39 protein-coding genes and 2 pseudogenes (1 of these 41 running past the window's edge) are annotated in these 57,671 nt (G+C 69.9%); 19 read left to right on the forward strand and 22 right to left on the reverse strand.

The window, feature by feature from the left end; translation table 11 throughout:
• Positions 1–347 precede the first annotated feature (347 nt).
• The gene (locus AB0C26_RS44950; protein WP_360261101.1) at positions 348–965 is read right to left on the reverse strand and encodes a DUF1345 domain-containing protein; all 618 of its coding nucleotides are present in this window, start codon (positions 963–965) and stop codon (positions 348–350) included.
• A 315-nt stretch (positions 966–1,280) separates the two neighbouring features.
• On the opposite strand from AB0C26_RS44950, the gene AB0C26_RS44955 reads away from it, so the two are divergent.
• On the forward strand, positions 1,281–2,831 hold the full coding sequence (locus tag AB0C26_RS44955) for a peroxidase family protein (protein ID WP_360261103.1): 1,551 nt from the start codon (positions 1,281–1,283) through the stop codon (positions 2,829–2,831).
• Between the two features lie 30 nt (positions 2,832–2,861).
• Here AB0C26_RS44955 and AB0C26_RS44960 read toward each other — a convergent pair whose 3' ends face one another.
• The 9 genes from AB0C26_RS44960 to AB0C26_RS45000 form a co-directional block, all read right to left on the reverse strand.
• Complete coding sequence (locus AB0C26_RS44960; RefSeq protein ID WP_360261105.1) at positions 2,862–4,223, reverse strand: EsaB/YukD family protein; 1,362 nt, start codon at positions 4,221–4,223, stop codon at positions 2,862–2,864.
• A complete protein-coding gene (locus AB0C26_RS44965) occupies positions 4,220–4,537 on the reverse strand; it encodes a WXG100 family type VII secretion target (protein ID WP_360261108.1) in 318 nt (105 codons plus the stop codon). Before AB0C26_RS44965 ends, AB0C26_RS44960 begins: the two co-directional genes overlap by 4 nt.
• Before the next feature lie 11 nt (positions 4,538–4,548).
• Positions 4,549–4,887, reverse strand: a complete 339-nt coding sequence (locus AB0C26_RS44970; protein WP_360261111.1) for a WXG100 family type VII secretion target — start codon at positions 4,885–4,887, stop codon at positions 4,549–4,551.
• Positions 4,888–4,982: 95 nt separating this feature from the next.
• Positions 4,983–17,543 (reverse strand): hypothetical protein, encoded by a 12,561-nt coding sequence (locus AB0C26_RS44975; protein ID WP_360261114.1) that lies wholly within the window; start codon positions 17,541–17,543, stop codon positions 4,983–4,985.
• A complete protein-coding gene (gene eccCa, locus AB0C26_RS44980) occupies positions 17,540–21,562 on the reverse strand; it encodes a type VII secretion protein EccCa (protein ID WP_360261117.1) in 4,023 nt (1,340 codons plus the stop codon). The genes AB0C26_RS44975 and eccCa overlap by 4 nt, the downstream gene beginning before the upstream one ends.
• Positions 21,559–24,180, reverse strand: a complete 2,622-nt coding sequence (locus AB0C26_RS44985) for a right-handed parallel beta-helix repeat-containing protein (protein ID WP_360261120.1) — start codon at positions 24,178–24,180, stop codon at positions 21,559–21,561. The genes eccCa and AB0C26_RS44985 overlap by 4 nt, the downstream gene beginning before the upstream one ends.
• Positions 24,177–29,582, reverse strand: coding sequence for a hypothetical protein (locus AB0C26_RS44990; protein WP_360261123.1), 5,406 nt, complete (start codon positions 29,580–29,582; stop codon positions 24,177–24,179). The genes AB0C26_RS44985 and AB0C26_RS44990 overlap by 4 nt, the downstream gene beginning before the upstream one ends.
• 38 nt (positions 29,583–29,620) lie before the next feature.
• Positions 29,621–30,064 carry a hypothetical protein gene (locus tag AB0C26_RS44995; protein ID WP_360261126.1) on the reverse strand — a complete coding sequence of 148 codons (444 nt, stop codon included), beginning with the start codon at positions 30,062–30,064 and terminating at the stop codon, positions 29,621–29,623.
• Complete coding sequence (locus AB0C26_RS45000; RefSeq protein WP_360261129.1) at positions 30,061–30,384, reverse strand: hypothetical protein; 324 nt, start codon at positions 30,382–30,384, stop codon at positions 30,061–30,063. The genes AB0C26_RS44995 and AB0C26_RS45000 overlap by 4 nt, the downstream gene beginning before the upstream one ends.
• A gap of 115 nt (positions 30,385–30,499) precedes the next feature.
• Here AB0C26_RS45000 and AB0C26_RS45005 point away from each other — a divergent pair, with 115 nt between their 5' ends.
• A complete protein-coding gene (locus AB0C26_RS45005) occupies positions 30,500–31,192 on the forward strand; it encodes a hypothetical protein (protein ID WP_360261131.1) in 693 nt (230 codons plus the stop codon).
• Positions 31,193–31,251: 59 nt separating this feature from the next.
• On the opposite strand, the pseudogene AB0C26_RS45010 reads toward AB0C26_RS45005, so the two are convergent.
• The 4 genes and pseudogenes from AB0C26_RS45010 to AB0C26_RS45025 all read right to left on the reverse strand — a co-directional run.
• Positions 31,252–31,374, reverse strand: a pseudogene (locus AB0C26_RS45010) (IS5/IS1182 family transposase); the annotation flags it as partial.
• Between the two features lie 17 nt (positions 31,375–31,391).
• Positions 31,392–31,535, reverse strand: a pseudogene (locus tag AB0C26_RS45015) (IS5/IS1182 family transposase); the annotation flags it as partial.
• 259 nt (positions 31,536–31,794) lie between these two features.
• The gene (locus tag AB0C26_RS45020) at positions 31,795–32,706 is read right to left on the reverse strand and encodes a hypothetical protein (protein WP_360261134.1); all 912 of its coding nucleotides are present in this window, start codon (positions 32,704–32,706) and stop codon (positions 31,795–31,797) included.
• A 291-nt stretch (positions 32,707–32,997) separates the two neighbouring features.
• A complete protein-coding gene (locus AB0C26_RS45025) occupies positions 32,998–33,321 on the reverse strand; it encodes a YbaB/EbfC family nucleoid-associated protein (protein ID WP_360261136.1) in 324 nt (107 codons plus the stop codon).
• A 282-nt stretch (positions 33,322–33,603) separates the two neighbouring features.
• Between AB0C26_RS45025 and AB0C26_RS45030 the strand changes: the two genes are divergently transcribed.
• On the forward strand, positions 33,604–34,101 hold the full coding sequence (locus AB0C26_RS45030; protein WP_360261139.1) for a response regulator transcription factor: 498 nt from the start codon (positions 33,604–33,606) through the stop codon (positions 34,099–34,101).
• A gap of 17 nt (positions 34,102–34,118) precedes the next feature.
• On the opposite strand, the gene AB0C26_RS45035 is transcribed toward AB0C26_RS45030, so the two are convergent.
• Both AB0C26_RS45035 and AB0C26_RS45040 read right to left on the reverse strand, forming a co-directional pair.
• Complete coding sequence (locus AB0C26_RS45035) at positions 34,119–34,757, reverse strand: DUF4232 domain-containing protein (RefSeq protein ID WP_360261141.1); 639 nt, start codon at positions 34,755–34,757, stop codon at positions 34,119–34,121.
• 11 nt (positions 34,758–34,768) lie between these two features.
• A complete protein-coding gene (locus AB0C26_RS45040; RefSeq protein ID WP_360261204.1) occupies positions 34,769–35,701 on the reverse strand; it encodes an esterase-like activity of phytase family protein in 933 nt (310 codons plus the stop codon).
• 136 nt (positions 35,702–35,837) lie between these two features.
• Between AB0C26_RS45040 and AB0C26_RS45045 the strand changes: the two genes are divergently transcribed.
• A complete protein-coding gene (locus AB0C26_RS45045) occupies positions 35,838–36,638 on the forward strand; it encodes an SGNH/GDSL hydrolase family protein (protein WP_360261143.1) in 801 nt (266 codons plus the stop codon).
• 234 nt (positions 36,639–36,872) lie between these two features.
• Here AB0C26_RS45045 and AB0C26_RS45050 read toward each other — a convergent pair whose 3' ends face one another.
• Positions 36,873–37,565, reverse strand: a complete 693-nt coding sequence (locus tag AB0C26_RS45050) for an alpha/beta hydrolase (RefSeq protein WP_360261146.1) — start codon at positions 37,563–37,565, stop codon at positions 36,873–36,875.
• 316 nt (positions 37,566–37,881) lie between these two features.
• Here AB0C26_RS45050 and AB0C26_RS45055 point away from each other — a divergent pair, with 316 nt between their 5' ends.
• Positions 37,882–38,850, forward strand: a complete 969-nt coding sequence (locus tag AB0C26_RS45055; protein WP_360261148.1) for a hypothetical protein — start codon at positions 37,882–37,884, stop codon at positions 38,848–38,850.
• Between the two features lie 56 nt (positions 38,851–38,906).
• Here the strand turns inward: AB0C26_RS45055 and AB0C26_RS45060 are convergent, their stop codons facing one another.
• The gene (locus AB0C26_RS45060; RefSeq protein WP_360261151.1) at positions 38,907–39,998 is read right to left on the reverse strand and encodes an esterase-like activity of phytase family protein; all 1,092 of its coding nucleotides are present in this window, start codon (positions 39,996–39,998) and stop codon (positions 38,907–38,909) included.
• A 339-nt stretch (positions 39,999–40,337) separates the two neighbouring features.
• On the opposite strand from AB0C26_RS45060, the gene AB0C26_RS45065 reads away from it, so the two are divergent.
• Positions 40,338–40,676: a hypothetical protein gene (locus tag AB0C26_RS45065; RefSeq protein ID WP_360261154.1), complete on the forward strand. Its 339-nt coding sequence runs from the start codon at positions 40,338–40,340 to the stop codon at positions 40,674–40,676.
• 25 nt (positions 40,677–40,701) lie between these two features.
• Here the strand turns inward: AB0C26_RS45065 and AB0C26_RS45070 are convergent, their stop codons facing one another.
• Complete coding sequence (locus AB0C26_RS45070) at positions 40,702–41,568, reverse strand: alpha/beta fold hydrolase (protein WP_360261157.1); 867 nt, start codon at positions 41,566–41,568, stop codon at positions 40,702–40,704.
• A 174-nt stretch (positions 41,569–41,742) separates the two neighbouring features.
• On the opposite strand from AB0C26_RS45070, the gene AB0C26_RS45075 reads away from it, so the two are divergent.
• The 9 genes from AB0C26_RS45075 to AB0C26_RS45115 all read left to right on the forward strand — a co-directional run bounded on the left by AB0C26_RS45075 (position 41,743) and on the right by AB0C26_RS45115 (position 50,186).
• Positions 41,743–43,275 carry a protein kinase gene (locus AB0C26_RS45075; protein ID WP_360261159.1) on the forward strand — a complete coding sequence of 511 codons (1,533 nt, stop codon included), beginning with the start codon at positions 41,743–41,745 and terminating at the stop codon, positions 43,273–43,275.
• Positions 43,276–43,399: 124 nt separating this feature from the next.
• Positions 43,400–43,894 carry a cupin domain-containing protein gene (locus AB0C26_RS45080; protein WP_360261162.1) on the forward strand — a complete coding sequence of 165 codons (495 nt, stop codon included), beginning with the start codon at positions 43,400–43,402 and terminating at the stop codon, positions 43,892–43,894.
• A gap of 10 nt (positions 43,895–43,904) precedes the next feature.
• Positions 43,905–44,117, forward strand: a complete 213-nt coding sequence (locus AB0C26_RS45085) for a hypothetical protein (RefSeq protein WP_360261164.1) — start codon at positions 43,905–43,907, stop codon at positions 44,115–44,117.
• Between the two features lie 169 nt (positions 44,118–44,286).
• Positions 44,287–44,724, forward strand: a complete 438-nt coding sequence (locus AB0C26_RS45090) for a hypothetical protein (RefSeq protein ID WP_360261167.1) — start codon at positions 44,287–44,289, stop codon at positions 44,722–44,724.
• A gap of 176 nt (positions 44,725–44,900) precedes the next feature.
• Positions 44,901–46,013 carry an acyltransferase gene (locus AB0C26_RS45095; protein ID WP_360261169.1) on the forward strand — a complete coding sequence of 371 codons (1,113 nt, stop codon included), beginning with the start codon at positions 44,901–44,903 and terminating at the stop codon, positions 46,011–46,013.
• Complete coding sequence (locus tag AB0C26_RS45100; RefSeq protein ID WP_360261172.1) at positions 46,010–46,987, forward strand: hypothetical protein; 978 nt, start codon at positions 46,010–46,012, stop codon at positions 46,985–46,987. The genes AB0C26_RS45095 and AB0C26_RS45100 overlap by 4 nt, the downstream gene beginning before the upstream one ends.
• Positions 46,984–48,021, forward strand: coding sequence for a CapA family protein (locus AB0C26_RS45105; RefSeq protein ID WP_360261175.1), 1,038 nt, complete (start codon positions 46,984–46,986; stop codon positions 48,019–48,021). The genes AB0C26_RS45100 and AB0C26_RS45105 overlap by 4 nt, the downstream gene beginning before the upstream one ends.
• Positions 48,018–49,046, forward strand: coding sequence for a DUF695 domain-containing protein (locus AB0C26_RS45110; RefSeq protein WP_360261178.1), 1,029 nt, complete (start codon positions 48,018–48,020; stop codon positions 49,044–49,046). Before AB0C26_RS45105 ends, AB0C26_RS45110 begins: the two co-directional genes overlap by 4 nt.
• Before the next feature lie 87 nt (positions 49,047–49,133).
• Positions 49,134–50,186 carry an NAD(P)-binding domain-containing protein gene (locus tag AB0C26_RS45115; RefSeq protein WP_360261181.1) on the forward strand — a complete coding sequence of 351 codons (1,053 nt, stop codon included), beginning with the start codon at positions 49,134–49,136 and terminating at the stop codon, positions 50,184–50,186.
• Between the two features lie 25 nt (positions 50,187–50,211).
• On the opposite strand, the gene AB0C26_RS45120 is transcribed toward AB0C26_RS45115, so the two are convergent.
• The 3 genes from AB0C26_RS45120 to AB0C26_RS45130 all read right to left on the reverse strand — a co-directional run bounded on the left by AB0C26_RS45120 (position 50,212) and on the right by AB0C26_RS45130 (position 53,829).
• Positions 50,212–50,820 (reverse strand): universal stress protein, encoded by a 609-nt coding sequence (locus AB0C26_RS45120; protein ID WP_360261183.1) that lies wholly within the window; start codon positions 50,818–50,820, stop codon positions 50,212–50,214.
• Positions 50,821–50,847: 27 nt separating this feature from the next.
• Positions 50,848–52,083: a cytochrome P450 gene (locus tag AB0C26_RS45125; RefSeq protein WP_360261186.1), complete on the reverse strand. Its 1,236-nt coding sequence runs from the start codon at positions 52,081–52,083 to the stop codon at positions 50,848–50,850.
• An 87-nt stretch (positions 52,084–52,170) separates the two neighbouring features.
• The gene (locus tag AB0C26_RS45130) at positions 52,171–53,829 is read right to left on the reverse strand and encodes an amidohydrolase (RefSeq protein WP_360261189.1); all 1,659 of its coding nucleotides are present in this window, start codon (positions 53,827–53,829) and stop codon (positions 52,171–52,173) included.
• 266 nt (positions 53,830–54,095) lie between these two features.
• Between AB0C26_RS45130 and AB0C26_RS45135 the strand changes: the two genes are divergently transcribed.
• The 4 genes from AB0C26_RS45135 to AB0C26_RS45150 form a co-directional block, all read left to right on the forward strand.
• A complete protein-coding gene (locus tag AB0C26_RS45135; RefSeq protein ID WP_360261191.1) occupies positions 54,096–55,682 on the forward strand; it encodes a GDSL-type esterase/lipase family protein in 1,587 nt (528 codons plus the stop codon).
• Positions 55,683–55,778: 96 nt separating this feature from the next.
• Positions 55,779–56,651, forward strand: coding sequence for a branched-chain amino acid ABC transporter permease (locus AB0C26_RS45140; RefSeq protein WP_360261194.1), 873 nt, complete (start codon positions 55,779–55,781; stop codon positions 56,649–56,651).
• Positions 56,648–57,616, forward strand: coding sequence for a branched-chain amino acid ABC transporter permease (locus AB0C26_RS45145; RefSeq protein ID WP_360261196.1), 969 nt, complete (start codon positions 56,648–56,650; stop codon positions 57,614–57,616). Before AB0C26_RS45140 ends, AB0C26_RS45145 begins: the two co-directional genes overlap by 4 nt.
• Positions 57,613–57,671, forward strand: partial view of an ABC transporter ATP-binding protein gene (locus AB0C26_RS45150; protein ID WP_360261198.1) — the 5' end (the start) only. The gene runs 655 nt beyond the window's last position; 59 of the gene's 714 nt are visible here — the first part of the coding sequence; its start codon is at positions 57,613–57,615; its stop codon lies beyond the right edge, outside the window. Before AB0C26_RS45145 ends, AB0C26_RS45150 begins: the two co-directional genes overlap by 4 nt.

Consider the following 57,671-nt stretch of genomic DNA (forward strand, 5'->3'; position numbering starts at 1 on the left):
TCTCACTCAACCCCACCGGCTGACCCGCACCAGCCAGCAACAACGCCAAAATCAAACGCTGCTGCCGCGCACCCAGATCAACCTCAACCCCGCCCTGCCACACCCGCACCGGCCCAAGCACGCCGAAACGGAAGAAGTCGTCGTCGCCATCAGCCGACGGCATGGGAGAGTCCCCTCACGTCCACGCTATGTTCTCATTCGGCCGTCCGATATAGAACGACCGATCGTGCTTCCTGAGGGTACACGGCTCCTCCATAAAGGTCCCGTCAAGGCATTCTTTAGGCTCGATTAAGTTTGCGATTCGCCACCGAGAGAGAAGTCGTCATCACCCTCCGCACGGCAGTGGTTCATCCCGCAATGACGCTGACCGCGATACCGATCGACACGGTGTTGTAGACGAAGGAGAGAATCGAATGTGAAAGAATTTGCAAACGAATGGCCGAGGTTTGGGTCTCCACGTCGGACACGGAGAAGGTCGTCCCCAGCGTGAAGGAGAAGTAGGCGAATTCCACGAACGTCGGCTTGTCGATGTTCGGGAAGGCCAGCACCCGCTGCGGCAGGGCGGCGTAGTACGTCTTGGAGTAGCGCTCGGCGTAGCCGAAGTGCAGGATCGCCCAGGCGAACAGCACCGCCGGCACCCCCACAGTCGTGGCCGCCGTCTTGGCCACACCGTCCTCACTGGCAACGATCGACAGGCCGGCACCGATACCCACCAGGCTGGTGAAGACCGTGAACATCAGCCCGGCCCGCCCGCCGACGCCGTGCGCGAGCCATCCGGTCGCCGCATCCTTCCCGGAGCGTCGCAGACGGCCGATACGGATCACCAGATAGCAGCCGGCCAGCACGTCCCAGGCGAGCAGAATGAAGTTGGTGAGATCGCCAGAGGTGAACAACACCAGAAAACCGAGAAGGATGAGAGACGCTTCGATGGAGCGGGACACGATGAGCGCCGCTTTGCTGACCATGGACGTTCCTTAAGATCGACAGCCGTTGCCTTCCGCTACGACGCGAACGACGGGCAACAGTTCATCGACCCCGATCCCTACATCCAGTCACTCTGCGTGACCCTCTCGGACGTCCACGGCGGCGGCATCTCGCCCGCCGGGCCCGGGTCGTCACCGTCTCGGCGGCTATCGGCCTTCTCCGGCCGGCCCGGGGCGGCTACCCGAACGAACTGTGACGGCTGCCGCGCTCGCGCTTCCGGATGAACCCGGCGAACGGGCACACGTCACATCGGGCAGAACTCCGTACGACTCGACCGCGAGACGGGGGAACGTCCGATGAGACACACACCTACGAGCTACACCGTCGCCGGTGAGGACGAAGCCGACAACGTACGCCAGTTTCGCTTCTCTCGATGGGGTCCCCGAGGGCACGCTCTCGACCGCGACGTGCTGAAGAAGGTGGCACGGGCCATGACGGCACCCGTGCCGGTGGAGGTGCCCGGCTCCGCCGCCGTTCCGGCCGGCTACACCTATCTGGCTCTGTTCGCCGGGCACGACCTGACCATGGACCGGACCCGCGGGCGCCGCGACGAGCAGGTCTCCGTCCGCGACGTGCTCGAGGGCCGCTCGCCCGCGCTCGACCTCGACTCGGTCTACGGTCTCGGGCCGGACGACGCGGACGACGACCGGTTCTACGCACCCGACCGGGTCCGGTTCAAGGTGGGCCTCACGGCGGCTGTCGCCGGCGCGGGCACCGAGGTCAACCTCAACGGCTACGACCTGCCACGGGTCACCCACGGCGATACGAAGGCGGAGCGGCAGGCGCCGTTGATCGCCGACCCCCGCAACGACCACAGTCTGCCCCTGGCCCAGACCCACCTGGCCTTTTTGCATTTCCACAACCGGGTCGCCGACCGGCTGGGCGTGGACGGGCCGACCGGCCGGCAGCTGTTCCAGGCGGTCCGCGAGACGGTGGTACGTCACTACCAGTGGATGATCGTGACTGACGTGCTGCCCCGGGTCGTCGATCCGGCCATCCTGCACGACGTCTTCCTCAACGGCCGCCGGTACTTCGACGTGGGGGCGACGGGGACCCCGGCCCTGCCGCTCGAATTCGCCCTGGCGGCCTACCGCTTCGGGCACAGCATGGTGCGACCCGCATACGACTGGAACCGCATCTTCGACGGCGACCGCGGCACCCGGTCGCTGATGTCGGTCCTCACCGGACTCGGCGGAAACTTCGACCTCGCCGCAGCCGATGTCAGCGACCCGAAATCCGGGCTTCTCGAGCGGCTACCGACAGACTGGACGATCGACTGGCGGCGCCTGTACGACTTCGCCGGCGAGAACGCCCTCGACGACCTCGCCGCACCGGCCGGCCCCAACCTGGCCCGGCCGATCACGACCCGGCTGCTCGACGGGACTTCCGGCAACGAAGGCCCGGGAAGGACGGAACGCAATCAGGCGTTCCGTGACCTGGACCGGGCGGCGTCGACGGAGCTGGCCAGCGGCCAGCAGATGGCGGAGCTGCTCGGGATGCGCCCCCTGGAGGCCGAGCAGATCATCGCGGGCCGGCACGGCGCTGTCCTCGACGAACTGACCGACCGGCAACGTGCCGCCCTGGCCGCGAACACACCGCTGTGGTTCTACGTCCTGCGGGAGGCTGAGTTGTCCGGCGGGCGGCTCAGCGGCGTCGGCGGCCGCATCGTGGCCGAGGTGTTCCACCGGGCACTGGAGAGCAGTCGCGTCTCCATCGTCCGGGATCGCTTGTGGCGGCCTTCCCTGGGACCGTCCCGGGACACCTTCCGCATGACCGACCTGTTGCTCATCGCCTTCCAGGGCCGCCGGGACCGGCTCGCCCCACTCGGCGACACCGCACCGGCCTGACCCGGGCCGGCCGCCGGTGCGGTGCCGCGGTCACCGGCCGACGTTCCAGAGCGTCTCGTACAGACCGTAGACACCCAGCAGCAGGGCGGGCAGGACGATCTGGCTGACGGTGAGCACGGGCCCCAGTTTGGAGGAATGAGTGTCCGGCGCCGGGCTCCGGCCGGCTCCCCAGAGCAGGACCGGCACACCGACTCCCATGGCGACCAGGCCGAGCATGAGAAGGACCGGCAGCTCGTACGCGTCGGGCCCACCGGCCCGCCCCGGCAGGGTGAGCAGGCTGAGGAGGCCGATCGTACCGGCGATGACCGGCAGGACGCCTTCGGGGGCGAGTCTGAAGGTGCCCGCCCTCAGGAACAGCACGGCGGTCGCGGTGATCGCCACGGCCAGCGTGAACGGCGCGTAATCCACGGTGAGGGCGATCAGGCCCGCGCCGGTCGCGACCGAGGCCACACTGACCAGCAGGACAAGGACCCGGCGGGCCTGGACGACCCGCTCGGCCAGCTGCTCCGGGTCGGCCTGCGGTTCCACCGTGGATGACGACGGGGAGAGCCACGATCCGGCCACCAGAGCTCCGGCCAGACGGGGCGCGGCGGCCAGGAACAGCACCCCGGCGACCACGACGGTCGCCGAGACCGCCGCACCCGACGCGTGGGTCAGCGCGGGAACAGCCGTCAGAATCGTGGCGATTCCGGCCAGCACCGTCAGGGCGCTCAGCAGAACACCCGGCACGGCGACCAACGCGATGACGCAACCGACCAGGAGACCCACCTCGAGGTAGAAGAGGTGGGTGAGATCCAGCGCCGGTGATCCGGGGGCGAGGAAGGCGATCAGGGCCGTACACGGGATGGCGCCGCAAGCCAGCAAGGTACGCAACCGGCCGGGCAATACCCGAGGGTAACGCTTGAGTACGCGGGCCAGCACGGCGGCGCCGACGCCGGCCACGCCCGCGAGCACGTTGAGCAGGACACCGCGGTGGCCGGCCAGGCCGTGATACACGAGCGCGGCGACCAGCCAGAACTGCCCGACGATCACGGCCAGCCGGCCGACGGCCCGAACGTCCCAGCGGGTGGCCGCCGGATCCTGGGCCAGATCCGACACCACCTCCCAGACGGTGCGCACGGTCGGTTCCTTGTCCTCACCGGCGAGGGTGTCCCGCAGGTAGAGAACGGCGCCGTCCTCGACACCCTCCGCCGCCAGCGACGACGTCAACGGGTAGGGCGCGCCGACCGCCGGGGCCAGGCTCCAGGCCGGCGGCAACGTGTCATCCACCGGCTGGCCGCACATCCGGGCCAGCGCATCGTTGTACTCGGCGATCGGCGTCTCGGCGGGCAGAGCCAGATCGATCCGGTTCTCGGCGCCCACCACCGTCACCCGGCAACGTGCGTCGGTCAAGACGTACTCCAGCTACGCCGGTTGCCGTCCTCGACCAGGTCGTAGTTCTCGGCAACCACCCGCACGGCGTCGGCGATCTGCTTGAGCACGCCTTCGACCGGGCTGAACAGGGCGATGGCGTCGGCGTTCCACAGTTCGGAGACGTCGGTGTACGCCTGGCCGGACTGACCGATCCACTGCTCCTTCAGGGGCGCCAGCTTACCGGCCAGCGTGTCCAGCTCCTCCTGAAGATGCTGGGCGACGGTGGTCAGATAGGCCGGCGCCTCGGTGATGCTGTGCGGAACCTCGATACGGGTGTTTTCGACGTCAGGCACGGGTGTCCCCCTCAGGATGAGAACCGGGCCGGGCTGAGCTTCGGCCCGGCGTCCATGTGTGGAGTGAGCAGCCTGATGTTGGTGTGCTCGGTGTTGACCACGGCATCGTGGTTCGCGCCCAGGTTCGTGGCGATGCCCTCCAGCGTCTGCCGCAGCCCCTCCGCGTGCTGGTGGTACTCGGCCATGAGGACCGTGAAGGTCCCACTGGCCACGCCCATCCACTGGCCGACGAGCTGGTCGACGTACCGGCCCAGCGCGCCCAGCTCAGCATTGATCGACATGGCCGAGTTCATGCTGTCGGTACGGCCCAGCGCCAGAGCTTCCGGTGTCAAGCCCCACGGTGAAGTCATGTGCCGCCTCCTGAGATGTCAAGCCGGAATCACCAGTTGCCTACCTTGCCCGGGCGTGAACCGCCCGGGCGAGTTCCCTTTCAGGGGTCCCCGATTCAGAGCAGGAAGTCCGCGCACTTGTTGAACGCCATGGCCATCCGCGGCGGCTCCGCGAAGCCCGGCAGCGCCGGCGGTTCCGTCCACCGTTCGGCCGTGGCCACACCGTCGGGGCTCCTGCGGATCTCCCAGATCTCGTTGCCCGCCATCATGAAAACGCCCGCTTCGCGGCCCGCCTGCGGCAAGGTGAGCACCATCCCGTCCTCGCCGGCCCGGGCTATCAACTCCCGGAAGGCCGACCAGGTCCGGGGGCGGAAGACGCCCGCCTTGGCGGGGTCGGCGACACGCTCGCCGACCCAGTCCGCCGCCGAGGTCGTGTCGGCGTCGGCGCTCGGCACGACCCGCAGCCCGTCCGGGAAACGGGAATCGACGAGCCGCTGAGGCAGGTCTTGCGGCGAGGTGCCGCCGGACACCCGGTCCAGCAGCAGTCGCGTCGACGCCACCGCACTCGGTTCGACGAGCGGCGGCGCGACCTCCTCGGGCGTGAGCAGGCGGCCGCCCTCGGGCATCCGGATGCCGGGGGTGAGCGGCAGCACGGCGAGCGCCTGCGTGTCGATCGGCAAGGCCGCGGGGCCGCCCGCTTGCGGGTCGAGGTAGCCGACTCCGACCGCGTCGACCGCTGCCACGAAGACATGGTCGACGCCGCCGTCAGCACCTCTGACCGCGACCAGTGCTCGTGCCCCGGCGCCGGCCGAGCTGAGCGCCTCGGTGAGCGCCTCGATGCTCGGAGTCAGCCACACCTGGTGGTTGTCGTCGGCCAGGCCGAGCCGCTGCCGTTGGAAGTTGACCAGGTGGGCGCCGGGAAGCTCGGTCGAGCCGGACGCCACGACCGGAGCCCCTTCGTCCTCGGACAGAACGTAGGCGATGGCAGTGATGACACAGTTGGTGTTGGTCTCGGCGCCGCGAACGCGATCGGGGTTCACTCGGTCGAGGAACGGGAACCGCCGGGCGGTCGCCTCCGACGTCAAGGGAACCGCCGGAACTTCTGCCGTCTGAGAGCCGATCGGGCTGCCGCCGAAATGCCATTCGGCGACGCTGACCGACGGCGCCTCGGCAGGAGGCTGCGCCGACGGCGCGTGGAGCTCCGCGAGGCTTTGGTCGTTCATGAGCTCCTGCGGCAGATGGCTGGAGCGCCCGTTCGGCGGACTCACCTCCCAGCCCCTGCTGGAACTCAATCCGTTGCCGGTCCCGATTGCGAATTCCGGGATTCCACCGATCTGTTGCGGCCGAACCAACGGCACGCCGAGGTCAAGACTTAGCACCTCGAAAGATCGATCCAGGCGTGAGCTAAAGCCGACCCGATCCACCAACAGGAAGCCGTTGTAACGGCGCCCGTCGTAGAAACCGCTCGTTTCATGCAGGCGCTCCAGGAAACTAGTGAAACCGCGCAACCACCTTTCCGGGCTTTCCGATGCGAGGGGATGGTGAACCTGGATCACATCAATGGGAGGTTGACCCGGCAGAGTCACGGTTCGATACTCAGCCGGCTCGTACTCCTCCTGAGCGGCCTCGCCGCCGGCCGCCACCGGGACGCGAGCCGCCACCGCCGTTTGAGCCGTGGCCGTTGGTTCCTGCTCCGTTCCAGCGGTAGCCCCTTGCCGGCGACGCCTCCGAGCCTGTTCCCCGCTTTCGCGCACGTTGTCCAGCAACCGCTGCCCGGTTGCCACCCGTCTTCCGACCTCAGCGACCGAGTTGTCAGAAACGCTCAATCCGCCTGAGGTGATGGCGGGGTCGCTGAGCGCTTTCCGCACCTCATGCAGGAGGAGTTGTTCGGACACCGAGACCTGCTGTTCGGCGAGAGACGACCGCACGCGTTCAGACACATCGCGTTCTTGCATCTCGCGGGCGTGCTCCATGACGTCGAAGCCCAAAGCGTAGAGCTCCTCCTCGACGAACGTCTCACCGGTCCGTTCCGGCAGAACAGCCGGGCCGAGAGAAACAAGCAGGCCGACGACTTCGTCACCGGTAAGCCGCCTTCCATTCTCCTGGGCGAACTCGATCAGTGCATCGATCAGGCCGACAGGGTAAGCCGGTTCGTTCGCCGGGGGAGCGAGGACGGCCCGCGCCAACCTGCCGATCTCGCGGTCTCCCACCCGGGACGAAACCATCTGCGTGTACTCGGCGGTAGTGAGCATCCGGGTCAGGCGATCGTCGAGGTCAGGCGGCATCGTCTGCCCGTGGGCGACGAGGTGCTGGGCGACGCGTGCAGGGAGCGCCAGTTCGTCCACGGCGACGTCCGCACCGCCTCTGACGTTTCCACGGATGGTGCTGGGACTGCTCAGATCGAGCTGTGCCAGAGCACCGCGAGAATCGAGCAGCAGACGAATGGCATCCGGTCTCAGCATCTCGGAGGAAAGGATGTCGCCAGTCCCCGAAACGATCGTGGGCACGTCCCGATTCTCACCGCCGACTGCGATCACTAGTTCGGAGCCGATCTGGACCGGAGTGATCGCGCCCGCCTCAAGCCATCTCAAATCTGCCGGCAAGGCCTCTTGGAAGCGGGCCTCAAGTCTCTCAGCCCAGGCCGGTCGCTGCGGATCAGCAGACGACATATCGGCGAGGTAATCGAACAGTCCCATGGCCCGGTCTCTGGGATTGAGACCTTCCGCCCAGTTTTGAGGGTTTGTCAAGGCTTCACGAAGACGCTGCATGCCGTGGATGGCGCTCGGCGGCCGAGGCAGTACCACCGAGTTTTGTTCATTGATCCGAGCCCCTGCCTGGCTGAGCATGGCGAGGTCAACGGCCATCACACGGAACGGCTCAGGGAGCCATGTCGCGAACATTCGAGGAAATGTGATAAGACGACTGCCCGCAAGACCGCTTGTATACACAGGAATGAGGCCGCTGGGAAAGTGTCGCCGCAGGTCCCTGAGAGGCGCGTCAAAGGGAACCTCTCTAGGCCATCGCACATATCCCCGCGCCGATTGAGGCACTGGGGTGGCCTGCTGATGCCGACGAATCGTTAAAACCTCGGCACTACCGGGATCGCGTAAGCGATTGCTCAACAACTCCTCTGCGGCAAAAGCGATGGGCGAGGCGAAAATTTCCTCATCGAATACTTGCTGCAGCACATGGTCCAGGCCCAGCCTGGCGGGCAGCACCTCTGGAGACCGCCCATCGGCATAGATGACCCAACGTCGACCGAGCACGGAACGCTGTCCGGGCTGCGACACATCCACGTACGCCTCGGCGATCACGGTTGCGACTCTCGCCAAATCCGTCAGGAACTGATTCGCCAGCGTGCCGACCGGCTCGCCCAGCAGGACAACCACATTACTGCGGATGCCGTGTGACTCAGCACCGACGGCGCCTGCGTTCGGCAAGCGGCTCGCATAGTCCTCGGCGGTTAACGACTCCGCGCCAATCGTTATTACTTGCTCCTCGTCGACGGATTGACCGGGCCGAGCGGCGATGTCCCCGGGCTGAATGGTGAGCCGTTCGACGACGCTCGGCGCCAAACGGTCGAGGAAACTCCAGTCCATAAACGGTCGTGAGGTCAGGGGAACTGCCGTCAGCGTGATCGGCCCATTCCTGCCGCCGATCGCTTGATGCCTGTTGACCCAGATCCTCATGTCACGATCGAGGAGCTCCTCGGCTCCCAAGGGAATCGGCTCGTCGGGCGAAAGCAGCGCAACCGACACTTGTTGCCGCACACCGGCTCCGGGATCCGACACATCCACCACATAGGCTGTCAGGCCCGGCCCCATCCGAACCATCGTGGTCCCGCTCTCCGCGCGCGAGACCACCCCGCGGATGCTCGCTCTGTCCAACCAGAGCCGCGCGGCCTCCATTCGCTCGGCATGCCCCGCGCGGTGGCGAACTCGCACCCGGACCTCGCCGTCAGGGACCACGATCGGCTCGGCTGCGGAACGTGCCCCGTTCCGCTGCCCTTCGACACGGTCGTAACCGGGTATCTCAACGAGGGCCTCTGGATCGATCATTTCGATCAGCGCCGCCGTATTGGCTTGCCCACCCGCGCCGGGCCGGCGCTCGCTCCGGTGGCGCAGCTGCAGCCGAGCTTGTGACGGGTCAAAGGGAGCCGTGTTGCTGCGCCGGGCCGGAATCCGGCCTCCTCCTTCGCTTCCCTTCGTTATCTTGAGCTCCGCGATACGCGCCCCTCGCTTCTCAAGGTATTCGCGACCACGGACCTTTTTGAGGCGCGCTTTCACTCCTACCGACCAGGGAGCATGCTGAAGACGGATGCTCTCCAGATTCGCCGTGGACGCCTCAGCCAGCGTCGGTTGCACGCGGCCTCGCAGCAGATCGACCTCAATCCCCGCGGCATCGCCCGGTGAATGTTCGTAGAGTCCAGACGTCACGTCGTCCGAAGAACCGATGCCCAAATTCAGTGATTCGACTGCCCTCGTCACGTCATTATGGCCGAGACTCGAATCGGAGCCAGCGATCCCCGTGCCGCGCTCACGCGCGATATGGGCTCGCAGAGCATCCGTCAAGAGCCCGGTGAAGTTCATCCCCGCCGCTTCAAGAAACACGCCGGCGCCTTCCGCGCTGTATTGATCGCGGAGGGGAGCGATTCCGGGCGACGTTCTCGGCCCGGCGAGGGCGGCTATGACATGCCGGATCGGAAGCACGGAGCGTAGCGGCAGTGCCGTGAAGTCGTCGTGCAAGACCGCCGCTGCCTGGAGAAATGCCAGCTGTGCGAGGCCACGGACGACCGCAACGGATTCGATATCCATGAAGTCGGCGACACGAAAAATCCTGCTGATCGGGATGTCGCCCAGTTGTCTGAGCAGACGTTCGGCGATTTCGTCGCCGAACCTCCGGGCTGCGTCGCCCCGCCTTTCACGTATGTTTTGAATTCGTTCGTCCTCTTTCGAGAGGCCTTTCTCCCGGCCGCCTCCTTCCTGCCGCCACCACGGTTGATCGAGCAGCATGTGCAGGCTGGACAAGGCGATGGTGATCCGCACGCTGTCGGCGCCGGAAGGCGGCGCGGCGGGCATCGGGACGGACTCCTGTCCCGATGCTCCACTCGTTGACGCCTCCGGGACCGGCGGGGAGAAGGCCCTGGCCGAGGCGGAGGCCTGCACGGCCGACGACGACGCGTGAGGCGTGCGGGGACCGAAGTTGGGCGTCGACCGGAGGCCCGGCGCGGGGATGCCCCGTGACGGCGGCACGACTGGCGGGACAGGGACGCTTTCCGTGGGCGCTGCCGGGACTGGCGCAGCGGACGTTTCTGCAGCGGATGAGGACGCGCGGGGCGGCCGACGCGGGCCGGCAGATGCCTCCCCGCTCACACGTGCCCTGGGCAGGGAGGTCGAGGCGCCGAAGGGCGCCGACCCGGACACCGCCGAAGCGGACGGCCGCACAGCAGCGTTCCGTGCCGGTGCCTCCGGGACCGGCACGGCTTCGGTCGTGGAACCCGCCGAAGGGGAGGCCTGCGCGGCAGGCGCTGCTTCCCTGGGCACCGTCGGAACCGGTGCGGCAGAAACGGCCGCCGCTGCGGACGACTGCTCAGGCACGGCTTCCGCGGGCGGGGCCGGGACGGACGGGACCGCCGGGACGGACGGGACCGCCGGGACGGACGGGACCGCCGGGACGGACGGGACCGCCGGGACGGACGGGACCGCCGGGACGGCCTGGGCCGGTGCGTCAGAGGAGGCACTGGGACGCGACGACGAGGCTTCGCCCGCGCGGCGCGGACCCATCGGCCGCATCCCCCCCAACCGCCTCGCCGGACTGCCACCCAGGAGCTGGGCTCCACGGTTCTGCAACTCCGCCGTGACCCGCGCTTCCAGTTGGCTGAGGCTGTCGCCCGGTACTCGTTCGTCCAGCGCGCGTCTGACCTCGAGGATGTGAGCAGCGGGCCGCGTGTCGCCGTCGCCCAGCCGCCGATTCACTTCAACGACGAATGCGGCGTCGCCCTCCGACAGCGGGGCCGGTGGGCGTACACCGTCGTAGGCGGCAACCAGGTCGCCGGGCGACAGCGCGGCGCGGTTGTCCGACCAACGAGTGCCGGCCGGGTCCGTGAACACCCAGCCGGTCGGCGAGATGAGGTGCCCTTCCACCCGCTCGACGGTGAGCGGACCCGGCGCCGGTTCCAGCGCGTGCAGTCCGCGAGCGCGGAGCGGAACTTCGTAATGTCGGTTCTCTGCCTGGGAGGAGCCGTGCAGCACCACGAAGCCGCGCGGGTCACGCAGGGCCGAGAGGTGTTCCTCCAGTTGGGGTACGGATACCGCTCCCCGGTCGACGGTGATGACGACCCGCTGCGAGCCGGCCTGAAGACCTGGGCCGGTACTGTCGGGCAACAGGCTGCGCTCGATGGCCGATCTCGCCGGGGCAGACTGATCGATCTGCTGCCTGTCCGGGGCCGGCCGAGTGATCAGTGCGCCGATCCGGCCGTCGGACGCCGGCGCCAGGATCTGGTCGGCGTCGTTGACCACGACGCGAATCCGGCCACGCAGCTCCGCCCGGGCAGCGTCCGCGTCGGCCACCTGGACTCTCCGGGCGTCCGCCGGTGCGGCCACGTCGATCAGCTCGAGCCCGGCCTCGGTACGCCGCACGAACATCACATGTTCGGGGTCACCGTCACGTTGGACCCAGAGCGGAACCACAGCGTCGGTCGGCAGTTCCCACAGCCCGGGGAGGGACGACTCGCGCCATTCACCGCGCAATTCCGTGGCCAGTTGCGGAGCAGTCCAGTCAGTTCGGGGCCTCAACACGCGAGCCATGCTGAGGGCTTCACCGACGTGCTGGGCGCTGGTCACCTGCTCACCCGCGAGCACGGGAGCGCCCAACGCCCGGGTCAACCGGTCAGTCGCAGCCGGTTGGGCAACCTCGTCGATGTCCGATCGACCGCTGACGGGTGCCCGCCCCGACCGGATTCGGGACCGGTTGCCACCGGCTACGAGGCCGGACTCTCGAACAGCGGCATAGGAGGGATGGGACATCATGTCGGCCCGCCACGCCGCCTCCACGGGAGACCGAAGTGTCGGCTCGAACCGGTTGGGCGAACCGATGTCGATCTGGGCCAAACGCCCTTGGCCGTCCAGAAGCAACTCGAACGGGCCTTGGTCCAGAGCGGCCACGTCGACCGTTCCGCCGGCCGGATCGATGAGGACGGGTTGTCGCGGGTCCCCGGTTCCGACGGCTACCAGCACCCGTCCAGGCTGTTCTTCGGCCCCGATGACCCGGACAGGGGTGACCGCGCTCGCGTCGAGCAACTCCAGAGTCTGTATGGAGGCGGAACGGAACTGGGCGGTGGTCGCCCAGCCGGTCAGAGGGGGCAGCGGTGGCTGGCCCCCGGCCCGCTCCGGTGAGACGCCGCCGAGTACCGCGAAGAGGCGCTCGATCTGCCGCTCGGGCGACTCGTCGACGTACTGGCGGTTGGCGGCGAGATAGTCGCGCACGAACTCGGCGCCCCGGGACGGAACCACCACCTGCGTCCGGCCGTCCACCCGGGCACCGGCCGCGGCCAGGGCGGACAAGTCTACAACCAGTTGACTGATGCCGTCCTGGCGAACGTGCTCGACATAGGCGGCGGGTACGAAGACCCGGACTTGCTGCGGGGCTGGTGTGGTGCTCACCGGGGCCAGCCCGGCCGGGAAATACTCCAGCAGCCGGAAGACAGGACCTTCGACTTGGACGTCGGCCGGCAGGGGTATGTACACCTCGTGGACCGGCACCTCGTCCGGTACGGCAACTGCCATCGCCCGCCGGATCACGAGCGCGGCCGTGGCGTCGGGTCGCTCGACCCTCCCCTGCACGAGGTCACTCACGGCCGTCGCCAACGTGACCGCTTCGCCATTGATCCAAGGCTCCAGCGCATGAGCCAGAGGGGATACGCCGACCGGGGGCTCGAGCAGCCTGGTCCGGCCGCGGTGATAGCTCAGCCACACCGTCTCCCCCTGGCGTCTCGCGTGGACGATCACGAACGCAACGAGCGACAGGGCCCTGAGGAACCCCTGGTCTTCATTGCCGACTTGTCGCTGGAGGACGATGATCGGCTCTGGGTCGGTCGAGGGCAGCCGTCGGATGTACTCCTCGACGGGGATCAAGCCATCGTCGACCTCGATCGTGGCCACGCTGTTCTGCGCGCGGCCATTGAAGATCTGGCCTGGTTCGATGATCAGCCGCTCAACGACGTCGACGGGCAACGTGTCCAGCACGTCCCAGTTCGCATCATCGCTCAGGGCGACAGCGGTGAGGCGGACATCTCCGTCCACCGGTTGATGACGGTTGACCCAGACCCGGTGCGAGCCGTCCATGCCGGCGTTCGGCCGAACGATCGAGGCCACGGTCGCCGGTTGCTCGCCGACGGCCGGCAGGCGAACAAGATAGGCCTCGAGACCGCGTCCGACACGCACCGCCTCGGTCGGGCCGACAGCGTTGGACGACACCACCGCCCGCACGCGCTGAGTGCTCAGCCAGCGTGTGGCAGTGTCCATCATCTCGCCGCCGGAAGCTCCAGGCCGGACCGGCACCCGCAACACGTTCTCCGGGTGGAGGTAATCCACGTTCTCCCGGCCGGAAGATCCCGGGAGGGCGCGAGGGTTTTCCCGCTCTTGGTATTCCGGCGAGTAGGCGTCGGCGTTGCGGAGCGCCAGGGTCGCCACCTCGGCCGTCGTCAGCACCGGCCGACCGGCGTACCCGCGGAGGCGTGCTCCCAGCTCTTCGAACGGGTCGAGAGCGGGTCGCGGCACGGTGCGGGCCGCCCCCACAGCATCCTCCCTCGAGGCATATTCATGCATCGAGTGGGTCAGCGGATCGACGGTCTGCCACACCGTGGTGCCGGCATTTCGATCATGGAATTCGAGCACGATGGCATGCAGTCCGGTGCTGCCGCCGCTGCGTATCACCGCATCGTTGAGCTGCGTCTGTAGCCGCCTGGCAAATGTCTCGGCTCCCTGCCGGCCAGCTGCCGAGTCCGGCCGCTGATCGTCGAACAGCCGAAGTAGCAGCACCGGGCGCTCGCCCACCACCCTGCCGGCATTCCGGATGACCGTTTGGATCGCCAAGCGCTCGGCAGTTAGAGGACGGCCCCGATTCAGGATGGCCGGATCGCCGCCGCCGCCGCTGAAGATGACGCCGGTGACGGGTACGGCGTATTCCGGGATCTTTGTCCCGGCTTCGATGAGGATCGAATCGTTCTCGACAGACTTGTCGGCATGCGGCAGGAAGGCTATCCCTTCCTCGTCGGCCTTCCTTAGGCGCTGTTTGTTGTCGCGTGGGTCGGGCGGCAGCGGTCCAGCCGCCACCCCCTGAGGGGCACGGGTCGCCACTCGCGCCGCTAGAAGCTGCGCAGCCGATCTATCGTTCGTCGCCGGCCGAGCCGATGACGGTCCGGCTTCCGGCCCTGTCGCCCGCCCAGCCGATGACGGTCCGGCTTCCGGCTGGGCCGGGGGGTTGTTCCTCCGGCCGAATCTCCGCAGCCTGTCGCGGAAACTACCCCCCGGAGGGTTGGTGCCGGATACACCCCCGGGAAGGTGGGCGCTCCGCCCGAGCAGGGTGTTCGTCACCCGCTCCTCGAGCTGAGTGGGGGCGTCGCCCGGCACCGCCCGGTCGAGCCGGTCACGGGTGTCGAGGATGCGGGCGGTCGGCATCGGCCGGCTGTCACCCATCCGGCGGTTGATCTCAGCGACGAAAAGGGCGTCGGATTCGGGGAGCGGGGCCGGGCGGCGGGCGCCGTCGCGGGCGCCGATCAGGTCGCCGGTCGAGAGCGCGGCCCGGTTGTCCGACCAGGTGTTGCCGTCCGGATCCGCGAATCGCCAGCCGGTCGGTGAAATGAGGTGATCGGCCGCCTGCACGACGGTGAGCGGCTCGTCGAAGATCGACTGCTCGGGTTCCAGCAGGTGCAGTCCGAAGTCCTGAGCCAACCGCCGATAGCCGTCCGCGGCGGGTGCCGCACCTGCGCCGTGCAGCACAACAAGGCCCGGCCGCACATCCTGAGCGGACAAGTACTGGCTGACCTGGCCGATGGTGGCCGTCCGCTCATCGACGGCGACGACGACCAGGTCCGATCCGGCGTCGAAGCGGCTGACTCCGGGGACGCCGAGCACCGCGCCGGGCAACCGGCCGGCGCCGGCGGCCGTTCCTCCCCCGAAGTTCGCCGCGGGCAGAGCGGTTCGGGCCGGATCCGCCGGCGGGCGCACGAGCACACCGTCGAGTCGACCGTCATCGGTTGGCACGACGATTTCGCCGGCCCCGTTGACCACGAGGCGGGCCGGTCCGCGCAGGACAGGTCCGGCGCCCGCGGCGTCGGCCACCTGGAGGATCTGGGCTCCGGCCGGGGTCAGGGTCTCGATCAGGGTCAGTCCGGCGTCGGTGCGCTGAGCGATCAACAAGTGCTCGGGATCGCCGTCACGCTGCACCCAGAGCGGAGTCACCGTGCCGGCGGGCAGGTCCCACAGGCTCTCCGGGGACCACTCCCGCCACTCGCCCCGCAACGCCGTGGCCAGTGCCGGAGCGGTCCAGTCGGTGCGAGGCAGCACCAGGCGGGCCATGCTGAGGATCTCGCCGACGCGCTGGGCGCTGTCGGCGGCCCGGCCGTTCCACGGCTCCAGGGCGGCGAGCGCCGGTGCCAGCCACGAGGCCACGTCCTGCCGGTATACCCCACTCAGCACCGCGTGGGCGGGGGCATCGAGCTGCGGATGCCGCAGGCGGGCGTCCTCCACCACGCCGCGCAGGTGGCCGAGTGCCATCGACCGGCCGGCCTCGCTCACCAGGTCGGCGGCCAGGTTCGCCGTCTCGGGGTCGACATGCAGCGCGGTCAGCAGGGACGCGGCGTCGACGGCGCCGCCCGTGATTCCGTCCAGCTCGGACACCGTAAGCGGGTCGCCGGCCAGGACCAGGTCGATGCGGGGAAGGTGCCACGGAATGTCCTTCGACCCGGCCGCGCTCCCCTGCGCCGTCACGAGTGCGCCGGAGGCCGGCCGGGATTCCACCGCGCTCTCGGGGTGCAGCAGCTCGGACAGAAGGTCACCGAGTGTCGCATCGCCGATCGGCGTGTCCCACAGCGGCACGTCGCCGCCCCGGGGAAGGCTCCGGGCGAAAGCCTCACGGACGTCCTCGTCGTGCGTGTCCAGGAAGTTGCGCAGCTCGGGGTCGAGCGCCATGGCCAGGACCGGGAGGGGTTGCCGGGCGGCGACCGGCAGGGTCCGGCCCGGTTCGAGAGCGGCCTGCAGAGCGAGGTGGCCCAGAGCGATGACCTCGACGAGTGCCGCCACCGGCAAGGAGGCCGCGGCCACCTCCGCGACGGCCTCCGTGGTCACCGGAAAGCCGCTCTTGTCCTCCAGATAGTGCGCCGCCACCTCATCCGCGACGTGCAGCGGCGCCGGATCATCGGCGAGCACCTGACGCAGGATCTGGTGGACGCCACCACCGAGCGGCGCCCCGATCGTGGACGCGGCGGCCGTGTCGGCGTCCGGCACCTCCTCGATGAACGCGCTGTCGCTGACGGTGATCTGGGCGGGCAGCGCCTCGTCCCGGACCCCGTTCACGATCAGGTCGGCCCACGCGCGAGCGGCCCGTTCCTCCACCCCAAGTGCCCGGAGCCCGCGGATGACCTCACCCTGCAGTTCGGCAGTGCCGCCGTCGAGCTGCGCACTCGGGAGCGGCTTGCCCTCGGCCACGCGATCTACTGCCGACTCGGCCAGCCAGGTGGCCATCTCGTCCGGTGCGGCCGGACGTTCGACGGCGGCGCCGGAGAGCAGCCGGCCCGGCCGGTTGAAGTCCACCGACCGCTGGCCGAGGTCTCCGACGTGTTCATGATGTCCGGTGGCGGTGAACATCCGGCGGACCTGGAGTGGCAGGCGGACCGGGCGCCATTCACCGGTTTCCGGGTCGCGGCGCACGTCGGCAACCGTTGTCACCGCGCCCAGCCGGCCGCGCAGCAACCGGGCCAGGGCATCCCAGAGCACATCCGGCTGGGCGGAGCCCGTCAGCGACTGCTCGGCCGCGGTCAGATCGAGGATCTCGTTCGCTCCGGTCGACACCGCCGTGAGCGCCGTGCCGAGCAGGGCCAGCGTGCCGGCCCGGTCGTCGAGCGGCACCGGGGAGCCGGGCAGCCGGGCCGGCGCCGGCGCGTACGTGAATCCGCTCTGCTGAGCGCGAATCAGTTCATGAGTCACGGCGAACGCCTGCGCGCTGGTCAGCCCGCCATGGATCCTCCAGTGGCCACCCTGCTCGATGACGAAGCCGTCGTCAGTGCGCAAGGAGGTGGACGCCTCGTACACCCGCAGGTGCCGGCCCCTGGAGCGCAACTGCCGCTCCAGGTCGGCGCCGATCCCGGTGCTGGTGAGCAGGGTGATCGAGTCGACCTGGTCGTCGACGCTCTGCAAGGCCGGATCGGCCAGGATGCGACCGGCCAGGGCGGCCACGGGCTCGTCCACACGGGCCAGGACGCCGACGGTGTGCCGGTCGCCGGCCCAGGGTGCGGTGACGTCGCTGATCGACTGGCCGGGGGTCAGGCCCAGCAACCTGGTGAGGGCTTCGTGACAGTCCCGCAGCCGTTGAGCCATGCCGGGCGGGAGGGAGTCGCCGCCGGGGCCCGCCGGGGCCGAGGTCGGACCGCTGCCGAAGTTGGGCGCTGCGATCGGGCTCACTGTCGTCTCCCTCGGTCGTCCACAAGCTCTTCATCGGGTGTGATGGCCATCTGGATCAGCACCGGTGGCCGTCCACGGCGGATCAGCGTGCCCCGCCCGGGCGGCTGCGGCTCGGCGCGAACACCACCGAACAGCACGCCCTCTCTCGGGTCGCCGGAGAGCACCAGCGCGTCCGCGCCGGCCTCGGACATCCGGCCGAGCAGGCCGCCGGACAGTGCCCGGACGGCACCCGCCGTCCGGTGGGCCGCGACCACGTGGAAGCCGACTTCCCGGGCCCGGGACAGGTACGGCGCCAACGGCGCCAGCGGCGACGCCGGTCCGGCCGGCAGCATGTCCAGGTCGTCCACCACCAGGTACAGATCCGGTCCGGCCCACCAGGAGCGTTCGCGCAGCTCGCGGGCCGAGATGTCGGAGGGTGGGCGGCGGCCGTCGAGCGTCTCGGCCAGCGCCTTGGCATAGACGGCGGCGGCCTCCTCGTCGCCGGCGTAGGCGCCGATGTGGCCCTCGGGCACGACGTCGAGCAGCCCGCGACGGTAGTCGACGATCATGAAACGCGCCTGGTCGTCACCGACCGCGACGGCGGTCGCCCGCATCCACGTACGCAGGGCGTGGGTCTTGCCCGATCGGCTGTCGCCGACGATGGCGAAGTGCGGTTCGTCAGCGGTCAGGTCGACCACGACCGGGGCCATGTCCGCCTCGTCCAGGGCGATCGCCCGGGCGTCGAGGGTGGCCAGGTCGCGAGCCAGGATCCGGTCCGGCAGCATCCGCAGGCGGGGAGCCGGTTCGCCGCGCCAGCTCATCGCGATCCGGGCCAGCAGCTTGGCCTGCGCCTCGGACAGGCCGGCCAGCAGGTCGGCGTCGTCGCGGAGGCGGGGCACCGCCACCTGGAAGAACGCGCCCGGAGCGACCACACCACGCCCGGCCGGCGCACCGGTCAGCTGCCGGGACAGGACTCGCCCGACCTCGGACTCGTACGGATCGTTGAGCCGCAGCTCGAGCCGGCCGCCGATGCTGTCGCGCAGGTTGGACCGCACCTCGACCCACCGGTTGGCGGTCAGGATCACGTGGACGCCGACGCCGAGCCCGCGGGAGGCCAGCTCGACGACCTGGGCGTCGTAGGCGTCGGACTCGGCGCGCAGGGCGGGCCAGTTGTCGATGATCAGGAACAGGTCGGCCGCCCGCGTGCCGGGCGGCAGCGTCCCCTCCTCCCGGCGCTGGCGAAACTCGGTGACCGAGCCGATCTGCTCGACGCGGAACAGCTGTTCGCGCTCGTGCATCAACCGCCCAGCCTCGGCCAGCACCCGGCGGACCCGGGCGGCCTCCAGGCGCGAGGCGACGCCGGTGATGTGCGGGGCGTCGGCGAACGGCAGCAGTGTGCCACCGCCGTAGTCGATGACCGCGAGCTGGGCCTCGTCCGGTGTGGCGGTCAGCATGATCGACAACATGAGCGTCCGTAGGAGGGTGCTCTTACCCGACTGCGGCGCGCCCACGACGGCCACGTGGCCGGCCTTGCCGCCCAGGTCCAGGATCATCGGTTCCTGCCGCTGGTTGAGCGGCAGGTCGGCCACGGCCACCGGCACCTGCAGGCCGCCCACGGCCGGCCACAGCTCGGCGTTGAGTCCCCGTTCGGCCGACTCGCCGATCGGGCCGAGTAGGTCGTCGAGGGCCACGGCCGGCGGCAGCGGCGGCAGCCACACCTGGTGCACAGGCTGGTCGTAGCCGCTGAGCCGGTCGACGACGACGGCCAGCTCGGTCCGTGCGTCGAGGTCGATCGTCCGGGCGGTGTCGGGCGCGGCGACCGGCGCGGTGACCGCCTCCGGCCGCGTAGTCAGTGGAACCAGCGTCACCGCGTCGGGCTGCTCCTTCGCCTCACTGTCCGCCGGCGTGTAGATCCCGGACACGTGCGCCACCCGGAACCGCCGGTACTCGGTCTCACCCACCTTCAGGAAAGCCGACCCCGGCACCGGCGGGAGGTGGTAGGCGTCGGGTGTGCCGATCACCGCCCGGCTTTCGGCGGCCGAGAAGGTCCGCAGGCACAGCCGGTACGACAGGTGCGACTGGAGACCGCGGAGCCGGCTCTCCTCCAGCCGCTGGGTCGCCAGCAGCAGGTGCATTCCCAGCGAGCGGCCGACGCGGCCGATCTGCACGAACAGATCGATGAAGTCGGGCCGCCCGGACAGCAGCTCGCCGAACTCATCCACGATGATCAGCAGATAGGGCAGCGGCGGCAGCGGCCGCCCCTCCAGGTCGGTACCGCCGGCCGCCTGGCGGATCTGGTAGTCGCGGACCGAGTCGAGGTTGCCGGCGTCGCGCAGCAGTTGCTGGCGGCGCTGCTGCTCACCCTCGAGCGCGGCCCGCACCCGGTCGACCATGGCGAGGTCGTCGGCCAGGTTGGTGATCAGGCCGGAGACGTGCGGGAGTTCCGTTACGCCGGCAAACGTCGCACCACCCTTGAAGTCGATCAGCACGAAGCTCAGCAACTCGGGGCTGTGCTTGGCGGCCAGCCCGGCCACGAGCGTACGCAGAAGCTCGCTCTTGCCCGAGCCGGTCGCGCCGACCACCAGGCCGTGCGGGCCCATGCCCCGCTGCGCCGACTCCTTGAGGTCCAGCAGCACCGGCTGGTCCTGGCCGTCCACGCCGATCGGCACCCGCAACATGTCGTCGTCGCCGGGCTCGGCCCGACCCTTGCGTGGGTCCAGCCGGCCCACGTCGGGCACGCCGAGCATCTCCGGCAGCGTCGTGATGCGCGACAGCACGGGCTCCCGGTCGACCGTGAGCCGCAGCGGCGTCAACCGGCGGGCGATGGCCTCGGCCAGGGCCGGTGCGATCAGGTCGGCCCGGGCATCCTCGACCGTGGTGTAACGATCGGTCTGCCCGCTCAGTTCCAGGGCGCCACCGGATTCGACAGCGGCGCGGACGTCCACCCGCGTCGGCTCCACGGCGCGACGTTCGCTGAGCACCACCAGGAGGATGCCGAGTTCCGGTCCGGCCTCGTTCCACAGCGAGTCCAGCACCGGCGAGCGCGCCCAGGCGGCGTCCGGGTCGTAACCGTCGAGCACAACGATCAGCCGCCGGGCCGCCGTGGGGGTGCCGCCGAACCCGGAGGCCCGGTTCCGCTGCTCGTCGCGGGCCCGGTCGCGCTGTCGTTCCACGAAGTCGGCCAGGCGCTCGAAATCCTCGGCCACCAGCGAGGTCACGCCGGCCTCGGAGGCGGCGCCGGGCTCGAACGTGTGCGGCAGCCAGGTGGCCCAGTCCCATTCGTCGCTGCCGCCGGTGACGACGGAGATGAGCACATCGTCCGGGGCGTGCAGCACGGCCACCTGGCAGAGCAGGGAGCGGGCCAGCGCGCGGGTGTCCCCGGGCGCGCCGACGAGACTGACCACTCCGCTCTTTCCGAGGTCGAGCAGGGCCGGCTGCTCGCCGACCGTCCGGTGTGCGGCGACGAGAGCCTCCGCCTCGTCGACCAGCGACTGGTCGTTGTCGGCCATCGGGTCGACCCGGCCGGCCAGCGTGATCCCGCCGCCCGGCTCGCCTCGCCCCACGCCCACCCTGATCCGCAGGAAGTCCGGATCGGACGGGCGCCGTTCCCAGGTACGCCGGCGGCCGGCGGCCAGCGGCAGCAGCCGCACCGGCCCGGGATGCCGGGTCACGGCCGCCCGCCGGGTCGCCGCCGCGACCTCGCGGGCCTCGGCCCGGACCCCGTCGAGAACGTCGAGGAAACGTTCGTGCTGCCGCCGCGCGGTGGAGTTCTGCGTATGCGACATCTGCCAGCGGATGGCCACTGTGGACAGCACCGAGAGCACCACGAAGCCGATACCCAGCACGATCAGCAGCGGCCGCTGATAGGAGATCAGGTATCCCGCCATCGCCACCGTGGAGAACAGCGGCAGCATCAGCGTAAGCCACATGTTGTTGTTGCTGCCCCGCTGATGAGGCGGCGGGACGGGCACCCCGATCCGGTCACCCGGCGCCTCCGGGAGAGCGGCCCGGGCGGGGCGGTGAAAGGCGGTGCGGCTCATCGTGTCTCCGGCAGATCGTCGATCAGTAACGTCATCAGGTCGTTCGTGCCTGGCTTGTCCACGGCCGCGACCCGCTGGGCCTGCCGCTCGGTCAATCCCTGGAAGATTTGCCGGGCGGCGCGGCCGTTGCCGAAGCGAGGCCGGGTTCGCAGGTGATCGAAGAGAGCGGTCAGGCCGTCCTCGACCCCGGGTCCCAGTTGATACTCGTGCTCGGCCGCCTGGCCGCTGACGATGCCGACAAGCTCGGACGGGGTGTAGTCCTCGAACCACAAGGTGCGCGTGAAACGGGAGGCGAGACCCGGGTTGGAGGAGGTCAGCCTCTCCATGTCGGCGGAGTAGCCGGCCATGATGACCACCACCTCGTCGCGGTGGTCCTCCATCAGCTTGACCAGAGTGACGATCGCCTCCTGGCCGAAGTCGGTGCCCTGCCCCTCGGGGACGAGCGCATAGGCCTCGTCGATGAACAACACCCCGCCGATAGCCCGGCGAAAGACCGCCTGAGTACGCGGCGCGGTGTGCCCCACGTACTCGCCGACCAGTGTCGAACGGTCCGCCTCGACCAGATGCCCGGACTCCAGCACACCCAGCGCGGCGAGGAGCCGGCCGTACAGCCGGGCCACCGTGGTCTTGCCGGTGCCGGGGTTGCCCGCGAAGAGCAGGTGGCGGCCCAGCGGAGGTGCCGCCAGGCCGGCCTCCCGGCGCTGCCGGACCATACGCATCACGTCGACCAGGCGCTCCACGTCCTCTTTGACGCTGTGCAGGCCGACGAGACCGTTGAGCTCGGCGAGGACCGTTTCCAGGGCTTCCGGTCCGGTCGAGGCCGGCGTTGTGCCGCCGGCGCCGGTCCGCTGCGGCTCCGACCGGTGCGGCAGGTCGTCGGCGGCTACTTGTTCCGAGGTGCAGTCGCTCCAGCTGGCGGCGGCGGCCGGGTCGAGCGCGACGCCGCGGGCCGTATCGTGCACGTGCAGACGCCGGAAAGCGGGGTCGGCGCCGGCGCCGACGTAGACGGCGGGATAGCCGGCCTCACCGATCCGGCAGTCGGTGAACTCGCCGTGCCCACCGTCGTGCACGGCCAGGCCGTTCTTCTTGGATCCGCGTACGTTCGTCGCGTGCACGGACGGGGCCGCGCCGGCCGTGACGACGATGCCGATCCCCCCGGTGTCCTGCACCGAACAACCTATGACGTACGCCGTGGAGCGCTCGCCGAGATGCAGGCCCGCCGCGACCGCGTCACGCACTGAGCAGCCGTGCAGCACCGCCGCCGTGTCGGCGTCGACCAGCACACCGACCCGCGACATCGCGGTGATCTCGCAATCGCGCAGCAATACGCGGCGCCGGCTGCCGAGCGCGGCGCCGGCCATGGCCTCGGAGATGTGCACACCGGTGGCGGTGAGGTCTCCCCGGTCCTCGACGGCGATGCCGGCCGCGGCGACTCGGCTGATCCGGGTGCCGTCCGCGACGGCCGTCGCCTGTTCCACTACGTGCAGGCCGAACTCGCCGGCGTCGTGCAACACGGTCCCGGTGAGGGTGACATCGGCGTTCCCGGCCGCGTGCACGGCTGTCCGGCCGGTGTCACCGACGTCCCCGCCGGTGACCCGGGCCGTCGCTTGATCGCCGGCCAGCACACCGTGGTCGCCACTGTGCGCGACGACCAGCCCGTCGGCCACCACGACAGCCGAGTCCCGGAGAACCACGGCCGACTGCGCCGCCCGGCGGATGGTGCAGTCCTCCACCCGGACGTCGGCTTCGCCAGTGGCCAGGATCCCGACCACCGCCTCGGTCAGGGTCGTCTGCCGCAGCAGCACCGCGGCCCGGCCGGAGACGACAACGCCGCCGCCGGTGGGACGCAGGACCTGGCAGTCCTCGATGACGACGCCGCCGCCGCTTCGCAGAGACGTCTCCTCGCGCTCCCCGGCGTCCTGCGGCCGGGTGTCGACACGGAAGCCGTCGCCGCCGGGTTCGCGGACAGCCAGCTGGCGGAAAACCGGCGTCGCGGCGCCCATCACGGTCACCGCGGTGCCGGTGGCACGGCTGATCTCCCCCTCCACCATGAGCCCACGGGCGGCGTCGGCGAAAACGACCGCTTCCCGGCCCGTCCCGTCGATCCGCAGCCGGGTGACCGTGGGCGCCGCGTCGCCACGCACGAGCAACGCGACCCGTGGGGCGTCGGTCACCACGCAGTCCTCCAGCACGGCCCGGCTGCCGTCCTCGACGAGGACGCTGCCCCCGGAGACCCGGCACCTGCGCAGCGTCGGCGCGGCATCGCCCACGATGCGCAGGTCGCCACGGATCTCACAATCCTCCAGGACTACCGAGCCCCGCTCGATCAGCACTGCCACCGCGTCGGCGGACGCCTCGACCCGTAGTCCCCGCACGCTGCCGGTGGCCGCCGAGATGGTCAAGGCCGCGCCTTCGGTGCCGATCACCCGTACGTCGCCGGGGGCGCCCGCCGCCACCAGCTCGACCGGACGGTCGACGAGCAGCCGTTCGGTGTACACGCCCGGCTGGACGGCGACCACCGGCGTCGTCACCGTGCCCGGCTCGGCGGCGCGGACGGCCGCACCGATGCGGCGGTGTGCCCCCCAGGCCCGGGGGGCGACCCGCTGAACCCTCATCATGAGGGTCTTGGTTCTTGGTCATACGGGACATGCACCTCGGCACACCGGTCGATCACGGCGACCGCCTCCGGCGCGGCGTGACTCTGTTGGTAGTCGACGAGCTCGGTGACGCGAGGGGAACCAGTCAGATCGGCTTCGACGACCCGGGCGATCCCGTCCCGGCCGTTGTGCACGAACGTCGCCTGGTCCACTCCGGTCTGAGGCAGGAACAACGTCAGCCCGCTCGTGCCGGCATCGTTGACAGAGGTCACGACCTGCTCCCAACTGGCAGTCGACTGCCAGCCCGCAGCCGTCGGCTTCGGATCGGCGAACAGCCAGTCCGTTCCGGTTCTCCCGCCGACCGCGCCGGCCGGGGCGCCATTCAGACGCACCCCGGTCGGGAAACGCCGCTCGAAGACATCCTTGAGCAGCGGCTGCGTCGCCTCCGGCTTGCGTTCGCGCAGCACGTCAGCCGTCAGATCGGAGATCCGTTGCACGTCCGGTTGCAGCTGACTCGGCTCCCCGACCGTCACGGCTTCCCCGCCTCTCGGGTGGCCGCTGTCGTCGGTCCACCCCGGCTTCTCCTCCGCCCTCGGCGGCACGATCGCGTTCCCTTCCACCCCGGTCTCCCCCTTCAGCGGTGGGACTTCGTCCTTGGGCGGGGCAATTCCTTCCCTGGACGGCGCGAGCGTGCCTTCAGACATGGCAATTTCCCCCTTGGACGTCACGGCCACGGATTCAGGCGGGGCAACCTCGTGCTTGGGCGGCATGACCTCGCCCTTGGAAGGCGTGACCTCGCCCTTGGAAGGCGTGACCTCGCCCTTGGAAGGCGTGACCTCGTCCTTCGGCGGCACGGCCTGCTCTCGGGGCGCCTCGGCCGGAACCCGGGGGAAATCGTCGTAACTCAACTCTCGGGTCGAGCCGGCCGGTGGCCTGGCCCCGCTGTCATCGGCCGGCGGCGTTCCCTCCTCCGGCCCGTCGGACTCGTCGCGAACGCGCTGTGTGCCGCGCTCGCCCAGTCTTTCGACCCGGCCCAGATTGTTTTCCGCGTTCTCGGCCCGTATGGACGGCGAAAGCCGGTTGAGGGCGGCGTCCATGCGTCTGGTCAAAGGCGTCGACCGGTCCGGCGGGAACACGCTCTGCGAAACGGCCCTCTGAGTCTCCGTCCGGTACTGCTGAATGTCCCTTTCATAGGCTGCGAGCAATTCAGATCGGGATCCGTTCCGGCCGATGCCAACCTTTTCCAGACGCGCCTTCCAGGCCTCGGCCTGGGGAGCGGGCAACGGGCTGTCGCCACTGCGCAATTGTTTTTCCAGGCCGGAGAGTCGCAGTTCGGCCAGCCTTTTGTTGTATTCGGCGACCAGCTTGTGAGCCTCTTCTGGATCTTTAGCCGCGGCGATTCGGTTCGCCGCCCTGTCCAGTTCGAACAACCTGCGCTTCGGGACTGCGTCGAGGGCCGAGTCGTCGGTGTTCAACGCGCGCAGCCGCTCGAGAATCAGTTTCTCGTCCAACAGCGGCTTCTGGGTGGGACGCGGATCAGCCGTACGCTCCGGCGCCTTGACCGGCGGCCCATCGGCCGGTACCGGACGCGCCACCGCCCGCCTCGAGGCCGACGCCCCATCGGTCGGCGCGCCGTCGGTCGGCGCGCCGTCGGCGGCCTTGCCCGGCCGATGGCCCAGGCGCAAGCGGTCGAGCCGGGCCTGAAGCGCGTCGATCTCGAGACTCGATGATGCCTTGGAGCCGAGCTGCCGCTCGAACTTGGTGAGGTTGACGTGCAGTTCGTCGAAGCGTCCGCTCGCCGCCGCGAATTCGATCGCCTTGGCGTGGCGCAGCCAGGTGATCCGGTCCATGCCGAGCTCGGCGGCACGCTGATGACCGGCGTCGTACTGCTGGCGGAATTGGTCGAGCCGCTGCGATATCCGAGCCTTGTCGACCTCGTCACGCATCGCCACGATGACTCTGGCCTCGTCCTGCGGGCGGCCCGCGGCGCGGGCCATCCGGAACTCCGTCTCCATCATGGCGATGTCTTCCGCGCCGATGCCCGCCTTTTTGGCGTCATTGCGCACTTGGACGAGGGCCCGATCGCTGTCTTTGATGTTGTAACGAACGGGCGCCGACTTGGCGGGTACCTGACTGGCGAGCCTGTTCTCCGCGGACATCTGCTCTCTCAGGTGCCGGAATTCAACAAAGACCCTCTCCACGTATGACGGCCCCGAGGCTTCGGCGTTCGCCCCTCCCGGCCGCTCGTCGAGCGAGGCGTGCGGCCGGCCCAGAGTGTGCTCGAGCTCCGCGAGTTCCAGCTGCTCGCTGATCCTGTCGTGCCGCGCATGAGCCTCCGCCCGATTGATCGACTCGGCCCGCGGATATCCCTCGCCGCCCAAAGCGGCCCGCCGGGTCTCGAACAATGTCATGGCGCGATCGCCTAGCTTGTCGGCGTACACCGCGACTGCCTCGTCATCTGTATACGCCGCGATCGTCTCGCCCTCTGAACGCGCCGCCTGAGGGGTCTCCCCCGCACCGTCGATGCCCTCGTCGGGCTTACCGCCCCCGAGCCGGGCAAGACGCGCACTGATCCGAGCTTCCCAGACCCAGTCGCGAGGAGGGGCGGCGTCCGCGTCAGCGGGACGCGCCGGCGGGGCCGCCTCCGCAGACGACGGCTTCGGCCCCGGATACCTCGAAAGCCACTCTGACTTATCGGCGAAATCACTCCGGAACCACTTCGTGAACTCTTCCCTGGAGAGTTCTTCCCCCGAACCCGGCCCGGAATCCTTCCGCGGAGGATTCAAATCATGGTCGTACCAGCCGTAATCAATACCGGCCTCATCAAGAATCACCCGCCGCTGATGACCCGGCGACTCCACAAGCGAATTATTATTCTGGTCCTGCCCACGCCACCAGAACTCATCCCACTTCTCCGCCGGCAGCCTCCCCCCATTCGCCCGATCCTTCGGACTCAACACCACACCAGCGTCGCCACTACTCTTCACAGAATCCGGACGGAACTCACCCACCGGCCCGTCACCAGCGCTGGGACGAGACTTGACTACCGACTCGGAAGCCGGCGCATGGTCGGTGGCCCCGATCGGTTCTGCCGAAGGTTTGGGAGCGGCCGTCTCGTCGCCATGCGACATGCCCGCCGACGGTTGCTTTCCGGGGAGCACCACATCGTCGGGCGTCCAGGACGGCGCACTCATGTCGACGTACGGTGTTCGGAAGTCGGTTCGGAAGTCATCGAGCCGACGGCTGTAGTGCGCGATGAACTCCTTCTCGTGATACTTCCAGCCTTCGTACTTCTTCAGGCCCTGCTGCCAGCGAGCCACTTCGTCCGGCGGCAGCGGGCTGTTCCCGTCGCGGAGATCCTTGATGGTGGCGGCGCGATCCGCGTGCCGGGCGTCTCTCTGCTGGCGGGCCGCGTTTGTCGCGTCCCGCTCGGCCGGGGTGAGAAAGCGGTCGAAAACGGAGGTGGACGGCTTCTCCGTACCCTTCGGGCCAGAGGTGGGGGCGACGTCGCGCCCCGCTGGCGACGGCTCGACCGCCCGCGCCGGCGTGGGCGTCCCCTCAGCCGGACGAGCACCGACGGCCTTGGCCGAAGGCGCGGCGTCGGCCCTGGCCGAAGGCGCGGCGTCGGCCCTGGCCGAAGGCGCGGCGTCGGCCCTGGCCGAAAGCGCGGCGTCGGCCCTGGCCGAAAGCGCGGCGTCGGCCCTGGCCGAAAGCGCGGCGTCGGCCCTGGCCGAAAGCGCGGCGTCGGCCGCCACGGCCGGCGGTGCACCATTCGACGCTCGCGCCTCCACCGGCCTGGACAACGGCGCCGGGTCTTGAATCCCGTTGACCGGAACCGGAGCATCCGGCCCAGAGACCTTGCCGCCGTGGCCTGCGGCGTCGCCGTCCAGCACCTGCGGCGAGTCCACCGCTCGCGCCGGCGGGGGCGTCCCCTCAGCCGGACGACCACCGACGGTCCTCGCCGAAGGCGCGGCGTCGGCCGCCACGGCCGGTGGTGCACCATTCGACGCTCGCACCTCCACCGGCCGCGACGGCGCAGCCAGATCCCCGGCCCGGTTCACCGGTACCGGCGCATCCAGCCCGGAAACCCGGCCGCCGACGACTCCGGTGTCACCACTCACCACCTGCGGCGAATCCCCCGCCCGCGACGGCGCAGGCACACCCTCCACCGGACGGGCACCGACCAGCCCCGTCGAAGGCCCTCCCTCCGCCGTCGAAGCCCGCGCCTCCACCGGTCGCGGCGACACCGCATCCTGCGAGCCGCCCACCGGCACCGGCGCGTCGGGCGCAGCACCCTCCACCGACACCCGCCCGCCGACACCCCGAGCATCGTTCACACCCACCGACACCGGCACGTCCGGCGCAGCACCCTCCACCGACACCCGCCCGCCGACACCCCGAGCATCGTTCGCACCCATCGACACCGGCGCGTCATCACCGGTAGCGGGGAGCTTCAGTAGGTCCGGGCCGCCGAAGGAGTTGGGCCGCATGGTCGGGATACCACCCGCACCGTCGACATTCGTCTGCCTCATTGCGGTGGGCAGGCCCAGGGGGCCGGCCTTGGGCAGATTGCCGATCCCGAGCCCGTCGCCGACGGCCTTCGTCGCGGCTCTCTGCGCTGCCCCGGCGGCGGCTCCCCGGCGCACCACGTTGCCGAAAAGGACACCGCCCGCGGCGCTGGTCACCGCTCCGAAGATGATGTCCCGCTCGGTGAATTGGATCTTCAGCCCGACCGCTGCGTGGCTGATCGCCGTGCTCGCCAGTTGCGGGGCGAGGCCGAACAAGGCGCCGGTGGCGGCGTCGCCGAAGGCGCGGCCGAGGGTGCCGAGCCACCGCACGCCGGCCCAGAGCGACTCGAGGGCGCTCGCGATTATGTCGCCCAGGGCACTCATGAGCCGGGCCATCGCCACCGCGGTGGCGGGCAGGATCGAGAGAGCGGTCATCAGGCCCATGAACAACAGGCCGAGGAACAGGCCGATGAGGCCCGCGACCTCGCGCTTATGTTCCTCAGCCCGCATCTCTTCGAGGTTGATGGCGAACCAGTTGATGGTCTCGCCGATGTTCCACAGCAGGCGGGCGGCGCTCGGCACGGTGGCGTCCTGGCTGCTGCTGGCCAGCAGGCCGGTCAGTGGGGTGAGCGCCTCCAGCGCCTCGTGGGCGGCCGAAGCCTGGTCGCCCTCCCAGACCACGTTTTCCAACCCGGTGCGCAGCACGTTGTGGGCGTACTCGTAGACCAGATCACCGAGTTCGATGAACTGGGCGGCGTACGCGTAGATGGCGTCGAAGTCCGGCGGCAGGCCGTCGGTGGGGTGGTCGGGGTCTGCACTGGGGTAGCCGGCGGACGACGGGGGCGGGGTATTGCCTCCCCCGCCGGCGGACGGCGTCGGACCGGAGTGCTCGTCATCGGCACCGAGGATGGCCATACCGATTGTTCCCTCTCGAAGGGCGGATCAGGGGCGGTTCACACCTGGGAGATGGGCGCCGTGTTCTTTGAGCTGCCTTCTCCGGTGGGGGTGCCGCCGTCGAGGATGGTCTGCAGATCCCCGCGCAGCTTCTGCCAGGACTCCTGAACGGTGGTCTCGGTCTTGTTGTAGGTGAAGGCCGCGGTCCGGACGCCTCCGGCGATGCGGGACAGGACGCCGATCTCAGGGTTCTCTTTGGTGCCGAACAGGGCGGTGGACACCTGAGTCCAGCGGTCGATCAGCTGCTGCGCCTCGTTCTTCGCCTCGCCGGCCCAGCTGATCTGAAGGCCTTCCAGCGCCTTCCCGATGGCGTCGAGAGCGTCCAGCATCTCGTCCACCTTGTCCATGACCGTGTGCTTGGCCAACATGTGCAGCTCGCCGATGGACATGGCCACGTGACCCTGCCCATCGCCCATGTAGGTCTCGCCGACCGGCGTGGTCACGCGTTTCCTCCCTGCGCGGTCAGGTTCTGCACGGCCTTGCGTTCAGCGTCGAGGTAGTTCTGGTAGGTGATCCGCATGCGGTGCAGGATCCCGGCGAGCACGTCGTCGAGATCGTCGGCGCTGCGCTGGTACTCGGTTCGCAGCGGCTCGAACGTCATCGCGGCCGGTGATTGCCAGAGAGTGCTCACCGACCGGAAGTCACGGGAGATCCCGGCGAGACTTTCGTGGACGATCCGGCTTTGAGTCTCTACGACTCCGATAGCCGCGGCGAACTCGTCCATCGCAACGCGGAACTTCGTCGAACTCATTTCCTCGGGCACCTGCACACCTCCAACCGACCACGATAGGGACGGCGCCGGCGCTCCCTCATGTCACTGTTCTGGGTCCCACGAACAGGGCCTCGGGGAGTACCGGGGAGTGGCACATCATGGGGGCATGCCAGCTACATGGTCCAAGTACGACGATCAGCGGCTGCCGAATCCGAAGGACGGTGGTGGCGGCGACGGTGAGGGTGGCGACCAGCCGACGGTTCCGTCGAAACGGCTGCAGATGAACTGGACGGCGCCGCACACTCCGCAGCCGCCACCGAAGAACACAGCCGGATCGGGCGGCGGGTCGAGCGGCGGGTCGAGCGGCGCCGACGCCGACAGCGACGGCGCGTTCCAGAATCCTGGCGGCGGGTCCGGCACCGGTACGGCGCCGGACTTCGACCGGCTGGAGGTGGCGACCGACGACCTCGCCGCCTACGAGCAGAACATCTTGACGGCCGCCGCCGACCTGGTGAGCCGGTTCAACGCCCTGCGGGACCGCTCACAGACCGTGCTGAGCGAACCGATCTGGGGGCGCGGCGATGGTTCCTGGTACCGGGCTCGGCCGAACCATCAGAACATCGATAACGTCGATCTCATGCCGGGGTTCCTGCCGTCGAACACGGCCGGCGCCGCTCGGAAGTTCGTCCAGTCGATCGCTGCCGCCCAGCAGAACGCGCTGGGCGGGGCAGCCGACAAGATCACGATCAGCGGTATGTTCATCGAGGTCGTGGACGCGACATTGAGCAGTTACGCGCAGATGGACATGATGTCCGTCTCCCCCGATCCGCACCAACTGAAGACGGGCCCGGACGCCTAGGGCGCGTTTCATAGAGTCTGGTCAGAGCCACTCGCTGATGGCGGTGATGGTCAGGACGGTCTGGTAGCGACGCCGCGGTAGCGTTCGAGTCGGTTGATGCCGCATTCCACGGCGTGGCGCTGCTTGTAGACCTCGGGATCGAACTCGTGCGGCCGGCCGCCCTTGGAGCCGAGTCTGCGCCGGTCTGCCCTGACTCGTCCCGGCGGGCTCCCGCGGCGTGCTGATGAGCGCGGCTGGTCATGGAGTCGACGCTGACATCCCAGGTGATCCGCCCGGCCGCGTCCGCGACCGTTTGCCGGGCGGCCAGGATCGGGTGCCAGGTGCCGTTGCGCTGCCAGCGGCGCCGCCCATTGCGCGTCGGTCAGGTCGTGTCGCCTCGTCACCGCTGGGGTGGCCACGAGGTCTCCGGTGCATGGTGCTTCTTGGTCGTTGTACCAAGTACCGGAGACCTCGCCGCATATCGATGACCGCCACGTCGTCGCCCTAGCTGTAGCGACCAGGATCGTTGTCGACGACGGTGGGCCATGAAAACCTTCTCACTGATCAAGCCGCCACGCCCCTTCAACAGCCCTCATGTCTGCCTCCGGGCCGTCCGGGTTCGGCTATGCCTTGACGCAGTTGATCCGCACCGCGCCCCCGGCGAGGTGCGGATACGTCACGTCGTAGCCGGTGGTGCTGCCGCGGTTGGTCAGTTTGACGCCGATGGCGCCGTTGCGGACGGGGTAGGTGCCGAGACCCACCCAGCGGTTGCGGTTCGCGTTCTGATTGACGACCCGCTCACCGCTCGGGCTGGTGTAGGTGGGTGCCCACGCCGAGTTTCCCTGGACGACAGCGAAGTGGGCGCTCTTGGCGGCCACGTCGCGTGCGCTCGCGCTGTTCGGGACGTAAAGCGCCAGGGAGCAGTACTGCGGCACGCTTCCGACGGAGAAACTCCACATGATGTGCTGTCCGGAGGTGTCCGATTGGCTACCGGACATCGGCATGTCGGTGAATCGGCCGTCGCAGCCGTCGCCCGCATGGCTTCCGTGGCTGAGGGTCCACCACCCGGCGTCGCCGTTCTCGTAGAACCCCGTCTCGACATACGACGCCCCGTTGATCGTGCACCCCAGTCCCGCGACATTGGTGTAGGTGACCACTTTGGGACTCGGCTTGGTGGTCGCGCCCGCTTGGCGGCTGGGCTTCGCCGAAGCCGCAGTGACGCCGGACCTGTTGCTCGGGCGGGGCGCGGCGACGTCAGCCGCTCCGCCCGAGGGAGGGGCGGGCCCGCGGCTCGGACGGTCCGCGGCCGGCTTGCTCGTCGCGGCTCGCGGGGACGGCGATCGGCGCGGTGAGGTTGAGACGGAGGGCCGCCCGGGGCTGGCGCTGGCGCCGGCGAGCGCGGCCGGACCGGACGGCTTCGCTCCGTTGCCCCGCAGCAGCACGCTCAGGCCGAGCACGGTGCCGGCCGACAGAACGATGACGAGTGCGCCGACCGCCAGTTTCCCCACCACGGACGATTGCAGGCCGCGGAACATGCCCCGTACGAATGCGCCGACGAAGCCGCCGCGGGCACCCTTCTGGGGAGGGGTGTCGAGAGTTGACATGTCAGATGCTGGTCCCTTCTACCCGACGCGCGACGGGCTCTCCTATCTATGCGGTAGCGGACGCGTCTGAGAAGGTTCCTGATCGGGGACATGGGTTCCGGCCGCGACATGGAATGACTCACATCCACTGAACATCTCCGGCCATCCGGCGTTATCCATGCGTAGGCCGCATGAGCGGACCGGGCAACACCTGGAGTGAAGCGTGACTCGACCTGCGCAACATCACTGCGGAAAGAGACCGCGGAGTTGCTCCACCGCGTCGGCCATCGGCCTGGCGCGGGCGGTGAGGAACTGTTCCGACTGTTGCTCGGCCTGCCGGATCGCCGCCAGTACCTGGTTGGCGACGTAGACGTTGTCATGAGCCATCGCGCCGGGGTCGATGGTCAGTGCCGAAAGCTTGCCGGCTCTCATCACCACGCGGGCACTGCCGTCCGGCGAGACGGCGGTGACTTCGGCCTGGTCGTAGTCCGCTCGAATGCGTTGCGTGTCGGCGGTCAACTCGCGCATGCGGTCGGCGAGCTGCCGGTAGTCGTACGAAGAAGTCACGTTGTCATTTATGCGAGATGGCCGTCGCCTACCACCAGTCCCATTTCGGAGACCTGGGACGCCCACTGCCATTCCCGTTCCTGCCCGCTTGCCGCTCGCGTTCGTCAGCGAGCGCCGATCACGGAGTCACGCTCGAGTATGTCGGCTGTTGCCCCTGAACTGATCCCTGTCATCGACGTCACCCTCGTAGCCTCCAGTCCGCTGATCATGGGCGGTTTGATAAATGCTCTCGGTACGGAGAGGCAGGTCCGGATCCGGCACCGGGCCACTTCGATGTCCTGGTTGCCTGCGACCGCCTCCACCACTGTGGTCGTGGCCGACCTTTACGGCGTGGCGACCGACGACAAGCAGTTCTACTCACGGGCGCCGGAGGGTGCACCTATTGTCGCCCTGTGTGTGCCGCAGAACCCGCCCGACCTGCTGAGCGCGCTCCAGGGAGGTGTGCGCGCATTGATCAGCCGGGAGTCGGACACCCCCGAGTTGATGCTCGCCATTCGCATCGCCCGGCGGGGCGGACTGTACGTCACTCCGGAACTGCACGACCCACTGGTCGACACGACGCGCAACTCCGACCGCGGCCCGCATGAGCTGACTCCCCGAGAGGCCGAGGCACTCCGGTATCTGGCCGAGGGGTTCACCCACGGCCAGATCGGCCGAAGAATGGGACTGGCCGAGACCACCGTCAATACTTACGTCAAGCGAATCCGGCACAAGCTCAATGCCGGCAACAAGGCCGAGTTGACCCGGCGAGCCATGGAGCTGGGCTATCTACAACCTTGACCGTGGGAAATGGCGGATCACCACGCCACCACGCCCTGGCGGGAGGGCTGCAGGGTGCCGATCTCGAGCGACTTCATGGTGATGCCGCTCGACTCCGGGGCCGGGAATCCGTCCAGCTCCGCCGCCGGCCCGTCGGTTTCGGCCTGCAGACTCAGGCGGAGTGTGTTGCCGGCGCCGCAGTATGGATCGCCTTTGTCACACGGCCGCCACCGCAGGCCCTCGAACGCCGCCCCGCCGGGTCGCAGGGTCACTGGCATCGCGGGGCCGGGCTGATCGACGGTGCGGGCCGGAACCTTGACCACCTCGCCGGCCGCGTTGACCAGCGAGACGCCGGCATGACCGTCGACCTGGCAGGGGCCGGTCGACTTGTTCGTCAGGCTGACCAGGCCCCACGCCCAGCCGTCGGCGCGGTCCGGCTGATAGGTCACGACGGTCGCGACGTCGTCGTCACGGCACGCCCGCAGGGCGTCCGCCGTCGTGGTCCGCGGGGCCGGCCTACTGGTCGCCGGGGCCGGTTCACCGCTCGCCGGTGACGCGCCGCCGGTCGCGGGCGGGATCGGAGTCGAGGGCTGCTGTCCGGTCGAACACGCGGGCAGGGCCAGCACGACGGCCGAGGCAACGGCGGCAAGGATCAGGTGGTTCGCTCTTCCGGCCATGACCCCCCTCCTCACTCGGATGTGCGCGGAACAGAGGAACAGGGCATGGTCAGCAGCAGGCGGTAGAACCGGGTGATCTGCGCGTCGCTGCCATTGTCGTCGGTGGCGAGCAGCAGGCGGATCCGGCCGTCGGTGTCGCGGCCGGTGACCGTCATCGCCTCGATGTTTCCCAGCAGCGGATTCTTCTGGGGCTGTTTGGCGACAGCCCCGGAAGACGGCAGATCGACCATGTCGACCAGCAGTTGCTTGTCCAGGACGGGCGTGCCCGCGTACAGGCGCTTGAGTCCGCCGACGTCGACACCCTGTCGCAAGTCGGTGAGGTAGAGGTGCACCCGGTTGCCGGTATCGTCGAAGCCTCGTTCCAGCACGAGCAGCCGGCCGTCACCGGTGGCGGCGATGTCGGCGACCAGCAGGCCCGGCTCGACGCGGTAGGCGTACTGGGCCGACGGCTGGAATCCGTCGCTCTTCTCCCAGGTCTGCAAGCGCACCACGTCGTCGGCATCGCCTAGCAGCGGGCCCTCCATCGAGGCGACCACGGTTCGCTCGCCGGTCATGGTCATGCCCTCGAAGGCCTCGTTCAGCCGGGCGTTGCCCAGCGGGGCGACGCGGAACTGCCCGGGCATCGGGAGTACGCCGAGCAGTTCGCCGGCCCGGTTGTAGCGGAAGATCTCCGGGCGCTCGGTCGCGATCAGGATCTCGTCGCCGTCGAAGGCGATGGCCTCGCCGTCCAGGGGGTGGCGCAGCTCGTCCCGCAGCTTGATCACCTTGACCGGATCGAGCGAGTCGGGGTCGAGGAAGTAGAGCAGGGAGCGATCGGAAAGGGCGGCGATGCGCCCATCGCGGTCCAGGCTCAGACCCGAGAAGTTACCGACGAATTGCTCCTCGAATGTCACCTTGTCGAGGTGGTCGGTGAAGCTTTCCAGCGTGACGTAGTTCTTTTCCATACTCGTCACGACGGACATCGAAATTCACCGTTCGCCGGCGGACGGATTTCTCATGGCGATGAACTCGGCGGCGATTCGCCCGTTCTGGCAACGGAGACCGGTCCGGCGAACGGGCGGGTCATAACGGAAGGCATGCATGGTGTTGTTCAAACGCGTCCTCGCCGGTGTCGTCGGCGTCGTGGCCGCGGCCGCCGTCATGGCGCCCGCGGCCGCGCACACCGCCGCTCCGGCCTATGTCGCCCTCGGCGACTCGGTGGCGGCCGGGGTCGGCGCCCCGCCCTATCTCGACCCCGACTGCGCCCGCAGCGCCAACGGCTATCCCGCGCTGCTGGCCTCGGTCCTGCCGCACAAGCCGGCGTTCCGCTCGGCGGCGTGCGCCGGCGCGACCACCGCGGACGTCGTCTCGAGCCAGCTGGGCAGCCTCGGCCGGCAGACCCGTCTGGTGACGGTGACCATCGGCGGCAACGACCTGGACTGGGACGTCCGGGTGGTTACCTGCCTGCAGGGTACCGACGCCGACTGCAGCGCGGCGGTGGATCAGGCGAAGGCCTTCGCCACCGGCCCGCTGCGAGCCCGGCTGGACGGGGTCTACCGCGCCGTCCAGAAGCGTGCGCCGCGAGCCGAGATCGTGGCGACCGGATACGCGCGCTTCTTCGAGACCACGCCGGGCTGCGCGGCCGTACCGCCGGCCGGTCTGGTCAAGCGCAAGGCACTGAACGAGGCGGTCGATGTGCTCAACGGCGTCATCGCCCGTCAGGCGCATCGGGCCGGGGTGCGGTTCACCGACGTCCAGCCGCGGTTCACCGGGCACGGGCTGTGCGGAGCCGACCCGTGGATCGTGCCGCCGACCGAGGCCGGGGCGTTCCACCCCACCGCCGCCGGTTACCGCTCCGGCTATCTGCCGGCCCTGCGCCAGACCGTCGACTGCCGACGCTGAGGTGAGAAGCCGGACGCCGGCCCGCGCATGCCGTACGGTTCCCGTTCCCGTCGCCCGCGCCGTGCACCGACCGGCGTACGGCGTTGACCAGGCAAGCGTGGACGGCGACGGCTACAGCGTGTCGACGCGCAACCAGGTCCGCGCCGGCTTCGTCCCCCAATACGTACGCCGTAGCTGATTCTGGACCGCCGGGCCGGCTCCCGTGGAGGGCCGGCCGGCCCGGTGACGTACGGGTCAGCCCTCGCCGCGGGCGTTGCGCGCGGCGGTGGCGATGACCTCGGAAACGACGGCAGCCTGAGTCATGAACAAGGCGTGACTGCCCGGCACATTCGTGACCTCGGCACCGATCCGCTTGGCCATATGCTGCAACATAGCCTGGTCGAACGCCTTGTCCTCACTCGCGATGACGGCCCAACTCGGCTTCCCCCGCCACGCCACGTTCTCCACCACCGCCGAGAACACCGCCATATTGATCGGAACCTGCGAATCCCGCAGAAACGCCGCATCCGCATCACTGGCGTCCGCGGCGAAACCCGCCTTGAACTTGTCCGCATTGATGAAACCGAAACCGTCCTCACCAACATCAATCACGAACTCCGGCGTAGGCCCGAACCCCTCATACTGCTCGGCCGTCGTCTCCCCCGCATCCGGCGCCAGCGCCGACACATACACCAGCCCAGCCACCTTCGGATGCACACCAGCCTCGGTGATGACCGTGCCACCCCACGAGTGACCAACCAAAATCACCGGCCCGTCCTGCCGATCGAGCACCCGAGTGGTCGCCGCCACATCATCCGCCAACGAGGTCAACGGATTCTGCACGATCGAAACCCGGAAACCCTCAGCGGTCAGCCGGTCGTACACACCCCGCCAGCCCGAACCGTCCGCGAACGCCCCGTGCACCAACACCACATTTTTGATGTCCATGAGAATGCTCTCTCCCTTGCCCTTCGGTCATCTGTCGCCAACCATGCTGCGACTTGGAGCTCGTGCGCCGAATCAGTCATTCGCCTGCCGCTCGGCGGGTTCGCGGCGGCCGTCTCTCGCGTGAAACCGCCGCCCGGCGACCGTTTCCGGGCACGGTCCGCTCGCCGGCGCCGGTCCCGCCGGCACGCCGGTTAGGTCATTCGACAGATAGCCATCGGACGGCATGACGACGGTCACCGCGGTGAGATTCGACCCGGTTCGCACGTTTGCCCGTTCGGTACCCGAAGTGCTCCCTCCTACCGAGGACGTGTCGATCGTGAGCTCCGCCCCACAGGCCCCGCATCAGCGGTGGTCCAGCATCGTCACCCGGCTACGTCAGCTCAACGTCGAAGCGTTCATATCCACGCTCCTCGACGACGGTCCGTCCACGGCCGCCGAGCTCGCCCGCGCCGCCAACGTCTCGGTGGTCACCGCCAACCGGATCCTGCAGCAGCTCACGGCGGACGAGGTGATCGTCGAGGTCGAGGCCCGGATCGGCGGCCCCGGTCCACGAGCCAGGGTGTTCGCGCTGCGGCGGGAAGCGCTGGCCGTCGCGGCGGTGGTCCATCAGCCCGGCACGCTCACAGTCGTCCGGGCCGGAGCGCATGCCAACGAGGCACCCGTCACCCTGGCGCAGGACGGCCCGCCGACGCCGGAGCACCTGGCCGAGGCATTGAGCGAGGTGGGCGCTCGCCCTGGTGAACTCGCCTATCTGGTGGCCGGGACGGTCCGGGACGGCGACCGGACGCCGGCCGCGCGGGCCTCGTGTCTCCAGACCGAGCTCTCCAGCCGGCTCGGCTGCCCGGTCGCGGTGCGATCCAGTGTCGACCTGGCCGCGGTCGCCGAAGCCCGCCTCGGCCTTGCCCGCGGCGTCGAGGATTTCCTGCTGGTCGCCGACGACGGCATGGCCCTGGTGGTCGGCGGTGAACCACGGCCGGGCGCGCACGGCGCCGCCGGGTCGCTGCTGACCCACGGCGAACGCGTTCTCGACGGAACCCATGCGCGGGACGCGGTCTCGGCGATCGTGGCGACGTGCCTGGTCACCGATCCCGAACTGGTGGTGCTCAGCGCGCGCCGCCCACCGGCCGGCAAGCTTCGGGCGGCACTCGCGCACGCCGTGCCGACGCCTCCCAAAGTGGTGAAGAGCCGATGGGGCCGGGTCGCCGCCGCTCTCGGCGCCGTCGAGGTGGCCCGCGAACTCGCTCTCACCGCTCTGCTCGAGTCAGCTTCCCGTGCCCGCGACTGAGCCCCGGACAGCCGAACGGCCCCGGCGGTTCGCCGGGGCCGTTCTGGTCTTCCGGATCAGGGCAGACGTGCCTGCAAGGTGACCACGCGGGTCACCTGATTGGCGCTGAAATTGTCGTCGCTGATCAGGTAGACGCGGTGACCGCGACCGGCGGAGCGCTCGACGGCCATGCCCTCGAGGTTGTCCAGCAGCGGGTTGATCTGGGGCTGCGGGTTGGTCGCGCCGAGGGTCGGACCGGTGACCAGGTCGGTCACCAGCTTCTTGCCGGCCAGGCGGTGCGCCGGCACGGTGGACAGGTTCGCCACCTTGCTCACGTCCGGGGCCTTGTCGCTGATCGCGTACAGCTTGGCGCCGTTGCCGACCCCGGCGGTGAAGGTCGCCTCGAGAACCACGAGCCGGCCGTCGTCGTAGGCGGCCACCTCGGCGATCCGGTAACCCGGGTCGGCCTCGTACCCGATCTGGCGGGCGAGCCGGTAGCCGCCGCGGCCGTCGGCCTCGTAGACGAGCACACGGCGGCGCAGCGCCTCCCCGGTGGCCGGGGCGTCGCCGGAGAGGGCGCCCTCCATCGCCGCGTAGACACGCTTGCCGTCACGCGAGATGGCGAGACCTTCCAGGGTGGCGTTGACCGGCGCCTCACCCCCCGGGGTGACCGCGAAACGGGCCGGCACCGTCAGCTCGCCGCGCTGCACGCCGTCCCGGCCGAAGACGCGGATCGACGGCTCGGCTTCAGAGGTCACCAGGAAGTTGCCGTTGGGCGCGACGGCGATGCCCTCACCGTCGAAGTTGGTGCCGTCGTAGGCCGTACCGTCGGCCCGCTTCAGAGCCGTCGTGGCGGTGACCCGGGGCGCGCCGGGGTCGCGAAGGAAGACCAGACTGGCCGGCTGCGTGCCGGACCGGTCCACGACCGAGACGTAGCCGCGGCTCACCTTGTCGTAGGTGATGCCGGACAGCCCGCCGATGGCGACGCCACCGAAGGTCGTCTTGTTCAGGCTGTCGCTGTAGGAGACCGCCTTGGCACTGGGCGCGCACCGGTCTCCGGCCGACGCCGGCGCTGCCTCGGCACCGGGGACAGCGAGCAGCGGCGCCAGCACGCCGGCCGCCACGGCCGGCGCCAGCAGACGCCTTCGTGCGGGAAACGCAAACCTCATCAACGCTCCTACCGATTGGGGAAATGGCCGGCCTGCGCCGAGCGAGGGGCAGTCCGGCCACGTCACGAACTGAGGGGACGACGGCCCTCAATGTGGAGGCATCAGAAGGCCGTCGTCCACTCTGTCCGACGCGGCGCGGGGCGATCCGTTCAACCGGAGACGCCCGAATCTTCGCGTCTGACACCGGTTGACGCTGTTACGCATCGGGCCGCCGGAAATTCAGTACATCGGCCGACGTCTTCTGTCGGATTTGTCATCGCCGCTGTAGTTGCCGCCACATAGGCCTCGGGAAAAGCTGTGGGTGGCGCGCCTGACCGCATCGATCCAGGAGGTTCAAGCATGGGCAAGAGGATTCGTACCGTCGCAGGCCTGACTGCGGCCGGCGTAGCGGCGCTGGTAGGTCTGCAGGTCCAGCCGGCGCAGGCCGCCGTCGACGTTCCGGCGTCGGGGTTGAGCATCTTCGAGGGCACCTTCGCCAGGGTCCTGCTCTACGTCCCCCAGCCCGACGGCAGCTGCGTGCCGATGCCGGCGACCGCCGGTTCGCTGACCGGGGAGCGCATCGTCTCACAGGTCAGCGCGTTCACCGGCCCCAACTGCACCGGACTCCAGCAGAACCTCGGCACCTTCCGCACGTTCACGCCCGGGAAGTACCAGTCCTTCCGGGCCTACACGTTCTGATCGGCGCCTGCCCTCCGCCGCCGCCTTACGCGTCCCCGCGCGAGGCGGCGGCCACCCCCTCGTAGAGCCGGACGTATCGGCTAAGCAGCTCGCCGGCATCCGGCCGGCCGGCCAGGGCCAGGGTGTTGTGGCCGATTCCCAGCGCCTCGGGCAATGCCAGGGCGTGCAGCGGGATCCCGGCCGCCTCGGCCATCCGGCGCGGGATGGAGGTGGCCGCGCCGGTGTCGACGACATCGTCGAGCGAGCTGATGGCCATCGCGATCGAGCGTAGGCCGGACGGCCGGGGCGGGGTCCGCAGGGTCTGCGCGATCGACAGGTACCGGCCCACCGCGGCCAGCGAATACCCGCGGGAGGTGCGGCGGTCCGGCAACAGGCCTCGCGCGTAGCCGAAACTGAGCAGGCGGACGGCCGGGCCGGGCAGCTTGGGCGAGGCCGGCCCGAAGAACGGCGAGAGCAACAGCAGGCGGCGTACGACGTCGTCGCGATGCTGAGCGAGCCAGGCGGCCAGGATCCCGCCGGCCGAGATGCCGACGACACCGATTTCGTCACCCAGGCCGGCCGCGATGTCGAGACCCTTGGAGGCGTACGAGATGAGGCCCCGCACGCTGCCGCGATGAGACGCCTGGGGATCGTTGGTGCCATGATTTGGCATCCGCGGGATCCAGACGTTGTACCCGCGTGCGTGGAAGTCGCGGGCCAGAGCATCCATCTGCTGCGGCCCGTGGGTGTACCCGTGCAGGAGCAGCACCGCCCGCGCCGTGCGGTCTCCGTGGCTGAGCAGGGCACTGCGCGACTCGGGTCGCACCGCCGCGTCGGCCGTATCGGCCGCGACGACCGCGCTCGCCGCCTGGACGGCCATCGCGAAGAATGAAATATCGTCGAGGGGTCTCATCGAAGACAACGACGACCACGCGGCGCCGTCGTTCAAGTCGCCTCGCTCACAGGGGTGACTGTGAGAAGGTTCTGGCCGGTTCGGCTGAACTTCGCGCGAAATGGCGGAGACCTGCCTGTTTGCCGCGTGACTACTGGTCGTTGGACGAGGGGGTGCCGTGGTTACCGTTTCGCGGTGTCGCCTCAACCGCACAGTCTGCTTTCCGGGCGCTACCGTCTGATCGATCCGATCGGTGAGGGTGGTATGGGCCGGGTCTGGCATGCCCGCGATGAGCTGCTGCACCGCGAGGTCGCGGTCAAGGAAATCACCCCCGAGGGCCTGACTCGCACCGAGCTGGGCGACCTGCGTGAGCGGGCGATCCGTGAGGCCCGGGCCATCGCCCAGATCAGCCATCCCGGGGTCGTCCGCATCTTCGACGTGGTCGACGACGAAGCCCCCTGGATCGTCATGGAGCTCGTCCGGTCCCGTTCCCTGCACCAGGTGATCGCCCAGGACGGCCCGCTGGCGCCGCGGGAGGCGGCCCGGATCGGCCTAGGCGTCCTGGCCGGCCTGCGCGCGGCGCACCAGCGGGGCATCCTGCACCGTGACGTCAAACCGGCCAACGTGCTGCTGGCCGACGACGGTCGTGTGCTGCTGACCGACTTCGGCCTGGCGATGATGTCGGGCGACTCGTCGATGACCCGTACCGGCGTGGTACTCGGCTCGCCGTCCTATCTGGCCCCCGAGCGTGCCCTGGACGAGCCGGCCGACGCCAAGGCCGACCTGTGGTCGCTCGGCGCGACGCTGTATGCCGCGATCGACGGCCGTCCGCCGTACCTGAAGTCGAGTCCGATGGCGACGCTCTCGGCGCTGATGACCCAGCCGCCACCCGTCTCCGAGCGGGCGGGTGCTCTTCAGCCCGTGCTCGCCGCCCTGTTGCGCCGGAACCCGGCCGAACGCGCGGACGCCGACGAAGCCGAACACCTGCTACGAAAGGCGTGGGAAGGCACGCCCGAGCAGACGACAATTGCCGCTACCCGGCCGCTCACACCCAGCCCGAGATCGCGGCGACGCTGGCTGATTCCGGTGGTGGCCGCGGCGATTCTGGCCGGCGGCGTGGCACTGGCCCAGCCGTTCAAGGACGCCACCCGGCCCGGAACCGCGGCCCCACCGGCACCCGGACTCTCCGCCGCCGCGCCGGTCACCGGGTCAAGCAGCGCCGCTGCTCGTCCGAGCGCCACGAAGACCGGTACCACCAGAACCGGCACCCCTTCCGCTGCCGCGGCCCCAGCGGCATCGGCGCCCTCGGCGCCGCCGGCGACCAGGACCGCGGTCGCGGTCGTCTCGCCGCCACCGCCCGTGGCCGCCGTCGGGGGCACGATTCGTAACCACGGCACCGGCACGTGCCTGCAGCTACCGGGTCCTGGGGGCGAGATCCAGCTCTGGCAGTGCGACGGCTCGGACCGCCAGCGCTTCCATTTCGCCGTCGACGGGACCCTCCGCGTACTGGGTCAGTGTGTCGAACTCGGATCGGCGGCGAGCGGCTCACGGATGCGGGCGGCCACCTGTTCCGGATCAACGCTTCAGCAATTCACCTTGAACGCCGCCCGCGACCTGGTGAGCCCGCCGGCCGACATGTGCGTGGACGTGCCCGACTGGAACGCCGGCAACGGGGTGGCGGCCCAGATCTGGAGCTGCGCCGGCACCGACAACCAGAAGTGGAACTGAGGATTTCCACGCCCGGGTGAACAAAACCGCCGGGCCGACGTCAGGAAGATCGACGGCGGCCTTCCGCGCCCCCGGAAGGCCGCCGTCATGCGGAACCCGCATCAGCGTCGACAAGGGAGTCTCAGTGAGTCTTTTCGTGCCCGGAGCCGACGTGGACGGCGGCGGTCTTCATGTGCCCGCCGGTCAGGGAGTGACCAAATGGTTCTCCGGCGACGTCTACACCGTACGGCTTCAGGCCGCCCAGACCGGCGGCTCGGTCGGTATCGTCGAGGCCAGCGTGCCCCCGGGCGGCGGACCGGTGCCGCACACCCACGCCGAGCAGGAGGAGACCTTCTACGTCCTCTCAGGCGAGCTGGAGTTCCTGGACGGTGAGCGCACCTTCACCGCGGTGACCGGCGACATCATCCACATTCCCCGGCTTCGGCGGCACCGGTTCACCAACGTCGGCCTGCACACGACGAGGCTGCTGTTCATCTACACGCCGGCCGGCGCCGAGGGACTCTTCCTCGAGGGCGGCGACGAGCCGCAGCCGGGCGTGCAGGTCGACAACTGGGGACCGGAACGCTTCGACGAGCGGATGCTGGGCCTGTTCCACAAGTACGGCGTGGAAGCCGTTTAGCTCCGTTCCGATGTTCCGGAAGCTTCGCACCGCCGCCGCGGTTGTCCTCGTGACTCTCGCGGCGGCGGCGTTGTATCTGTGGCCGCTCGACGACGACGCGCTGCGGCCACCGGCCGAACCAATGTCCACCGCCACCGTTCGCATCGCCGTCCAGGCCGCGCAGGAGCGGGCCGATCCCGGGATCAGGTCCGAGAGATTCGTCCACCCGCGACCGAGCGAGTAGGCCGTCCCGCTGCACGCGGCCGCGCTGGGCGACGTGCGCGAGCAAGCGATCCGCGAGGCGCGGGCCATCGCGCAGATCGGCCATCCGGCCTGCCGGTGCCCAGCTCGGGCCCCTCTGCCCTCGGACATCGACACCGTCACGCTCTCCTCCTAGCCACGACGAGGACGCCATGAATTTTCCCTACGTCATGCGCTGGTACGCCGGCGGCCCGGAACCGGTGGAGCGCCTCGTCTCGACCTCGATCGAACTCCGCCGGTCCTTCGAGATCGTCACTCTGGAGACGCTGTACGCCGAAGTCGTCTGCGAGGTCGACCTGGTGGCGCTCAACCCGAGGCCGGCCCAGCCGCCGCTGATCCGGTTCCTGGCCGGCCATCCGGCCGCCTCGCGCGTCATCATCCACGGCGGCGGCACCGCCCACTTCGTGCGGATGCCCAGCTGTGCCGAGGTCTCGGGCGAGGTGCTCGTCGTCCGGCGGGGCCACACGACGCCGGCCGATCCCAGGACCATGCGGGTCCCGGCCGACGCCCTCTACGAACTGATCGATTCCATCTGCACCCGCAACCGCCTCCCGGGCCGCGCCGAATTGGTCCACCTGCGCTCGGACTGAGCGGGTCGGCCGACGTAAAGAGCTGATAAAGAAGCCGCTGACGTCCACCCGACGGCCCGGCCGGAAGAATGATCAGCTCTGGCTGCCGTACGGCCCGACGCCGACGCCCACGAAATCTTGACCGGGATCGGCCCTCGAACGCGTCGTATCCATCAGCACAGTGAGGCAACTGACCGATGACCATCGCTTCGATCTCCGGCGGCCGGCCGCGAGCGGAATGGGCCGACGTCGCCAAGGGCGTCTGCATCGTGCTGGTGGTGCTCTGGCACGTGATCATGAAGCACTATCTGCCCATCGACTGGCATCTGTCGCTGCCACTTCCCGGCGCCTGGGGACTGTTCGGCGAACAACTGCTGCCCCTACGGATGCCGGTGTTCTTCACCATCTCCGGGATGTTCGCGGCGGCGGCCGTCCACCGGCCCTGGCGGGTGGTGCGGCGCAGCCGGATCGCCAAGTTCTTCTATTTGTACGCGGTGTGGTTCGCCGTGCACACGGCGGTGCTCAGCCTTGTGCCCCGCTTCGACACCCTCGCCGCCCACAGCCTGTCCGACGTGCTGGACCAGCTCACCATCACGCCGACGAACCTGTGGTACCTCAGCGCCCTAGCGGTCTACTTCACGGTGGCCAAGCTGACCCGGCGACTGCCGGTCACCCTGGTGCTCGACGCGGCGTTCGCGCTGTCCGCCGTCGCGTCGGCGGGCCTGCTCGCCGCGCCCGGCAATCGTGGCCAGCTCTATCAGAATCTGCTGTTCTTCCTGGCCGGGCTCCGGCTGCGGCCGTGGGTGGAGCAGCTGGCCGCACGGGCGACGCCACGGTTGTTGGTGTCCGGCGTGACCGGTTATGCCGTCGTCATGGTGGCCATCCACGTTCTCGGCGCCCGGACGTGGTTCGGCCTCTGGCCGGTCACCAGCGCCCTGGCGGTGACCGTCGGTGTGCTCGCCACCTCGCTGCTCACGCGCCGGCGCGGGCTGTCGTCGCGCTTGGCGGCCCTGGGCCGTCGCACCTTGCCGATCTACGTGATGCACATGCCCCTGCTCGCCCTGATCCACCTGATGCTGTGGCGACCCTTCTCCTCGCTGGGCGCGGGACCACAGCTCGTCCTGGCCGCGTTCCTGCCGGCCGTGCTGACCGCACTGCTGGTCTGGCTCTGCCTCCTGCTGCACCGTGCCCTGATGTCGGCCGGTGCGTCATGGCTTTTCGACCTGCCGTCCCGGTCGCGCCCGCGGCCGGCCACGCCCACGGACTGGTCCGCCGCTCCGACCCGCGAACTGCCGAGGTTCCCACGGTGACCGCCGCGGCCGCGCCGCCGAGCCGCGCCGGCGTGGCGGAGACGGCGCTGGGAGCAGCTCTCCTTCTCATTCTCGTCGCGTACGTGTGCACCTGGTTCCATCAGCAGATCGAATGGCGCACCGGAACCGCGGTCCCGGCCGCCTGGTGGCTCGGGGGAAAGGCCGCCGGAACGCTGGGGACACCGCTGTTCTTCGCCGCCGGCGGCTGGTATCTCGGCCGGCGCCGCCCGGCCGTCATGGGCTGGTACGTACTGTCGGCGCTGGCGTGCGCGGCGCTGCTGTGGCGCTTCGGCCCGGTGTACGGCCTCAGCCCCATCCGTGACCTGCCGGAGTTCGTGTCCGCGGCGCTGCTGCCGTCGCCCGGGCTGGCACCGGTCTACGCCCTGGGGGTGTTTCCGCTGATTGCCGCGGCCGGCCGCCGGCTGCCCACCTGGACCGTCCTCGGGATCATCGCCGGCGCCGTCGTTGCGGCCGACCTGCTCCCCGCTCCGGCGGTCGGCACCGTACTGACGTACCTGCTGTTCTTTCTGGCCGGTCAACGGCTCGGCACCGTACTCGGGTCCCTGTCCGCCCGTGCCTCCCTGTGCCGATTCCTGCTGTACGCAACGGGTCTCGCGGTGGTGGCCACGGCGGCCGGCACCGCCGGGGACTGGACCAGGCCTCTGGTCGAACTGGCCGCGCTGCCCGGCGCGGTGACCGGAGCCGCCCTGCTTGCTGAGAGACCGCTCGCCGAACGAGGGCTCAGCCATGTGACCCGCGGCGCAGCCGTTATCGCCGCGACCATGACGCCGGCCGTTGCCCTTGCCGGTGCGGTCCTGGTGAAACGGCTGTCGTCGCTCGGCGGGACGGCCCAGACGGTAGTCGCCGTCGTGGATCCGCTCGTGCTGACGGCCGGTGTCGTCACCGCGGGTCTGCTCGTGTCCCGGCTGCTGTCCCGGATGATGACACCGGCCCCGCTACGGGTGACGCAATGAGCGGCCGACGGCTTCGGCCCGCGGCGGCGGCGCTGGCGGCCCTGCTGCTGACCTCAGCCGCATGCACCGCCGGGACGGACCACGACGCGCGCGAAGTGACTCTCGCCTTCGGCGGGGACGTCCATTTCGAACCGGCGGTCGCCCGGCTGCTGACGAGCCCCGGCTCGGCCTTCGGCGCCGCCGGGGCCCCGCTGAGAGCCGCCGATCTGGCGCTGGTCAACCTGGAGACCCCGATCACCGGACGCGGCGAGCCACAAGCCAAGCGATATGTGTTCCGGGCGCCCACGAAGGGCGCCGAAGAACTGAGCGCGGCCGGGATCGACGCCGTCAGCCTGGCCAACAACCATTCCATGGACTTCGGCCGGACCGGTCTCGCCGACACGATCGCCGCCGTGGGCGCCGTCCGGGTCGGCGCCTTCGGGGCCGGGCGCGATGTCGATGAGGCCTTCCGTCCCTGGCGGGCCGAGGTGCGCGGAGTACGGATCGCCGTCTTCGGGTTCAGTCAGGTCGACGACCTGGCCGCCGACTGGGCCGCCGGCCCGGGCCGGGCCGGCATCGCCCTGGCCGCCGACACCGATCGGGCCGTCCGCGCCGTCGCCGCGGCCCGGGCGGACAGCGACCTCGTCATCGTGATGCCGCACGGGGGCACCGAGGGCGACCCGTGCCCGACGCGCCGGCAGCAGGAGTTCGCCCGCCGGATGATCGAAGCCGGCGCCGACATCATCGTCGGCGCCCACGCCCATGTGCTGCAGGGCGCCGGTCGTCTCGGCGGCGGCTACGTGGCTTACGGGCTGGGCAACCTGCTGTGGTACAGCCCCGGGCTCTTCCCGCCGTTCAGCGCCCGCGCCGGCGTCCTGACCCTGACCGTCCGCGACCGTACGGTGGTCCGCTCCGAGCTGACACCGACGGTCCGCTCCGGCTCCGGCCGGCCCGAGGTGCTCACCGGCTGGCGGGCCGCCATGGCAAGGCAGAACTTCACCGATCTCCGTGATTGCGCCGGGCTCGAAGCGGTGGATTACGCTGCGCGGCCATGAAGCTGAATCCGTTCCGCAAAGAGGCGAAATCGGAGGCCGAAGCCATCGCCGCATTCTGGCAGTGGTGGGCCGGCACGCGGGACGAGGTGGAGTCGGCGATCGACGCCGGTACGGTCGCCGAGCTGAGCCGGACGATCGAGCGCCGGGTGCGTGCCATCCATCGCGACCTGGAATGGAAGGTGGTGCCGGGCATGACCTCGGCGCACGTGCTGGTCGTGACGCCCAACTGGCCCGACACGATCCGCGCGGTAGCCGAACGCTGGCTGGCCGCCGCCCCGCCGGTCGACGGCACGTGGTCATACCGGTGTGAAGGCGTGATCGCCGACCACGCGGCCTTCGCCTCGACAAGGGAGTTCCAGGGGCAGATGGTGGACCTGTCGCCGGTTCGCTTCGGTGTCACCGTCAAGGAAGACGCCCGCCGGAGCGACGTGGTCTGCTACCACCCGGCTTTCGCGATCCTTCCGGACGACGTTCAGGAAAACCTCGCCTACCACGCGGTCGAGCTGGCCCTGGGTGAGGATGACACGGACATCTGGATCGACGAGATCACGTGGAGCGCGGTCGAGCCGGCCGAAGCCCTCACGCCGGCCGAGCTCTGGCGGACCGTTCAGACCGTGGCCGGCAGCTACGACCATTGGCAGCACAGCCGTACGGAGTGGAATGGGCAGCCCGTTCTCGTCACCGTCGCGTCGCCGTTGGTCCGGGCCCGCTGGCCCCGGTTCGACCTGTACGTACCGGTCCTGCTGCCTTATCGGAACCACGACGAGGACGGGCTGCCGGCCGACGGGTCGCTGGAAGCGCTGCGCCGGTTCGAAGGCGAGCTGAGCGCTGCTCTCGGGGCCGACGGCGCGCTGGTGGCGCACACCACCGTCGATCGCGTACGGACGCTCCACTTCTACGTCGAGTCACAGTCCGGGGCCGCGGCCGAGCTCGAGTCGCGCCTGCCGCGGTGGGACGAGAGCAGTGCGGCGATCGCCGAGGTGCTGCTCGACCCGGCGTTCGACCGGGTCGAGCACCTCAGATAGCGACGCCTGCCGGCGGTGCCGGCCCGCATCCGATGCGTGATTCACCACACCGATGACCGACCGGCCCGGCCGTACGTCGAGACGGTTATGACGGTCAGATCCACCGGCACGGGAATTGTCGACACGATCGTGGTCGGCGGCGGGGCCGGTGGATTGGCCGCCGCCTGGCATCTGCGGGAACGCGATCGCCGGTTCGTGGTGCTCGACGGCGGTTCTCCCGGCGACTCCTGGCGCCGGCGGTACGACAGCCTTCGCCTCTTCACCCCGGCCCGCTTCTGCGCGCTGCCGGGACTTCCCTTCCCCGAGCCGGCCGACGTGCATCCCGGCAAGGAGGAGATGGCGGACTATCTGGCCCGATACGTTCAGCACCACGACCTGCCGGTGCGCTCGGGCGTCACCGTCACCCATCACCGGCGCACCAGTGGCCGCCATCACCTCGTCACCACCGGCGGCGAGTACGAGGCGCGTCGCCTGATCGTGGCCACCGGCGCCCTCCAGCGGCCCCGGACACCCGCCTTGGCGGCGTCTCTGGACGCGAGTGTCCGCCAGATCCATTCATCGGCCTATCGACGCCCGAGCGACGTCCCGCCCGGTCCGGTGCTCGTCGTCGGCGCCGGGCCCGCGGGCGCGGACATAGCGCTCGACCTGATTGCCGGCCACGACGTCTGGCTGGCCGGGCCCAGTACGGGGCACGTACCCGTACGCGTCGTCCGGAGCCGGCTGGTCCGCAGCCTCCTCTACCCACGCCAGGTTCCGCCAGGGCCGCTCGGCCGGCTGCTTCGCACGCGTCTGGTCGATCACGGTGGTCCGCTGATCTGGCAGAGCGAGGCGACTCTGCGCGATGCCGGCATCCGCCGCGTGCCCCGCGTGACGGCCATCCGCGAGGGCTTTCCCCAATTGGCTGACGGCCGCGTGCTGCGTCCCTCCACCGTCATCTGGTGCACTGGCCTGCGCCCCGATCACCAATGGCTGGACCCGCGGGCGCTCGGCCCGGACGGCCATCCCCGGCACCGCCGGGGTATCTCGGCGACCATCGCCGGTCTGGCCTTCGTCGGGCTGCCGCTGCAGCACACGTTCGGCTCGGGCTTCCTGTCCGGCATGGACGGCGACGCCGCGTACGTCATCGAGCACCTGCCCTGAACCACGCCGCCTGGACGCGGGTTCATCAAGGGGAGTCCGGGCGGCTTTCCTCCAGGGCGGCCGTCGCCTCGCGGAGCAGGCGGCGAGCCGTCCGGCGGCCTCCGGCGCCCTTGGCCATGGCCGGGGGCGGCACGACCACGACGGGGCAGGCGGCGTGGCGCACGCACGCCCGCACCGTTCTCCCGCCCGGCCAGCGACGTCCGGTCCCGACCACCAGCAGGTCGCGGGGTGAGGTGACGCTTTCCCTGAGTACGACGCCGGGCACGCCCTCGCCCGTACGCCGGACGACGGTCAGGCCCGCCGGCATGGCCGGGGCTGCTTCCTCGAAGGCCTCGGCGATGATCTGCCGGGACGGGTCGGGCAAGGTGCCTTCGTACTGCCAGAAGGAGGGCTCGTAATCCCCGGAGGACCAGGCCCAGGTGCTCTGGCCGTCCCAGGCCCGCACCGCGATCAGCGGCGCCTCCCGGCGGCGGGCCTCCGTCACCGCGAACCGCAGTGCTTCGAGCCCGGCCAGCGACAGAGAGACGCCCACGATGACCTTGCCCTGCTCACCCGGACGCGGTTCGGCGGGGTTCGAGCCGTCGCCCGGGAGGAACCGGTGGTATCGGGGAGGCGGGCCGTCGTCGCTTCTCACGTGGTTTCCCTCCGCGGACACCGCCGGTCAGTCGGTCAGGCGTACGGGCAGGCGCAGCGGGCCGCGCATCATCCCGTTCGGGATCCACGGCACCTCGGCGAGCGGGATCCCCGGGCGCAGCCGCGGAAAGCGCCGCAGCAGGGCGCCGATGGCGATGCTCGCCTCGGTCCGGGCCAGTGGCGCGCCGACGCAGTGGTGGATGCCGTGCCCGAAGGCGAGGTGCCGCGCGTTCGCCCGGGTCACATCGAGCTTCGCCGGGTCGGCCACGCCGTCCTGCGGGGCGTCGCGGCTGGCCGCGCCCAGATAGACGACGACCAGGTCACCGCGCCGGATTCGTACCCCACCGAGCTCGAGATCCTCGGCCGCGAAGCGGAACGTGGACTGCTCGACCGACGAGTCGAGGCGCAGGAACTCCTCGACCGCCCCGGTGATGAGGTCGGGCCGGGAGCGCAGCAGCAACGCCTGTTCCGGCTGACGGAACAGCGCCACCATGGCGTTGCCGAGCAGATTGACGGTCGTGTCGTGGCCGGCCACCACGAGCAGGCCGGCCATCGCGATCAGCTCGACGTGCGAGAGCCGGCCGTCTTCCTTGGTCTGCTGAGCGATCAGGTCGGACAGCAGGTCGTCGGACGGCTCGGCGCGCTTGCGGTCGACGAGCTCGGTCAGATAGCGGTTGAAGCGCAGGCCGTTCTCCCGCTGCTCCGGCGAGGGGATGCCGACCAGTGCCCGCGACCAGTCCCGGAAGTCGGCCCGCTCGCCGGCCGGCACGCCGAGCAGCTCACAGATGACGGTCATCGGCAGGGGCGCGCAGTAGGCCTCCACCAGATCCACCTCGTCGTGAGCCGCCATCGCGTCGAGGAGCTCGCCGGCGATCGCCCGCACGCGGCCGGCTAGCAGCTCGGTGCGGCGAGCGCTGAACACCGGCGCCACCAGCCGGCGCAGCCGCGTGTGGTTCGGCGGGTCGGAGAAGAGCATGGAACCCCCGAAACCCTCACCCACCCGATGCGAGGTGATACCGGCCGCTTCCAGCGCCGCGATCGCGGGCTCGGGGTTCTTCAGCAGCTGGGGGTGGGTGAGGGCGGCGCGGGACTCGGCGTACGACAGCACGGCCCAGGCGTCGAGGCCGCTACCCAGCCGCACCCGTCGGACCGGCCCACCGGCCCGCAGTTCGGCCAGCGCGGCCGGCGCGTCGGCCTTGAACTCCGCGGTGATGGTGGCGACCGGCCGGCGCGACTCGTCCTCGGCCGCCGTGGTGTCCTGCATGCTGTCGTCGTCCCTTCCCGCATCTACGTTCCATACGGCAGAACGTGGGAACCACCGACGAGTTCATCGCGGCCCCCGCGACCTTCGTCAGGTCACCGGCGGCAGTGCCGGGCCGGTGGTGCCGAGCTGCTCGGTCGCGATGATCGGCGGCACCGGCCAGGTCACCCCGGGCGGCGGGAACTTCTGCCCGGTCCGGGCCAGGAACTCCGCGGGCGGTTCGTAGAGCGGCGGCTGCTGCCCATCAGGGATCATGCTGACCCAGTCGACACCGCTCGTACGCTCCTGGAACTCCTTTTTCATGCGGGCGAGCAGGGCTGGTTGCTCGATCAGGTCGACCGCCGCCGCGGACAGGTAACGGGCGGCCGACAGCATCGCCTGGTGCCCGATGTTGGTCGCCGCGGTGGCGGTGAACGCCCAGTTGTGGTTGGTCAGCCCGGGCGGGAAGGCGGCCGCGAGCAGCACCGCCGTCGGGGCCTTCCAGCTGATGTCGGCCGTGTCGGTGGACAGACCGCCGGTGTAGGACGCCGCGGGCGGGGTCAGCGGGGCCACGGACATCGGCATGCCGGTCTCCGGTTTGCCGAGCGCCCTCTGCAGGCTCTTGGCCAGTGCCTGGTCGGCCGCGGTGAAGGCCGGCGGCCCGAGCGTGAGCATGTTCTCGTTGAGCAGTTCCGAACCGGTCTTGCTGGCTAGCAGGTTCCACGTGCCCGAGTGGAACCGGTGCACGAGCCGGGTCTGGCTGGCCCGGGCGGCGGCTTCGGCGCAGTCGACGATCTTCTGGTGCAGCACCCGGGCCCGTTCGGGGCTGCCCTCGCGGACGAAGAACCAGATCGAACACATGTCCGGGGTGACGTTGGGCGCGCCGCCGCCGTTGATGATCGCGTAGTGGAACCGCCCGGACGGCGCGACGTTCTTCTCCCGCAGGTACTCGGTCATGGTGGCCATCAGCAACGCACCGTCGAGCCCGCTCTTGTTGCCCAACGGGGAACCGCCGTGCCCCGAGGCGCCCAGGAAGGTGAAGGTGGACGAGATCAGGGCGCTGGTGGTGTTCCAGAACGGCACGGTCGCGTTGAACGGGTGCCAGTCGAGGAAGGCGTCCAGGCCGTCGTAGACGCCGGCCTTCACCGCGTACGCCTTGCCGACCAGGTGCTCCTCGCCGGTCGAGCCGAACAGCTTGACCGTCGCCTCGAGGCCGTTGGCCCGGACCGCCTGAGCGGTGGCGATCGCCGCGGCGGTGCCACCCACGCCGAGCAGATTGTGCCCGTCGCCGTGCCCCGGACCATAGGCCGGCCCGTAGGCGTCGTAGTTGTAGACCATCGGGTCGTGGGTGGCCACTCCCGCTTTCTGCGACAGACCGGGCAGCGCGTCGTACTCGGCGTTGAAGCCCAGTACCGGTCCACCGGAGCCGTACGTGGCCACGAAGGCCGCCGGGAAGCCCGCCGAGCCCCAATCGATGGTGAAGCCGTTCGCCCGCAACAGGTCGGCATGGGCCCGCGACGACTTCCACTCGCGCAGGGACAGCTCGGCATGCTTCCAGATCGTGTCGCTGAGCCCGATCAGCTTGGCCCGGTTGGCCTCGATCCAGGAGAGCGCGGTGTCCTTGGCGGCGGTCCGGCGGGCCAGCCCCATCGGCGGGCGGTAGGTGGCCGGGTCGACGCCGTGCGCCTCGTCGTAGCCGAGCGTCGCGGCCAGAACCGGATCGGCGGCCAGCACTGCCGCGGTGGTCGCGCCCGCGCCCAGGCCGAACATCTTCAGGAGACGACGCCGGCCCTCATCGAAGCGCCGATCTGTTTCATATCGCGAGTTGTCCACACCAGACAGACGAGCCGGCGTGCGGTGGGTTCACCACGATCCGGCCGGCCGCCGCCGCGGTGAACTTTCCTCAGCGAGTGACGTCCTTAGCGGCAGGACCCCCGGGCGACGATCGACTGGTTCCGCCCGGGGAGGCACGGGAAAAGCCGGCGTGCGGAAAGTTCACCGTGAAAGGTGTGGATGTGCGGAAGAAATTAGGATTCTTGGCGGCGCTAGCCGTCCTGGGCGTGGCGGCCGTCGCTCCGCCGGCGTCGGCGAGAAGCGCGAGCGCCGACGGCTGGACGGGGACGTTCGCGACCGCGCCGTGGAGCACCAAGGGGCAGGGCAAGTCGTTCGAGAAGCAGACGCTGCGCCAGATCGTGCGGACGAGCATCGGCGGAACGTCGGCGCGTCTTCAGTTCTCCAACGCCTACGGCAGCGAAGCCGTGACGATCTCCGACGTCCACCTGGCCGACCGGGTCGACGGGCCGGCCGTCGACCCGGCCACCGACCGTGCTGTCACCTTCGGCGGGGATGTCTCGGTCACGATCCCGGCCGGCGGAAAAGCGGTCAGTGACGAGGTCGCCTTCGCGGTGAAGCCGCTCGCCGACGTGACGGTCAGCTTCTACGTCCCGGGCCGGATCCAGGACCCCACGCAGCATCTCGACTCGTTCCAGACCAACTACGTCGCCGACGGGAACGTCGCCGGTGACGCGACTTTGAGCGGCTACACCACCAACGCGAGCTACACCCTGCTGGCCAACCTGGACGTACGCAACAGCGCGGCCGCCGGCGCCGTGGTGACCCTCGGCGCGTCGATCACCGACGGGTACGTGTCGACGTTCGACCAGAACCGTCGCTGGCCCAACGACCTGGCCGTCCGGCTGGCCGCCACCGGCCGCGTGGTCGGGGTGCTCAACCAGGGCATCAGCGGCAACGCCACGCTCGACGACGGTGCCGGGCAGAGCGCGGTTCACCGGTTCACCCGCGATGTGCTCGACCAGCCCGGCGTCACCTGGGCCGTCATCGCCGACACGCCCATCAATGATCTGCTCGGCTTCAACCCACCGACCGGCGCCCGGCTGACCGCGGCCCTCACCGGGCAGATCGGCGCGGCCCACGCCCGGGGCGTACGGGTGCTGTGCGCCACTCTGACGCCGTTCGGCGGCCACGAGCGCTGGACCGAGGCGGCCGAGGCCGCCCGCGGCGAGTACAACGCTTTCGTTCGGGGATCCGGCAGCGGCTGTGACGCCGTCGTGGACTTCGCCACCGCCACACAGGACCCGGCCGACGCGCGGCGCTTTCTTCCCGCCTTCGACATCGGCGACCACCTGCACCCCAACACCGCGGGGCTGCAGGCCATGGCCGACGTGGTCGACCTGAACATCTTCGGCCCGCCCACCGGCCCGGTCGTCACCCCCACCACGGTCATCGCTCTGCGGTCACGGGAGAACAAGAAGATTGTCGCGGCCGAGGCCGGCGGCGAGCAGCCGTTGATCGCCAACCGCGACCCCATCGGCCCCTGGGAGCAGTTCGACCGGATCCCCCAGGCCGACGGCACCTCGGCGCTGCGCGCGCACGCCAACAACAAGTACGTCACCGCCTCCGAGAAGAAGCCGCTCATCGCTTCCGCGACTACGGTCGGCGCCGAACAGCGATTCACTTTCGTGGCCAATGCCGACGGCAGCGTCAGCCTGCGATCGGCGGCCACCGGCCGCTACGTCGCCGCCGAGGCCGCCGGCGCGCAGCCGCTGATCGCCGACCGCGACGCCATCGGGCCCTGGGAACTGTTCGACCTCCTGCCGCAGTAACTCCATACGGCCGGAGAGCAGCGTCACTTTCCGTGAACCCCCTGGCCCGCCCGGCGTCTGAAGCGGTGACAGAGCCGCCAGGACGGAGGTGAACCGGTGGAGCAGGTGCTCGGATACGTGCTGGTCGGCCTGGCCACCGGCAGCACCTACGCCGTGATCGGGCTCGGCATCGCCCTCGTCTATCAGGTCAGCGGCATCATCAACTTCGCTCAGGGTGACTTCGTCATGCTGGGCGGGCTCACCTACGCGGTCGCCGTCGAGTCCGGGGCTCACCCCGTGGCGGCGGCCGCGCTCGCCCTCACCGTCACCGCCGGCTGCGGGGCGGCGCTGCACCTGTTCGTGCTCTCGCCGGCCCGCGACGCCGGGCACGACCGGCTCATCGTGCTGACGATCGGCGCTTCCATTCTGATCCAAGGGCTGGCCCTGCTCGTCTTCGGCGCCGACCAGCACTTCGCGGGATCGTTCGGCGGCGACCATCAGTTCCAGGCGTTCGGGATCAGCATCTCGGCCCAATACCTGTGGTGTGCGGCGGTGGCGGCCGCCGCCGCCACCGCCGTGTGGGCGCTGCTGACCCGGTCGCAAGCGGGCCGGGCCATGCGGGCCCTCGCGGCCGACCGGGAGACCGCCCGCCTCATGGGCGTCGCTCCATTGCGGACCGGCCTGCTCGCCCTGCTGATCGCGGCCGTGCTGGCCGCCATCGGCGGCATCGTGCTGGCGCCCATCCAGCCGCCGGACGCCACGGCCGGGGTTCCGCTGGGGCTCAAGGGCTTCACCGCGGCCGTACTGGGCGGGCTGACCTCTCCGCTGGGCGCCATCGCCGGCGGCCTGCTGGTCGGTGTGGTCGAGGCCGTGGTGACCGGCGTGGTCAGCAGCGGCTACCGCGACGCCATCGTGTACGGCCTGCTCGTCGCCGTGCTGCTGGTACGACCGGGCGGCCTGCTGGTCGCGGCGGTCCGGGAGCGCGTGTGATCGCCCGCCTGCGCCCGTACGCCGGCTATCCGGCCTTCGCCGCCGGGCTGATGCTGGTACCGGCCGTCTTCACCCGGGTGCCGTTCTACACGATGTCGACCGCAGTGCTGATGGTGCTGCTGGCCATCGGCGCGCTCGGCCTCGTCCCGCTGACCGGCCTGGCTCGGCAGGTCTCGATCGGACAGGCGGCGTTCTACGGCATCGGCGGCTACACGTCGGCGCTGTTGAGCACCCGGCTCGGCCTCGGCCCGTGGTGGGGCCTGCTCGCCGGTGCCGCCCTGGCCGCCGCGGTGGCGTGGGCGCTCGGCACGGTCATATTCCGGGCCCAGGGCCACTATCTGTCGCTGGCCACGCTCGCCTTCGGACTGGCCCTGGCCGCCGTGGTCAACGAGCTTCCGGCCACCGGCCGCAACGCCGGTATCAGCGGTCTGCCGCCCTTCCACTTCTTCGGCGCCCGCCTCACCGACGATCTTCCTCTCTACTGGCTGTACGCCGGTCTGCTGGTGGCCGGCACGGTTGCCGTACACCTGCTCGTCCGTTCACAGCTCGGCTCGGCGCTCACCGCGGCCGGAGACAGCCCGGTGGCCGCGGCGGCGGCCGGCATCGACATCGCCGCCCTGCGGCGCACCGCGTTCGTGGTGTCGGCGGTGCTCGCGTCGATAGCCGGCAGTGGCTATGCCCACTGGTTCCGCTACGTGGACCCCAGCATGCTGGGACTGCTCAACTCGGTGCAGTTGCTGATCATCATCACCGTCGGCGGCCGGGAAAGCGTGTGGGGCGCCCCGCTCGGTGCCTTCACCGTGGTCACGCTGACCGAGGTGGTGCGGGGACGGTTGCCCGGCTCCGGAGCGGGGGCCGAGCTCACCGCGTACGGAATCGTCCTGGTCCTGAGTCTGTTGCTGCTGCCGCGCGGGCTCGCCGGGCTGCCGGCCGCGCTGCGCCGCCGGGGAGGCGGCACCCGATGACGTACGCGGAGCTGGAGATTCAGAACCTCACCGTGCGCTTCGGCGGCGTGACGGC

The organism is Actinoplanes sp. NPDC048796, from assembly GCF_040650035.1.
GTDB lineage: Bacteria > Actinomycetota > Actinomycetes > Mycobacteriales > Micromonosporaceae > Actinoplanes.

Coding starts and splice junctions, on each gene's coding strand:
- AB0C26_RS44950 (WP_360261101.1), bottom strand. CDS start 965: ATGGTCAGCAAAGCGGCGCTCATCGTGTCCCGCTCCATCGAAGCGTCT.
- AB0C26_RS44955 (WP_360261103.1), top strand. CDS start 1,281: ATGAGACACACACCTACGAGCTACACCGTCGCCGGTGAGGACGAAGCC.
- AB0C26_RS44970 (WP_360261111.1), bottom strand. CDS start 4,887: ATGACTTCACCGTGGGGCTTGACACCGGAAGCTCTGGCGCTGGGCCGT.
- eccCa (WP_360261117.1), bottom strand. CDS start 21,562: ATGAGCCGCACCGCCTTTCACCGCCCCGCCCGGGCCGCTCTCCCGGAG.
- AB0C26_RS44985 (WP_360261120.1), bottom strand. CDS start 24,180: ATGATGAGGGTTCAGCGGGTCGCCCCCCGGGCCTGGGGGGCACACCGC.
- AB0C26_RS44990 (WP_360261123.1), bottom strand. CDS start 29,582: ATGGCCATCCTCGGTGCCGATGACGAGCACTCCGGTCCGACGCCGTCC.
- AB0C26_RS45005 (WP_360261131.1), top strand. CDS start 30,500: ATGCCAGCTACATGGTCCAAGTACGACGATCAGCGGCTGCCGAATCCG.
- AB0C26_RS45020 (WP_360261134.1), bottom strand. CDS start 32,706: ATGTTCCGCGGCCTGCAATCGTCCGTGGTGGGGAAACTGGCGGTCGGC.
- AB0C26_RS45035 (WP_360261141.1), bottom strand. CDS start 34,757: ATGGCCGGAAGAGCGAACCACCTGATCCTTGCCGCCGTTGCCTCGGCC.
- AB0C26_RS45040 (WP_360261204.1), bottom strand. CDS start 35,701: ATGGAAAAGAACTACGTCACGCTGGAAAGCTTCACCGACCACCTCGAC.
- AB0C26_RS45045 (WP_360261143.1), top strand. CDS start 35,838: ATGGTGTTGTTCAAACGCGTCCTCGCCGGTGTCGTCGGCGTCGTGGCC.
- AB0C26_RS45050 (WP_360261146.1), bottom strand. CDS start 37,565: ATGGACATCAAAAATGTGGTGTTGGTGCACGGGGCGTTCGCGGACGGT.
- AB0C26_RS45060 (WP_360261151.1), bottom strand. CDS start 39,998: ATGAGGTTTGCGTTTCCCGCACGAAGGCGTCTGCTGGCGCCGGCCGTG.
- AB0C26_RS45065 (WP_360261154.1), top strand. CDS start 40,338: ATGGGCAAGAGGATTCGTACCGTCGCAGGCCTGACTGCGGCCGGCGTA.
- AB0C26_RS45070 (WP_360261157.1), bottom strand. CDS start 41,568: ATGAGACCCCTCGACGATATTTCATTCTTCGCGATGGCCGTCCAGGCG.
- AB0C26_RS45085 (WP_360261164.1), top strand. CDS start 43,905: ATGTTCCGGAAGCTTCGCACCGCCGCCGCGGTTGTCCTCGTGACTCTC.
- AB0C26_RS45090 (WP_360261167.1), top strand. CDS start 44,287: ATGAATTTTCCCTACGTCATGCGCTGGTACGCCGGCGGCCCGGAACCG.
- AB0C26_RS45095 (WP_360261169.1), top strand. CDS start 44,901: ATGACCATCGCTTCGATCTCCGGCGGCCGGCCGCGAGCGGAATGGGCC.
- AB0C26_RS45105 (WP_360261175.1), top strand. CDS start 46,984: ATGAGCGGCCGACGGCTTCGGCCCGCGGCGGCGGCGCTGGCGGCCCTG.
- AB0C26_RS45110 (WP_360261178.1), top strand. CDS start 48,018: ATGAAGCTGAATCCGTTCCGCAAAGAGGCGAAATCGGAGGCCGAAGCC.
- AB0C26_RS45115 (WP_360261181.1), top strand. CDS start 49,134: ATGACGGTCAGATCCACCGGCACGGGAATTGTCGACACGATCGTGGTC.
- AB0C26_RS45125 (WP_360261186.1), bottom strand. CDS start 52,083: ATGCAGGACACCACGGCGGCCGAGGACGAGTCGCGCCGGCCGGTCGCC.
- AB0C26_RS45130 (WP_360261189.1), bottom strand. CDS start 53,829: ATGTTCGGCCTGGGCGCGGGCGCGACCACCGCGGCAGTGCTGGCCGCC.